The organism is Acidovorax sp. Root568 (assembly GCF_001427445.1).
GTDB lineage: Bacteria > Pseudomonadota > Gammaproteobacteria > Burkholderiales > Burkholderiaceae_C > Acidovorax > Acidovorax delafieldii.
Genome location: NZ_LMGP01000016.1, coordinates 227,169 through 283,269 on the forward strand (window position 1 = coordinate 227,169; position 56,101 = coordinate 283,269).

Below are 56,101 nucleotides of genomic sequence, written 5' to 3' on the forward strand. Positions count from 1 at the left end.
ACCCAAGCCAAAGGACCCAGGTCCTGATCTCCCTGGGTCCCGTCGGCGGCCGGTGCATTGTTGACATCAATAGATGACATGGATTCGTCCCCGGCTGCAATGAGCCAGCTGGTTGATGACTAACTGCTGCGTCAGGCGATCTTGAAACGTGCCACCGATTGGCGCAGTTCCTCGGCCATGTGCGAGAGCTCGCGCACCTGTTGCGCTGTGGTGCGGGTACCTTCACCCGTCTGCTCGGTCACCGCAAAAATGTGCTGGATGTTGTCGGCTACTTCGTTGGCCAGAACAGCTTCCCGGGAAGTCGAAGACGAAATCTGCTCAATCAGTTCGGCCAAACGGCGCGACACGCGGTCAATCTCGGTCAGCGCAGTACCAGCGCTGTCGGACAGGCGTGCCCCTTCCACCACACCCTGCGTGGAGCGCTCCATAGCAGCCACGGCATCCTGGGTGTCGGTCTGAATGGCTTTCACCAGGGCAGAAATCTGGCGCGTCGCATCGGCCGAACGTTCAGCCAGACGCTGCACTTCTTCCGCCACCACCGAGAAGCCGCGACCGGCTTCACCGGCGGATGCAGCCTGGATGGCAGCGTTCAGAGCCAGCACGTTCGTCTGTTCGGTAATGTCAGAAATCAGCTCGGTAATTTCACCGATCTCCTGCGACGATTCACCCAGGCGCTTGATCCGCTTGGAGGTGTCCTGGATCTGGTCACGGATGGAGTTCATACCGCCGATGGCGTTCTGCACGGCCTGCAGACCCGAGTCCGCGGCTTGCAGCGACTGACGGGCCACCGTGGCGGACTCTTGCGCTTGTGTAGACACCTCGTTAATGCGGGTCGCCATGTCCAGAACGGAGCGGCCGGTTTCGCGGATTTCACGCAGCTGCTCGGTCGATGCCGCCAGCAGTTCGGTCGAGGTGTTGTCCACCTGGGCAGTCGTCTGCGCCACGCGGGTCGCCGTGTTCTGCACGCTGCCCACCAGTTGACGCAGCTCTTCCACCGTGTAGTTCACCGAGTCGGCAATGGCGCCGGTGATGTCTTCCGTCACGGTGGCTTCTTGCGTCAGGTCACCTTCAGCGACCGACTGCAGTTCGTTCATCAAACGCAAAATGGCGGCCTGGTTGGCGTCGTTGACGCGCTTGGCTTCCTGCTCCTGGCGCTTGGCGTCGCGTTGCTGATTTTCAGCAGCTGCCTGACGGCCACGGCTGTCCAGCAGCTGGACGCGCGAAATGCCGATACCGCACAGCAGCACGAACAAGCCTGCCAGCGCCAGAGCGGCGAACTGGCCGGCGCCCAGACCGGTCTGGGCGGACAGCTTGCTCTGCAGACCTTCCAGCTGGCGGCGCAGTGGCTCGCTGTCGGCAATGATGGCGGACTGCGCTTCGCGGGCAGACACCAGACCTTGCAGGTTGCCCAGAATCGCGCTGGCCTGGGTCCGGGTCTGTTCGTACAGCTTGATCAGCGCTTCCAGTTGTTCGCGGGTCTGCGCGTCCTTGGTGGCCGAAAGGCGCAGCTCGGGGCTGCCTTCCAGCAGGCCCTGCGCGATTTCCTTGAAGGAGTTCAAGTCCTTGCCCAACAGGAACACGGCCTCAGGGCTCACGCCTTCCATCGTCTGGAACTCGTTGGCAGACTTGCCGATACGCTGGGTCAACATCACCAGCTGGCCTGCGGCGGAGATTTCGGCAGCGGGCGCATTTTGTTGCAGCTTGAGCGAGGAGACCGTTTCAGCGATTTCCAGCAGGTCGGACGACTGGCGGTTGATGGTGCGCAGAGCGTCGCCCACCTGCGTCAGGATCTTCTGCTGACCCATCACCACGCTGGCGTTGCGCTCGGCGCGCTCCATCAGGGGGTTGACGGCGTCCAGATCGGGCTTGAAGGGCTCACCCAGCGACTGCACACCCAGCTCGTTGTCACCGGCATTCAGGGCGCGCACGTTGCGCGCCAGCACGCCAGAGCTTTCCACCACGTCAGGGAAGGCCTGTGGGCTACCCACCAGTGCCTGCGACACCGACTTGGCAAGACGTTGCGACTGCATCAGCGACTGACCGGTAGCGGCCAATTGCTGTGCGGAACGGTCGGCCTGCTGCAGCACCCAACCGGCAATCAGCGCCAGCACCACCACACCCACGGCCAGCAAGGCCAGCAGTCGGCGCTGATGGCCGGCAGCGGTCGAGCGGCCCAGCAGGGGCAGGCTGATGAGATCTTCTTCGGCCTCGGGCGCGGTCAGCTCGGGCGTGTAGCCGTCGGGATCGCCCTGGACGCTGTTCATGGCTTCGGCCTGGTAGGAGTCGCGCAGTTGCGAACCATCCAGAGCCCCCGTGGCCAGGAGATCCTGCCCATCGTCGGTCGCGCCGGTGGCTGCGCCGGTGTCAGGCGTGGCGGGTTTCCGGTTGAACAGTTTTCCAAATTGATTGACGACGGACATGGTGCAGCCTTACAGAAAAACTCAAGCACTGATGCTCAGGAAAGCGGGATGTTGGGACAGGATCTGCAAGTTCAGCTCCTGCCAGCGTGTGCCACTGGAATCGATATAGGTGGTGCCGAAGAAGCTGGGTGAATCCTCGGCGGGCGGCTCGGACGACACAAACGCATCCGTGCCGCGCAGACCGGCGAGGCGGTCCACCAGCAAGGCAGCATTAACGTCGAGCGCCGCATTGAATGCCAGCAGGCTGGCCTCGGACAGGGCTTGCTCGGTGCGTGCTGCGGTGGACCCCAGCAACCCAGCCAGATCCACCACCCCCACCAAGCCACCTCGCAGGTTGGCCACTCCCAGAAACCAGCTCTGGGTGTAAGGCACGGCCTGCACCGATACCCAGGGGAAGATCTCCCCGGACTGCCCCAGGGGCAGCAAATAGAAATTCCCGGCGGACTCTACAGCCAGCCAGGAGGACACAGACGTACCTTCGGACCTTGCAGCCTGCAAACGGCTGGCAAGTCGGGTCTGGAGCTCCCGTAGGGCTTCGCGGTTTGCCATGAGCGCGCCGCTGCCTCAGTTCAGAGCGTCAATTTTGGCCTGCAGCTCTGCGGGATCCACCGGCTTGGTGATGTAGCCGCGCGCACCCTGGCGCATGCCCCAGACACGATCGGTTTCCTGATTCTTGCTGGTGCACATGATGATGGGCACATCAGCGTAAAGGGGGTCGCGGGTAATGGCACGCGTGAGCTGAAACCCGTTTTGGCCCGGCATCACCACATCCATCAGGATGAGGTCAGGCTTTTCTTCGGCCAGACGGCGAAACGCCTCTTCGGCATTTTCTGCGGTACGGACTTGCATGCCTTTTTTCTGAAGCAGGTCCGTCAAAAACATCAACTCGGTCTTCGAGTCGTCGACGACCAATACTTTCTGAATGGGCATTACATGGCTCCTTGTTGGGAATTGCCAAACTGCTGCACTGCCTGCAACAGCTGGTCTTTGGTAAACGGCTTGGTGAGATATTCCTGGCAGCCGACCATGCGCCCACGCGCCTTGTCGAACACGCCGTCCTTGGAGGACAGCATCACCACCGGGGTATCTGCGAAACGGGCGTTGCGCTTGATGATGGCGCAGGTCTGGTACCCGTCGAGCTTGGGCATGAGGATGTCGCAGAAAATCAGCTGAGGCTGGTAATCGTTGACTTTGGCCAAAGCATCAAAGCCGTCGTCGGCCAACAAGACTTCGTGCCCCCCCTGCTTGAGAAAAATCTCGGCGCTTCGACGGATGGTGTTGCTGTCATCCACCACGAGCACTTTGAAAGATGCGCCTGTTGTAGTCAATTGTCACTGCTCCCGATGGAGAAAATAAACAACGCAGCAGCGATTGGTGCTGGAGCGCCTCAGATCTGGACCATCTCGAAATCTTCCTTGCGGGCGCCACATTCTGGGCAGGTCCAGTTCATCGGGACCTGATCCCATGGGGTGTTGGGTGGAATGCCGTGTTCGGGAGACCCCTCAGCCTCGTCATAAATCCAGCCGCAAATCAAACACATCCAAGTTTTAAAGTCGGTCACAGCTTAAAGGGCCTTCACATAGAATGCAACGATTGTATCTAGTGATCTCCGCGGCCTGCAGCTTCCGTGCCACCCCTCCAGCAGGATCTGGTCCATGACCATCAAAGCCTCCCTTCCCCCCCCAGAAATCCCAGATATTGACGACGATGACGCGGAGGAAGCGAGCCCGGCCTGTGTGCTGGTGTTCAATGCCAGCGACCCCAGCGGAGCCGGCGGACTGACCGCCGACATCACCACCATCGCCTCGGTCGGCGGACATCCGATCGCCGTGGTCACCGGGGCCTATGCCCGCGACACCGCTCAGATTTTTGACCACTTCAGCTTCGACGACGAGGCTGTGTCCGAGCAGGCGCGGGCCGTGCTGGAAGACCTGCCCGTGCAGGCGATCAAGGTCGGCTTTGTGGGCAGCCCCGAGAACATCAGCACCATTGCCGAGATCACGACCGACTATGACGAAGTCCCCGTGATCGCCTACATGCCCAACCTGTCCTGGTGGCGGGACGAGCTGATCGACGAGTACCTCGACGCCTTCCGCGAGCTGCTGCTGCCCCAGACCTCGGTGTTGGTTGGAAACCACAGCACCTTGTGGCGCTGGCTGCTGCCGGACTGGACGGGCGAGCGCAGCCCCACCGCCCGGGACATTGCCCGCGCAGCGTCCGAGATGGGCGTGCCCTACACATTGGTCACTGGCATCCCCTTGCCCGAGCAGTTCGTCGAGAACGTGCTGGCCTCGCCGCAGACCGTGCTGGGCAGTGGCAAGTTCGAGCTGTTTGACGCCACCTTCTCGGGCGCGGGCGATACGCTCTCGGCCGCACTCACTGCCCTGGTGGCCAGTGGCAACGACTTGGGCGAAGCCACCAGCGAAGCGCTGGGTTACCTCGACCGCTGCCTGGACGCAGGCTTTCGCCCCGGCATGGGGCATATCGTGCCCGACCGCATGTTCTGGGCACAGCCTGAGGACGACGAGACCGACGGCGACGAAGAAGAAACCACGATTGATGAAACACAGGCCCTGGAGGGTTTTGTGATGCCACCCCATGACACCAAGCACTGATCTCAATATTCCCCTGTTCGAACGCGCCAAGGCGCTGATCCCCGGAGGCGTGAATTCGCCCGTGCGGGCCTTCAAGGCGGTCGGAGGCACACCCCGCTTCGTCAAGCGCGCGCAAGGCGCCTACTTCTGGGATGCGAACGACCAGCGCTTCATTGATTACATCGGCTCCTGGGGCCCGATGATCCTCGGCCACGGCCACCCCGCCGTGCTCGACGCGGTGCAGAAGGCTGCGCTCGAAGGCTTCAGCTTTGGCGCCCCCACCGAGCGCGAAGTCGAGCTGGCCGAGGAGATCCTGAGCCTGGTGCCGTCCATGGAGATGATTCGTCTGGTCAGCTCGGGCACCGAAGCGGGCATGAGCGCCATCCGCCTGGCCCGTGGCGCCACGGGCCGCAGCAAGTTCATCAAGTTCGAAGGCTGCTACCACGGCCATGCCGACTCGCTGCTGGTCAAGGCCGGCTCGGGCCTGGCCACGTTTGGCAATGCCACCAGCGCTGGCGTGCCGCCCGAAGTGGTGCAGCACACCCTGGTGCTTGAATACAACAACGTCGCCCAGCTCGAAGAAGCCTTTGCCCTGCACGGCAAGGAACTGGCCTGCGTGATGATCGAGCCTATCGCGGGCAACATGAACCTGGTGCGCGCGAGCGTGCCGTTCATGCAGCGCTGCCGTGAGCTGTGCACCGAATATGGTGCGCTGCTGGTGCTGGATGAAGTGATGACCGGTTTCCGCGTGGCCCTGGGCAGCGCGCAAAGCGTGTACGCCAAGAGCATCCCCGGCTTCCAACCCGACATCACCGTGCTGGGCAAGGTGATCGGCGGTGGCATGCCACTCGCGGCCTTTGGCGGCCCACGCGCCATCATGGAACACCTCGCGCCACTGGGCGGCGTGTACCAGGCGGGCACGCTGTCGGGCAACCCGGTGGCCACGGCCTGTGGCCTGGCCACGCTGCGCGAGATCCAAAAGCCCGGCTTCTTCGATGCGCTGTCGGCCCGCACCCGCTCGCTGGTCGATGGCCTGCAAGCCGCTGCCACGGCGGAAGGCGTGCCGTTCTGCGGTGACTGCGAGGGCGGCATGTTTGGCTTCTTCCTGCTGCCCGAACTGCCGCAGAACTATGCCCAGGTGCTCCAAACCGACAGCGCGCGCTTCAACCAGCTGTTCCACGGTCTGCTGGACCGGGGCATCTACATTGCACCGGCCTTGTATGAAGCGGGCTTCGTGAGCGCCGCCCACACCGCCGACGATGTGGCAGCCACCGTGGCTGCTGCGCGTGAAGTGCTCAAGACACTCTCAAAATAATAGCTAGCAGCGCATATTGCACTAGCGCTTCCTGCCAATTTGGCACCGAATGGCCCTCCCGAGGGCCATTTTTCATGGCGACGAGGCTTGTGGCGGACAGTCACAGCAGTCCGCGCAGTTCGCGGGCGGCCTCCTGCAGCAGCGGTAGCATGTCGCGCTGCAGGCTGCCCTCGTCCATCTGCTTGGGCGACGCCACCACGTTGAGCGCCGCCACCGTATGGCCCTGCAGGTTGCGCAGCGGCACAGCCAGCGCGTGCACGCCCAGCTCGTGCTCCTCCACGGCCAGGCAATAGTCGTCCCGCCGCACCTTGGTGATCACCTGCCGCAGCGGGCCTACCTGCGTAATGGTTTGGGGCGTGAGGCGGTGCAGGGGCCGGTTCTTGAGCCAGGCGGTCAACTCCGCCGGGGGCAGCGCCGCCAGCAACACGCGGCCGGTGGACGTAGGGTGGGCCGGCAGCCGCGCGCCCAGGTGCAAGCCATAGGCCAGCACCCGCGACGGCGCGCCATACACGCCACTGCGCGCCACGATCACCACCTCATCCCCATCCAGCACCACCGCCGAGAATGATTGCTGGGTCTGGGCTGCCAGCCGGTTCAGCGTGGGTTGCAGCACGCGCGGCAGCCGGGCAGACGCGAGGTAGCTGCCCGAAAACCGAAGCACCTTGGGCGCCAGCCAGAAGTAGCTGCCGTCCGTCTCCAGATACCCCAGGTGCGCCAGGGTCAACAGGTGCCGCCGCGCCGCCGCCCGCGTGAGGCCGGTGCGCTGCGCCGCCAGTGTGGCGTTCAGGCGCTGGCGCTCGGTGTCGAAACTCTCCAGCACGGCCATGCCTTTGGCCATGCCTTCGATGAAGTCTGCCTTGGCAATGGGGGTGGAAGCCATGGGGGTGACGGGTTGGGGACCGGGGAATTGAGCGAGGTTCTAACGCCGGGGCTACCGGGGCCCTGCAGCGGCTCGGTGCTCTCACCACCGGGACTGACCACCCGCATCACCCCGGAGACTGCGCGATCATCGCACAAAGTATCGACTGATCGCACGCAATCGGCAGCGCCGGATATCGCTTTGATCTGGATCAACCTACGCTCAAGGCCACTGGTTTTCGGTATCCCCCATCTCCCCCCCCATTCCCAGAGGTTTCCCATGCGCACCCAGGTTGCCATCGTTGGTGCCGGCCCCGCCGGCCTGCTGCTCGGTCAGTTGCTCCACAAATCCGGCGTTGACGCCGTCATCATCGAGCAGCGCAGCCCCGACTACGTGCTCGGCCGCATCCGCGCCGGGGTGCTGGAGAAGGTCTGCATGGACCTGCTGGACCAGGCGGGCGTGAGTGCCCGCGCCCATGCCGAGGGCCTGCCCCACGACGGCATCGAGCTGCTGTTCAAGGGCCAGCGCCACCGCATCGATCTGCACGAGCTGACCGGCGGCAGCCGCGTGACGGTGTACGGCCAGACCGAAGTCACGCGCGACCTGATGGATGCGCGCGCAGCGGCCGGCCTCACCACCGTGTACGACGCACAGAACGTGCAAGTGCACGACTTTGACGGCCAGCACCCACGCGTGACGTACGAAAAAGACGGCCAGACCCACGAGCTGGCGTGTGACTTCATCGCGGGCTGCGACGGCTACCACGGCGTGTGCCGCGCCAGCGCACCGGCCGACCTGCTCAAGACCTATGAGCGCGTGTACCCCTTTGGCTGGCTGGGTGTGCTGGCCGATGTGCCACCGGTGTCGCACGAACTCATCTATGCCAACACCGAACGCGGGTTTGCGCTGTGCAGCATGCGCAGCGCCACGCGCAGCCGCTACTACGTGCAGGTGCCCACCACCGACAAGGTCGAGAACTGGACCATCGACCAGTTCTGGACCGAGCTGGGCAACCGCCTGGACCCCGAGGCCCGCGCCAATCTGGTGACCGGCCCCGCTCTGGAGATGAGCATCGCCCCGCTGCGCAGCTTTGTGGCCGAGCCCATGCGCTTTGGCCGCATGTTCCTGGCGGGTGATGCCGCCCACATCGTGCCCCCCACGGGCGCCAAGGGCCTGAACCTGGCTGCCAGCGACGTGGGTTATCTGTGGACCGCGCTGTCCGAGTTCTACAACGAGAAATCGTCCGTGGGCATCGACACCTACTCCGACCGCTGCCTGCGCCGCGTGTGGCGTGCCGAGCGTTTCTCCTGGTGGTTCACTTCGCTGATGCACCGCTTTCCCGAGACCGGCGAGTTCGGCCAGAAGATCCAGGAAGCGGAGTTGGACTACCTGGTGCACTCCCGTGCGGCCTCGGTGTCGCTGGCGGAAAACTATGTGGGTCTGCCGATGAACTTTGGGGCCTGAGCGCCAGCGGGCCTCCAGACCCGGCCGCCATCGCCATCGCCATCGCCGTTCAGCGGGCGGCGGATGCGGGCTCTGCGGCCGACGCGCCCTGTGCCGCGGCGGACGGCACCGGCAGCGACACCAGCCACTGCGCCATCTCGCGCGCCTGGGCTTCCGTGACTTGCGGGTGGCGCGGCATCAAGGTGCGGCCCCACTCGCCCACACTGCCGTTGCGGATCTTGCCGGCCAGGTAATCGACTGAGTCGGCGCGGTCACGGTACCGCGCAGCTATCTGCTGGAACGACGGGCCTACGTAGTAGCGCTCCATGCCATGGCAGCGCAGGCAATCGGATGCCTCCACCAGGCGAAGTCCGGCCGGTGCGGAGGGCGGTGAGGCGGCGCTGCCTTCTAACCCTCCAGCACCCGACGCGCCCCGAGCGGCACTCACAGCGCCCGGCCCCGGCTGCAGCATGCGCCAGCCCAGGTTGAGCATGCCCAGCACCACCAGTGCCATGAACACCATCAAGGCCCACCCCAGCCAGCGGGGCCGGGGTGGCGGGGTCTCATCGTCGCGGTGCATGCGCGCGCACCGCCGCGAGCCCCGTCGCGATACCCATCATCTCAGTGGCGGAAGTGGCGCACACCGCTGAAGACCATGGCCACGCCACGCTCGTTGGCGGCGTCGATCACTTCGTTGTCGCGCATCGAACCACCGGGCTGGATCACGCAGGTAGCGCCCGCATCAACCACCACGTCCAGGCCGTCGCGGAAGGGGAAGAAGGCGTCGCTCGCTACGACCGTGCCTTGCAAGGTCAGGCTTGCGTGGCCTGCCTTGATGCTGGCGATGCGGGCCGAGTCCAGGCGGCTCATCTGGCCCGCACCCACGCCCATGGTCATGCCGCCCTTGCAGAAGACGATGGCGTTGCTCTTGACGTACTTGGCGACCTTCCAGGCGAACAGCAGGTCTTCCATTTCTTCCAGCGTGGGCTGCTTCTTCGTCACGACCTTGAGGTCGATCAGCGACAGCTCGTGGTTGTCAGCGGTCTGCAGCAGCAGGCCCGAGCCAATGCGCTTGGCATCCATGGCGTTACGGCCGCGTTCCCAGTCGGTCTTGCCACCGTGTGCGGGCAGCGCGATCTTGAGCAGACGCACATTCGCTTTGGCCTTGAAGATCTCCAGCGCCTCGGCGGTGAAGTCGGGGGCCATCAGCACTTCGACAAACTGCTTGCTGACCTGGGCAGCAGCCGCGCCGTCCACCACGCGGTTGAAGGCGATGATGCCGCCGAAGGCGCTGGTGGGGTCGGTCTGGAAGGCCTTGCTGTAAGCGCTCAGCGCGTCCAGGCCCACGGCCACGCCGCAGGGGTTGGCGTGCTTGACGATCACGCAGGCCGCAGCTTCAAAGCTCTTTACGCATTCCCACGCGGCATCGGCGTCAGCGATGTTGTTGTAGCTCAGCTCCTTGCCTTGCAGTTGCACGCCGGTGACCAGGGAGCCGGGTGCGGGGTGCAGGTCGCGGTACAGCGCGGCCTGCTGGTGGCTGTTTTCACCGTAGCGCAGGTCCTGCACCTTGGTGAAGATGCCGTTGCTCTGGCCGGGGAACTGGGTGCGCGTGGGCACGTAGGTTTCCGACAGTTTTTCTGCTTCGAACGTGACGGAAGAGAGGTAGTCGCTGATCGCGCCGTCGTACTGCGCGATGCGGTTGAACGCGGCCACCGACAGCGCAAAGCGCAGCTTGTCGCTCAACTTGCCACCGGCCTTGAGTTCAGCCAGCACGGCGTCGTACTGGTCGGCCGAGGTGATCACGCCCACGTCCTTCCAGTTCTTGGCGGCACTGCGCACCATGGCGGGGCCGCCGATGTCGATGTTCTCGATGGCGTCAGCCAGCGTGCAACCGGCCTTGGCCACGGTGGCTTCAAACGGGTACAGGTTCACCACCAGCAGGTCGATGGTGTCGATGCCGTGCTCCTTCAATGCCGCCATGTGTTCGGGCAGCTCGCGGCGGGCCAGCAGGCCGCCGTGCACCTTGGGGTGCAGCGTCTTCACGCGGCCGTCCAGCATTTCGGGGAACTGAGTGACTTCGGCCACCTCGGTCACGGGCAGGCCCTTGTCGGCCAGCAGCTTGGCCGTGCCGCCGGTGGACAGCAGCTTGATGCCCAGCGCGTGCAGCGCTTGCGCGAATTCGACGATGCCGGTCTTGTCAGAGACGGAGAGAAGTGCGTTCATGGTGGTGGTGCGGAGGTTTTGAATAAAAACGGGCTGTAGCGCTAGTGCATCATGCGCAAGCAGCTACAAAATAAATAGCAATCAGACAAACCCGGTCAGAGCAGCTTGTGCTCGACCAGCTTCTTGCGCAGGGTGTTGCGGTTCAGGCCCAGCCATTCGGCAGCGCGCGACTGGTTGTTGTCGGCCTGCTGCATCACGACTTCCAGCAGCGGCCTTTCGACCACACGCACCAGCATGTCGTACATGCCATCGGGCGTCTCGCCGCCCAGGTCGCGAAAGTAGCCCTGCAGGCTTTCGCGCACGCATTCTTCGATGTGTTTCTTGCTCATGCAACCAATCCCTCTTGTTCTTCTGTGTCGGCATCCACGTCGGTGGCGGCAGGCAGCCGGTCCATCTGTTGGCCCAGGGCGTCCAGGTAGTCGGCCACGGCCTGCCACTGTGTGGTGCAGTCTTCGATCGTATTGATATGTGCCCGCAAGGCCTCGCCGCCCGGCAGCGCGCGCAGGTACCAGGCAATGTGCTTGCGTGCACTGCGCACGCCGGTCAGCTCGCCATACAGGCGGTAGTGGTCTTGCAGGTGGTCCAGCAGCAGGCGCCGCACCTCGGCCACCAGCGGTGGTGCCAGGTGTTCGCCCGTGTCCAGAAAGTGGCCGATCTCGCGGAAGATCCACGGCCGGCCCTGTGCGGCGCGGCCGATCATGATCGCGTCGGCCCCGGTGACGGCGAGCACGTCGCGCGCCTTCTCGGGCGAGGTGATGTCGCCATTGGCCACCACGGGCACCTTCACCGCCGCCTTGACGGCGGCAATGGTGTCGTACTCCGCATGGCCTTTGTAACCCTGCTCGCGCGTGCGGCCGTGCACGGTGACCATCTGGATGCCCACGCTTTCAAACTGCCGCGCCAATGCCACGGCGTTCTTGTGCTCCTGGCACCAGCCGGTGCGCATCTTCAGCGTGACAGGCACGTTGAAGGGAGCGCAGGCCTCGACCACCGCAGCGGCGATCTCCACCGCCAGCGCCTCGTTCTGCATCAGGGCGGAGCCCGCCCATTTGTTACAGACCTTCTTGGCCGGGCAGCCCATGTTGATGTCGATGATCTGCGCGCCGCGTTCCACGTTGTAGACCGCAGCCTCGGCCATCATCGGCGCATCGGTGCCGGCGATCTGCACGGCAATGGGCCCCGGTTCCCCTTCATGGTTGGCCCGGCGCGAGGTCTTGAGGCTGTTCCACAAATCCTTGCGCGAGGTCACCATCTCGCTCACCGCATAGCCCGCACCCAGCGCCTTGCACAGCTGGCGGAACGGGCGGTCGGTGACGCCCGCCATCGGGGCGACGAACAACCGGTTCGCCAAAGGAATGTGGCCAATTTGCATGGGCGGGGATAGGCAGGGGGAGGCAGCAACAGATGCTGAAAAAGGAGGCGGGATTGTACCTGCTCAAAATTTCAGCAACTGAAATGGAGCACACACCATATCTATCCGCCGGTCGGGCTCCATTGAGTCAGCCCACGGGACGCCTCCCTCGCCCCCCACTCGGGCCCTGTGGCGCAAGCAACGCAGCGTCTCAACGCGCTGAGTGCAGGTTCACCGTGCGGCGAGATCGGTGTCTGCAGCCTGTGCGGGCGGTACACCCCGCTGCGCGAAATGCCACCAGGCATCCGGCAGGTTGTCGAACTGATGGCGCGCCATGAGCGCCCGCAGCCACTGGCGGTTGTGCAGCACGTCCGGGGAGAAACCGCTGGCGCCCGCCGCCTCCGAGCGCGCAGCGCCCGCCGGAGTGCCCATGTCCACGGCCTGCCCGTCGGCCAGCGGCCCGCGCACCACCTTGTGGGCCTTGGTGCCATCCACCACCTGTACCTGCACCACCCAGCCACCGCTGGCGGCGTTGCAGGTGGCCTGCAGCGCCATGCCCTGGGACTGCAGCTCGCGGCCAATGCGCTCCAGCGCCGGCCGTGCGGTGGGCGCCCTGTCGCAAGGCGCTATCGCGGTGGGCTCCCACAGCGTTGGACCCCCTTGCAGGCCAGGGCTAGGTACCGCGGCCTGCGGGCTGTGCACGCAGGCCGCCAGCAACAGGGCCATGGCGACCGAAGACCAGCGGGTCGCGGGTGGCAAAGCCACCGAGGGGTTCAAGCGGCGCGGTTGGGACGTTGTGGGCAATACCGGCATGGGCGACCTCCTGGGGTTGTCATTCAGGGCCAATGTGTTTTCACGATACAAAAGACGCTGCAACCCAGCCATGCGCCGATGGCGCGCTCCCCTGTAGGACAGATCCCCCTGGGGAACATGGAGCCCCACCCGCCCCCTACACTCGACGGCTATGGAAATCTGGATGCACCAGCTGCTCGAATGGCTGGCCCTGCCGCAATTCGGACTGAGCACGGTCTTTGTGGTGTCTTTTGTCTCGGCCACGCTGCTGCCGCTGGGCTCCGAGCCCGCCGTGTTTGGTCTGATCAAGCTCAACCCCGACCTGTTCTGGCCCGCCATCGTCGTGGCCACCCTCGGCAACACCCTGGGCGGCGGCGTGAGCTGGTGGATGGGCCTGGGTGCGCACAAGGCGGTGGACAAGGCACGCGGCAATGCCACCGAGGTGCGGGCGCTGAGCTGGCTCAGGCGCTTTGGCGCGCGGGCCTGCCTCTTGAGCTGGCTGCCGGTGGTGGGCGACCCGCTGTGCGCGGTGGCCGGCTGGCTCAAGCTGCCGTTCTGGCAGTGTATGGCCTATATGGCCGTGGGCAAGTTCCTGCGCTACCTCGTGATGACGAGCGTGCTGCTGTACTTCATGCCCGGCCACCTGGCCCCGTAGCGGCCCGCCGGTGCCACCGGGGTCAGTGTGGCAGCAGACGGTCCCAGTCCACGGGCACTGTGGTGTCCACGTGCAGCGTGATGGCCTCTTCGTGAGACTGCAGGGGGTGGGCGCGGGCCCACTGGGCGTCCAGCACCGCCACGTCCGCCTCTGACGCACCGCCTCCGGCCAGCGCGCGCTGGCGTACGCGCTCGCGCAGCACCGGCAGGGGGGCCTCGAACGACAGAATATGGCAGGGCACTTGCGCGGCAGCGGCCAGCTCCAGGAAAAGTGCGCGGGCATCACGGTCCAGCAAGGTGGCATCCACAATCACGGAGTAGCCTGCCGCCAGCACCTCGCGCGCCACTTGAGCCAGCCGCTGGTGCGTGCGCAGTGTGGCCTCTGCGGTGTAGATGCCGCCCGGTATGCCGTCGCTGGCAGCATCCGGCGCCAGGCCAAACAGGCGCTTGCGCTCCACATCGGCCCGCACACGCACCATGCCACGCTGGCACGCCAAGGCCAGCGCATGGGTGCTCTTGCCCGCGCCCGAAAAGCCATGGGCCAGCCACAAGGTGGCAGGGCACGGTGTGGACCAGCGTGCAGGCCGTTGTCCTGCAAAGCCCGCCGCCAGCTCCAGATATCCCTCCACGGTTTGTGCAGCGTGCCCGCTGCCACTGCCGCCACCGGTGGGGTCCATCCGCAGGGCTGCAACCCGCGCCCGCACCAGGGCACGGTAACAGCCGTAGTAACGCAACACCCCCAGGCCTGCGTAGTCACCGGTGTGTTCGAGCCACCGGTTCAAGAACCGCCAGGCCAGATCCGCCCGACCATGGGCCGCGAGGTCCATCACCACAAAGGCGATGTCAGCCACGCAGTCGATCCAGCGCAAGGCGGGGCTGAACTCCAAGGCGTCGAACAGCTGGGCCTCGCCATCGATGAGCGCAATGTTGGCCAGGTGCAAATCGCCATGGCACTCGCGCACCCGACCGGCTGCCCGGCGCGCCTCGAACGTGGGGGCCAAGGCTTGCCCCTCATGCTGGCACCAGCTGGTCACCTGCGCCAGCAATGGCCCCTGACCAGGCAGTGCGCCTGCCACGGAGGGGTGCAGAGCCGCCAGGCAGTCACCCACAGGCGCTTGCACCGCCGCTGCTGTGCCCCAGGTGGTGGCGCCTGCGGCTACGGCGGCCGTGGCATGAAACTGCGCCACATGGCGCGCCAACTGGTCGATCTGCACGGGTAACACACGATGTGCGTCCAATGCGGTGGCGAGCAGTGCCTCCTGGGCAAAACGCCGCATCCACACAGCGGGCTCGGCGCCTGGTGGAGCGCCTTGCCAGGGCACCACCCGCAGCGTGGCCGAAGCATCTTTTGCCGCATCGCACACCAAGCCGACAACACCCAGGTAAAGGCCCGGCGCCGTCCGGCGGTTGATGCGCAGCTCTTCCTCGCAGGCCGCATGTCGCAGCGCCCGCGTGCTGAAGTCCAGAAAATCCAGCTGCAGTGGCTTTTTGAACTTGTAGGCAAAGTCACCGGCCAGCAGCACCCACGAGATATGGGTTTCTATACATTCCACGGGCTCCATCAGGTCTGCAGGATAGGGAAAAGCCTGCGGTTGCTGCAGCAGCATGCGCACGCGCTGCTCGGCGGTGGCAAATTGTGCCGACAGATCGGTGGATGGAGGCATGAAACGGATGAGAGGCTGGTGCATCGGCACCCAAGCGCAGGTGCAAAAAGGTGCGATGCCACCCAGCGGGTGGCGGGGAACTGGCCCTCAGTGTGGGCGCTGCTGGCCGCTTGTCAACCCGGCCAGCGCAAACGATAGCCAGCAAACCGCCAGCACCCCGCAAGCGGATGGCCAGCAGATGGCGGGCAACTACAGGAAAGCGTGACTGCTGGGGACTGACAGGTCCGACAGCTGCGAATCGCCTTTGGCAATGGGCTCCTCAACCACCACCTGGTTGCGCCCGCCCTCCTTAGCCATGTACATGGCGGTGTCTGCCCGCGAGAAGAACTCCAGCACCGACTCGCCCAGCACATACTGCGTCACGCCGATGGACACCGTCACGCGCCCCTTGAGCAGGCCCGCCCAGGCGTGCGACTCGACCTGGGCCCGAATGCGTTCGCAGGTGTTGAGCGAGGGCAGCAACGAAGTCGCCGGGAAGATCAGCAAGAACTCCTCGCCACCGTAGCGCCCAAACACGTCGCCACCGCGCACGCCCTGCTGCGCAATGCGCGCAAAGGTGCGCAACACCTCGTCGCCCCCCAGGTGACCCAGCTCGTCATTGATGCGTTTGAAATGGTCAATGTCCAGCACGGCCAGGCAGAGCGGAATCCCGCTTTCGTCGGCCAGCTGCTTTTGCTCTTCAAGCGCCGCCAAGATGTAGCGGCGGTTAAAACAGCCCAGCAAAGTATCGCGCTGCGCATCTTCCTGGATGTTCTTGATCTTGCGGCTGGCCTGGTAGAGGCTGAGGTACAGCCGCTGCACGCGGCCCATGAGCACGATGAACGCAGGTACCGATACAGCCAGCGCCAGCAGGTGCATCAGCTCCAGCCGCAGCAGGGCGTCGTTGCCCTGCTCTGCGTAGTGCGCGGCTGCCACTGCCGCATAAGCGCACAACACCCCGGCCGTCAGCACCAGCAACGTGCGCCGGGGTACGGTAAAGATGCCATAGGCCACTGCCACAAACATGAAGGGGGCCAACAGAATCTGCGTGACTGGCTCCAGGTAGAACAACCCCAGCATGCCGCTGATGGAAGCCACCACGATGCCCAGCTTGAGATGGCGCAGCCGCAGTTTGTGGTGCAGACCCAAACGGAACAAGGCACCAAACACCGCGAAGCCCGCCGCCGTCAGACCGGCCAGCACCCACAGCACCTGGACCCCCACCACGCCCAACGCATAGAACCCCAGCAGGGCCAGGGCGTACAGGCCAATGAGCCCCGCTACAGCCCACCACTTGGACTGCGCACTGCGCTCTCCCCGGGGGCCAAAGCCATCCAGCGCGCGCCGTCCAGGTCGCACGGCGACTGAAGACGAATCGTCGAACTCCAGCACGGCATCGGTCAACGGGAAGGCATCCGTCGCCGAAAACAGGTTTTTGCGTCCAAAAAGCATGTGGTGGCGGGCTCTGGCCTGGATATGTGGGTGGGCGGTGCAGCAACACACGCGCAGCACCCGTCAGACAAATCGCAGGATCTTACGCGTGGCTGACAGAATCGAACTGCGCGTTTTCCAGTAGCCCAGGCGACAGGGACCGCCCCTGGCGGTTCAGGCCACCGCCATCCGCTGACGCGTCCACCAGCCCTCCACGCTGTACACCAGCAGCGCGGCCCAGATCAAAACAAAACCCACCAGCCGCGCGGGCTTAAAGGCCTCGTGGTACACCCACACCCCCAGCGCAAACTGGAGGCTGGGCGAGATGTATTGCAGGATGCCCAGCGTGGACATGGGAATGCGCCGCGCGCCAGCGGCAAACAGCAGCAAAGGTACGGCCGTCATGGGCCCGGCCAACAGCAGCCAACCCACAGTAGACGCATCGCCCTGCACCAGAGCGCCCTGTCCTTGCCAGCTCCACCAGGCCAGCACCACTGCCGCCACCGGCGCCAGCATCAGGGTCTCCAAGGTAAGCCCCTCCAGCGCGCCCAGCACCGCTACCTTGCGCAGCAGGCCATAGAAGCCAAAGGTCAGTGCCAGCACCAGCGCGATCCAGGGCAGGCGCCCTGCCTGCACGGCCAGCCACAGCACACCGGCCGCAGCCACCGCCACGGCCAGCCACTGCCCGGGCCGGGGGCGCTCGCGCAGGAACACGAAGCCCAGCGCCACGTTCACCAGTGGCAAGATGAAATACCCCAGGCTGGCATCGACCACATGGTGGTTCTGCACCGCCCACACGTAGGTCAGCCAGTTGCCCGACAACAGCACGGCCGACAATGCAAATGCGCCGAGCACCCGCGGCTGGCGCACCACAGACGCCATCCACGCCCATTGCCTGCGCACGGCCAGCAGCCCCAGCACCACGGCCAGCGACCACAGCGTGCGGTGCATCACCACCTCCAGCGACGGCACATCGGCCACCTGCTTGAAGTACAGCGGGAACAGCCCCCAGGCGACATAGGCCAGGGCAGCGTAGAGGATTCCTGTATTCATGCGTGAGAAACCATCAAAGAGTGAACGAAGGCATGGCCTTGCCCGGGTTGCTCTGGAGCGGGAAGCCGCCAGAAAAAATCCCTGCCCGCCCGGGGGCAGACAGGGATGACGGGCAACACAGCGCACGCAGGCCCCGAGGGGCCTGCAGCAGGGTCACACGTTGAACAGGAAGTTCAGCACGTCACCATCCTTGACCACGTACTCCTTGCCTTCGGCACGCATCTTGCCGGCATCCTTGGCGCCCTGCTCGCCCTTGTAGGCAATGAAGTCCTCGAAGGCAATCGTCTGCGCACGGATGAAGCCGCGCTCGAAGTCGCCGTGGATCACACCAGCAGCCTGGGGCGCGGTGTCGCCAATGTGGATGGTCCAGGCGCGCACCTCCTTCACGCCAGCGGTGAAGTAGGTCTGCAGGCCCAGCAGCTTGAAGGCGCCACGGATCAGGCGCGCCAGGCCCGGCTCGGTCTGGCCCATTTCGGCCAGGAACATGTCGCGGTCTTCGTCGCTCATCTCGGCCATCTCGGCCTCCATCTTGGCGCAGATGGCCACCACGGGCGCATTCTGGCTGGCAGCATAGTCCTTGAGGCGGTCCAGGAACGGGTTGTTCTCGAAGCCGTCTTCACTCACGTTGCCCACGAACATCGCGGGCTTGGCCGTGATCAGGCACAGGGACTTGAGCAGCGGCTGCTCTTCCTTGGTGATTTCGACCGAGCGGGCAGGCTTGCCTTCGTTGAGTGCGGCCTGGATGCGGGTGAGCAGCGCCACCAGCTTGGCGGCATCCTTGTCGTTGCCCGACTTGGCAGCCTTGGTGTATCGGTTCAGGGCTTTCTCGACCGTGCCCAGGTCGGCCAGGCACAGCTCGGTCTGGATCACTTCGATGTCGGAGATCGGGTCCACGCGGCCCGCCACGTGGATCACGTTGTCGTCTTCAAAGCAGCGCACCACGTTGACGATGGCGTCGGTTTCCCGGATGTGCGCCAGAAACTGGTTGCCCAGGCCTTCACCCTGGCTGGCGCCAGCCACCAGGCCGGCAATGTCCACAAACTCGACGATGGCAGGGACGATGCGCTCGGGCGAGATGATCTCGGCCAGTTGCTGGAGGCGGGGGTCGGGCACTTCCACCACGCCGACATTGGGCTCGATGGTGCAGAAGGGATAGTTCTCGGCGGCAATACCAGCCTTGGTCAGCGCGTTGAAAAGGGTGGACTTGCCGACGTTGGGCAGGCCCACGATGCCGCATTGGAGGCTCATGGCAGGGCTTTCTGGTGTTCTGGAGACAAACCGCCGATTTTACGGGCGCGCCCAGTGCCCACTGCTGATGGCCCAAATCAGACGGTCATTCAAACCGCAAATCGGCAGCAATGCGTTGCCCCACACGCAGCCACTGCCCTGCGCCGCTTCGCACGATGGCGTTCATGCCGAACGTGATGGCGCCGTCCAGCCTTTTGTCCTGGCGGTAGGTTCGCAGGGTGTCGCCCACCGACGGATGGCTCTCGCCCGTGGCCGGGTCGATGTCGGGGATGGGGCATCGCGCGCAGGGCTTCACCGGTTGCAGGTGGACGTCGGCGGTGCCATCACCCTCCACATGGATCAGATCCACGCGGTCCTCGTCGTGGGCATCCACCCCCGCCAACACCACGTTGGGCCGGAACCGCTCCATGCCCACCGCGCCCTGGCCGCCGGCCGTGAGCCGTGCGTTGAGATCCTTCAGGGATGCCTCACTGGTCACCAGCAGCGGAAACCCGTCAGCAAACTGGTTGGGAGCCTCCATGCCATCCGTCCACTCCAGGCTGGACAGCCGCCGATGTTCCGGGTCAAACCGCACCAGGCGGCAGGGCTGCCCCAGAAAGTCGCTGAACCACTGGGCCGCCACAGGGCCCATGTCCCACGCAGGCACCGTGTCGCGCCAGACGGTCACCGTGGCTGGTGCCTCCACTGCGTCGATCGCCACATGCAGCGCCAGCATGCCCGGAGCCCGCAGCACCATTTCGTCACTCTTGAGCTGGGGCCGGATCAGCGCCATGCGGGGCAGGCTGCGCTGGGTGAGGAACATGCCCCGTGCGTCCACCACCATCCAGGCGCGGTCCAGATCCAGCCCAGTCTCGGTAAGCAGCGCCTGCTGCACCTCGATGCCCGCACAGGATTTGACGGGATACACAAACAGCCGCGCAATGGTGCCGGACAGATCAGACTCGGAAGGGAAGCTCACGCCAAGTGCTCCTGAAGAAGGGTGCCAGAAAGGCCAGACCGCAATTCTGCCCTGTCATTACAGGGGGTAAGACCCCTCCTACAATGCCTGTCATGGCCCCAACCTTTGATATCTGTATTCGTGGCACCGGCATCGTGGGCCGAACCCTGGCCTTGTTGCTGGCACGGGAACGACTGAGGGTGGCCCTGGTACCAGCCCCGGCTCCACGCAGCGCGGCGGCCACCGATGTACGGGCCTATGCCCTGAATGCAGCGTCCCGTGGCCTGCTCGAATCGCTGCGCAGCTGGCCCGACGCCGAACACGCCACCGCCGTCAAGCACATGCAGGTGCAGGGCGATCAGGATGGCTGCGTGCATTTCGATGCCGCCCCCCAGGGGGTAGAAGCCCTCGCCTGGATCGTGGATGTGCCGGCCTTGGAAGAGCGACTGGCACAGGCTGTGCGGTTTCAGCCATTGGTAGAGGTGGTGGATATCCCGGTGGCTGCGCCCCTGACCGTCGTGTGCGAAGGACGCGCCAGCACCACCCGGTCCGAGTTTGGCGTGCACTTTGACGTGACGCCCTATGCCCAGCACGCCATTGCCACACGGGTGCGCTGCGAACATCCGCATGCACAGGTCGCACGCCAGTGGTTTTTGCCACAAGGCATCCTGGCTTTTTTGCCGCTGGAGGGAGCCCAGGGGAACTCTGTGGCCGTGGTGTGGTCCGTCCCTGAGGAGCGGGTTTCCGCGCTGATGGCGTTGCCGGCCGACGCCTTTGCGCAGGAATTGCAGACGGCGAGCCAGCAGGCGCTCGGCAGCATTGCGCTCATTGCCGAGCGTGCCACTTGGCCGCTGCAGCTGGCCAAGGCAGACCGCTGGTGCGGTGCTGCATCGACCAATGCGACCAATGGCCCAGCTGCGCGCAGCTGGGCACTGGCAGGCGACGCGGCGCACAACGTGCATCCGCTGGCAGGGCAAGGGCTGAACCTGGGCTTGGCCGATGTGGCAGCCTTGGCCGATGTGCTGCGCACCCGCGACTACTGGCGCAGCGTCGCCGACCTGCGGCTGCTGCGGCGCTACGAACGCCAGCGAAAAGCGGCTCTGATAGCGATGGGCCTGGCCACCGACGGGTTGCAGCAACTGTTTGCACGCCCGGAGGCGCCCTGGCAAGCGCTGCGCAACTGGGGCATGAAGGGCTTTGAACACAGCGGCCTGCTGAAGGATTTTGTGGCCCGCCAGGCCATGGGGATGCGCTGAACGCGCGAGTTTGATTGAACGGGAACATGATGAAATTGACCACTGCTTTGCTGACCGTCGCGGCAGCCACTCTGAGCCTGAGCGCCACGGCGCAAGAGGACGTCATCCGCAAGGCATTGGCCGGGCGCATTCCTCAAATGGACAAGATCGACGAAGTGCGCCCCACACCCATGAAGGGCTTGTACGAAGTGCGCATTGGCACCGACCTGTTCTACACCGACGCCAAGGGCGACTATGTGATCCAGGGTGAACTCATCGACTCCAAGGCGCGCCGCAATCTGACCGAAGACCGCATCAGCAAGCTGACAGCCGTCAGCTTCTCGGCCCTGCCTCTCAAAGATGCCGTAACCATTGTGCGCGGCGACGGCAAGCGCAAGGTGGCCGTGTTCGAGGACCCCAACTGCGGCTACTGCAAGCGCTTTGAGCGCGACTTGCAGCAGATCAACAACGTGACGGTATACCTGTTCCTGTACCCCATCCTGAGCCCGGATTCGGCCGAAAAGTCGCGCAACATCTGGTGTTCCAAGGACCAGGCCACGGCGTGGCAAGACCAGATGGTGCGGGACAAGCCCGCACCGGCGGCTAGCTGTGACACCAGCGCGCTGCAGCGCAACCTGGCCTTTGGCAAGAAGTACAAGATCACCGGCACCCCCACCTTGATTTTTGCCAACGGCACGCGTGTGCCAGGTGCGATCGGCGCCCAGGAGGTCGAAAAGCGTCTGGCCGAGGCCGCCAGCGACGCACCCTCCGCCAATTAATAGCCGCTGAAAGCCCCCGACCGACGACTCCGCGCGGCCCTTGCGCGGCACATGCCATGCCCCTCTCCCGCTCAGCCTCCGTCGCAGACATTCACTACCGTGTCGAACCCACAGACCTGCACGCACATCTGTTCACCGTGACGCTGACGGTGCAGCGGCCAGCGGCATCGCAAGAGCTGTCTCTGCCGGTCTGGATTCCAGGCAGCTACCTGGTGCGGGAGTTCTCCAAGAATCTGCAGGTTCTGGCGGCTCGGCAAGGCCAACGTGCTTTGCAACCGGCCCAGCTGGACAAGCACCGCTGGCAAGTGCAATGCACGGAGCGCAAGCCCCTGGTGCTGACCTATCAGGTGTGCGCCTACGACAGCTCCGTACGCACCGCCTGGCTGGACACCTCGCGCGGTTTTTTCAACGGCACCAGTCTGTGCCTCCGCGTGCATGACCAGGAGAAACAGCCCCACACACTGGAACTGGCACGCACGGCGGCCACGGCGACCTGGGCTGCTGCCACCGGTCTACGGCCCCTGGATGCCGACAAACAAGGGTTTGGTCTGTACGCGGCGGCCGACTACGATGAACTGGTCGATTGCCCGGTGGAATTGGGTAACTTCTGGGTGGGGCGCTTCAAGGCCTGCGGCATTGCCCACCAGTTTGTGGTGGCAGGTGCGGCTCCGTCGTTCGATGGCAAGCGCCTGCTGGCCGACACGCAGAAAATTTGTGAAACCGCCATCCGTTTCTGGCACCGCGAAGGCAAGGCGCCGTTCAAAAGCTACGTCTTCATGCTCAACGCCGTAGGCGATGGTTATGGGGGACTGGAACACCGCAACTCCACGGCGCTGATCTGCGGGCGGCGTGATCTGCCCCGCCAGGGCGATGTGCGAGCCAGTGAGGGCTACACCACGCTGCTAGGCCTCATCAGCCACGAATACTTTCACACCTGGAACGTCAAACGCCTGCGGCCTGCCGAGTTCACCCGCTACGACTATGCGCAAGAGAACTACACCGAGCTGCTGTGGTTCTTCGAGGGCTTCACGAGCTACTACGACGACCTGCTGCTGCGCCGCGCCGGGCTGCTGGACGACGCAACCTACCTCAAGCTCATCACCAAAACCATCAACCAGGTGCTGCAAACTCCCGGCCGGTCGGTACAAACCGTGGCCCAGGCCAGTTTTGACGCGTGGGTGAAGTATTACCGACAGGACGAGAACACACCCAACACCACCGTCAGCTACTACACCAAGGGCTCTCTGGTGGCCCTGTGCCTTGACCTGGCCCTGCGGCGCGAGGGCAAAGCCACGCTGGACGACGTGATGCGCGCACTGTGGGTGCGCTGCGCGGGCGGCCCGATGACCGAAGCAGATCTGCGCGCCGTGCTCCACGACCTGGTCGGCCGCCCATTCGACAAGGAACTGGCGCACTGGGTGCACAGCACAGCCGATCTACCCCTGGAGGAGCTGCTGGCCGCCCACGGCGTGGCGCTCAAGGCCGACCGGCCGCAGCTGGCCCAGCGCCTGGGCCTGCGTGTGGCCGAGAACCACAGTGTGCAGATCAAGACCGTGCTGCGTGGCGGAGCCGCAGAGAAGGCAGGAATGTCTGCAGGCGACGAGTGGCTGGGCGTGGAAGTGCAGGGCCAGGGCTGGCGCATCAGCAAGCTCGACGACGTCACTTTCTACGCGGGCAACCACACCGCCCTGCAGGCACTGGTGGCCCGCGACGGGCGACTCCTGCGCCTATCCTTGGAGATACCACCGCTCCAGGCAGCTGGAGCCCCTGCCAAGGGCCGGCGCAACGCGACCGCCACAGCCATGGCGCCAGACACCATCAGCCTGACGGTGACAGACGCCGCTGCAGTGGGACGCTGGCTGGCCTGACGGCAGCAAAGCCCTACTGCCTTGGGTATATTGCTGCAGCTTTCATAACCAACCATAACCCCCAGGAGATTTCATGGCTTACGAAACCATCGAGGTGCGCATTGAAGCGGACAAGGTCGGCATCATCACCCTCAACCGGCCCAAACAGCTTAACGCGCTGAACGACCAACTCATGAATGAACTGGGCGCTGCCCTCAAGGCGTTCGACGCTGACGAGAAAATCGGCTGCATGATCGTCACCGGCAGCGAGAAGGCTTTTGCGGCGGGCGCGGACATTGGCGCCATGGCCAAATACAGCTTCGCTGACACCTACAAGGGCGACTACATCACCCGCAACTGGGAGACCATCCGCTCCATTCGCAAGCCTGTCATTGCCGCCGTCAGCGGCTTTGCATTGGGCGGCGGCTGCGAACTGGCCATGATGTGCGACTTCATGATCGCCGCGGACAATGCCAAGTTCGGTCAGCCCGAGATCAAGCTGGGCGTGATCCCTGGTGCCGGTGGCACGCAGCGCCTGCCCCGCGCCGTGGGCAAGTCCAAGGCCATGGACATGGCATTGACAGGCCGCATGATGGATGCGACCGAAGCCGAGCGCGCCGGGCTGGTCAGCCGCGTGGTGGCTTACGACAAGCTCATGGACGAAGCGCTGGGCGCCGCCATCATGATTGCCGGCTTCTCGCAGATCGCCGTCATGGCAGCCAAGGAATCGGTCAACCGCGCCTTCGAGGGCACGCTCGCCGATGGCGTGATGTTTGAGCGCCGCCTGTTCCACGCGCTGTTTGCCACGCAAGACCAAAAGGAAGGCATGGACGCGTTCATGAACAAACGCGCCGCCAACTTCACACACCAATAATTTTTGTTCTATAATTCTGGTTTCCGGTCGTATAGCTCAGTTGGTTAGAGCGCAGCATTCATAATGCTGATGTCGGTGGTTCAAGTCCACCTACGACCACCAAATACAAAAACCCACAGTGCGGCAACCCACTGTGGGTTTTTTCTTTCAGGCGAGCCGCAGAACCTGTTCCTGTGTCCATCGAAGCACAGAGCCGCTTGACTTGTCAGAGGGATATGCCACGCTGGCAACCCCTTCTAAAATTGTGCCTTCAGCCCCTGGATGTAAACCATGAACCGCTGCACCACACCCTCTTCCAGCCGCTACCCCGCCCAGCGGGGGCCCCGCTTTTTCCATGCCGCATGGATGGCCGTGGTGACCTGTGCGGCCCTCTGCGCCGTGGCACCGGCCTCAGCTCAAGTCCAGCCAGGCCTGGGCCTCTCACGCCCGTTCCCCGAAGCCGCACTGCGGGGCACGCTGAGCATCAACACCGCATCCGAAGCCACACTCAATGGAAAGACCATCCGCATGGCCCCCGGCATGCGGCTGTTCAGCCCCCAGAACACCTTGGTCATGGCACACACGGTGCTGGGCCAGACCTTCAAGGTCAACTACGTGCTGGAGAACAGCACCGGCATGCTGCATTCCGCATGGATCCTGACCGAAAGCGAGGCCGCACAGCCCCGCAAGGGCAGCGACGCCATCGTCACCAACATCACGACCGGCTCGGGCGCCACCCTGAAGTAACTCCTTTCCGGTGCGGCCGCACAGCCACCGCGCCGTTGTGACATTCACAGTCTCCGCACCACGCCGGGTGCGGTGTTTGCTTGCTCTTTTGCGAAATTGCCATGGCCAAAAAAGTCTTTATCAAAACCTTCGGCTGCCAGATGAACGAGTACGACTCGGACAAGATGGCCGACGTGCTGAACGCCGCCCAAGGCTACGAGCCCACGCAGAACGTGGACGAAGCCGACCTCATCCTCTTCAACACCTGCTCGGTGCGTGAGAAGGCGCAAGAAAAGGTTTTCAGCGACCTGGGCCGCATCAAGCACCTGAAGGCACGCGGCGTGAAGATTGGTGTGGGCGGGTGCGTGGCCAGCCAGGAGGGCGCCGAGATCATCAAGCGCGCGCCCTACGTGGACGTGGTGTTCGGCCCCCAGACCCTGCACCGCCTGCCCGAGATGCTCAACCAGCGTGAACGGCTGGACAAGCCCCAGGTGGACATCAGCTTTCCCGAAATCGAGAAGTTCGACCACCTGCCGCCCGCGCGTGTGGAAGGCGCGTCGGCCTTTGTGTCGATCATGGAAGGCTGCAGCAAATATTGCAGCTACTGCGTGGTGCCCTACACCCGTGGCGAAGAGGTGAGCCGCCCATTCGACGACGTGCTGGTCGAAGTGGCGGGCCTGGCCGACCAGGGCGTGAAGGAAATCACCCTGCTGGGCCAGAACGTGAATGCCTACCTGGGCAAGATGGGTGGCACGGCAGAGATTGCCGACTTTGCGCTGCTGCTCGAATACGTGTCGGACATCCCTGGCATTGAGCGCATCCGCTACACCACCAGCCACCCCAACGAATTCACGCCCCGACTGATCGAGGCCTATGCCAAGCTGCCCAAGCTGGCCAGCCACCTGCACCTGCCCGTGCAGCACGGCAGCGACCGCATCCTGATGGCCATGAAGCGCGGCTACACCGCCATGGAATACAAGAGCACGGTGCGCAAGCTGCGCGCCATCCGCCCCGACCTGGCCATGAGCAGCGACTTCATCGTAGGCTTCCCCGGCGAAACGGAAGACGACTTCAACAAGATGATGAAGCTCATCGACGATATCCACTTTGACAACAGCTTCAGCTTCATCTTCAGCCCCCGCCCCGGCACGCCCGCTGCAGGCTTGCACGACGACACGCCGCACGACGTGAAGCTGCGCCGCCTGCAGCACCTGCAGGGCGTTATCAACGCCAACATCAAGTCCATCAGCGAAAGCCGCGTGGGTACGGTGCAGCGCATTCTGGTGGAGGGCGCCTCCAAGCGCGATGCGGGCGAACTGATGGGCCGCACCGAATGCAATCGGGTGGTCAACTTTGCCGGGCAGCCCCGCCTGGTGGGGCAGATGGTGGATGTGACCATTACCGAAGCCAAGGCCTACACCCTGCGGGGCGAGGTGCTGACGCACGAAACCGCCGCACTGGCCGGCTGACGCGCGCGTACCGACGCCCCGCACGCCCCGCGCCCTTTTTGGCTGCAATGCCCACCCCCAGCATACCGCCCACGGCACCGCCACCCGCCGAAGGCCTGTTGCATGGCCTCTCCTTCCAGCAACTGTTGCTGCTGGCGTTCGTGCTGATTGCTGGCTTGCTGGGGGTCAGCTCGCTGCGGGCTTTGCACACGCTGGAGCAGCTCATGGTGCTCAGCCGCCACGGCACGGCCGAGGCCACTGCGCTGACAACGGCCGCGCAAGGCCTGAACCAGCGCGGCCAGGCCCTGGAGCGCGCGGCACGGCAGTCCCTGGTGCTGCGGGATGCGCCCCTGCGCCGCAGCTTCGACGACATGGCGGTCGAGGCCCTCACCGTGCTCGACCATTTACAAGCCGCAGGCTTGCCCGCCGCGCAGACCCAGGCGTGGCGCACCCACCTCGATGCCGTCAAAGCCCTGCTGGACGCCCCGCCGGACCGCGCGCTGGACAACGAACGCCTGGTGGCTGAAGAGTTTGTGGCCCTGGAGACCTTGCACGGCACCATGGTGCAGACGGTGCAGGACCTCAACACCCAACGCAATAACGCGCTGCAGGACGAGGTGGAGGAAAGCCGCCGCAGCGTGACGCACCAGGTGGTGGGCGCGATTGTGCTGGCGCTGGTGCTGGCGTTGTCGCTGGGCATCTGGCTCGCGCGGCCGTTCAAGCGGCTGGAGGGTGCGATCCGGCAGTTGGGCGAAAACCAGCTGGACGAGCCGGTGCTGATCTCCGGCCCGGACGACGTCCGCCGGCTGGGGCAGCAACTGGAGTGGCTGCGGCTGCGACTGCTGGAGCTGGATGCCGACAAGGCGCGGTTCTTGCGCCATGTCTCCCACGAACTCAAGACCCCTCTGGCCGCGCTGCGCGAGGGCGTGGCGCTGCTGCAGGACGGCGTGACGGGCGAACTCACCGCTGGCCAGCGCGAGGTCGCGCAGATCCTGCACCACAACACGCTGCAGCTGCAGGGCGAGATCGAGGCCCTGCTGCGCTTCAACGCCGCCGCCTTCGAGGCACGGCAACTGCAGCGGCGCGACACCGATCTGCTGGCCCTGCTGGAGGCCCAGGTCGAGGCACAGCGGCTGCAGTGGCAGGCCAAGGGCCTGACCGTGCGGATAGAGGGGTCGCCCGTGCGCATGCCCGTCGACGCCGACAAGATCACCTCCGCCGTCAGTAATCTGCTGTCCAACGCCATCCGCTTTTCACCTCCCCAGGGCACGGTCCGGCTGGTGCTCTCGCAACCTACCGGCCAAGTGCGCCTGGATGTCTTTGACCAGGGGCCCGGCGTGGACCGGGTGGACCGCGACCGCGTGTTTGAACCCTTTTACCGGGGTGTTCGCCAACCGGACGATGCCGTGCGCGGCACCGGCATCGGGTTGTCCATCGTGCAGGAATATGTGCAGGCCCATGGCGGCAGCGTGCGCCTGGTGGACGAAGGCGCACACTCCTTCTTTCGCATCGAACTTCCCCATGCCGCATAGCACTCCCCTCCTGTCCTCCCACGCGCTGCGATGGCCGCTGCTTGCCCTGGGCACCGTGCTGGCAGGCTGCGCCACCACCGCGCCCCCACCTGCCCCCTCCAAGCCGCCCCCGGTGGCCATGATCATTGCCGTGCCTGTAGCCCCGGCGATCGAAGTCGGCGCCACCGAAGCACGCGGTACGGAGACCGATAGCAACGCCCCCATTGCCCTGCTACTGGCCCAGACAGACCGTGTGCTCAAGCTGCCCCCGGCCGAACTCGCCAGGGAAATTGCCCGACTGAGCGAAGCGGAGGACGCCACGGCCGACACGCCGTTGCTATTGGCCACGGCCCTGGCACAAACGCGCCAGGCCGTGGACACCGCCCGTGCGCTGGGCCTGGTGCAGCGCGTGCTGGGCAACACCGGCGCCGCAGCGCAACCCTTGCACCCGCTGGCCCGGCTGCTGGAGGCACGGCTGCTGCAACAACGCCGGCTGGAGGATCAGCTCGACCGCCAGGCCCAGCAGCTGCGCGACAGCCAACGCCGCAATGACCAGCTCAGCGAACGCCTGGAGGCCGTGCGCGCCATCGAGCGCAGCCTGAGCACGCGCCCAGCACCGCCACCCTCCGCCCCCGCCGCGCCTGCAGCGAGTAATGGCGCGGCGCCACGGCCCGCCCCCTGACCGACCTACCCGCCATGCCCTCTTCCGCCCCCACCCGCGCCGCCCCACCCGCCCGCATCCTGGTGGTGGACGACGACGCCGACATGCTGCGGCTGCTGTCGCTGCGCCTGAAAGCCGCCGGGCACGACGTGGTGGCCGTGGGCTCGGCCGAAGCGGCACTGGCGCAGCTGGACATTGCCCGCCCGCAGCTCGTGCTGAGCGATGTGCGCCTGCCGGGGCGCGACGGCCTGGCCCTGTTTGACGAAGTGCGCGCCCGCCACCCCTCACTGCCCGTGATCCTGCTGACCGCACACGGCACCATTCCCGATGCGGTGGAGGCCACGTCGCGCGGGGTGTTCACCTACCTCACCAAGCCCTACGACGGCAAGGAGCTGCTGGAGAAGATTGCGCAGGCGCTGGCGCTCAGCGCCCCTGCTGTTGCGCAGCCGCATGCTGACGAGGACTGGCGGGCCGAGATCGTGAGCCGGTCGCACCGCATGACGGACCTGCTGTCCGAGGCATACATGGTCGCTCAGTCCGACGCCAGCGTGCTGCTGCGCGGCGACAGCGGCTCGGGCAAAGAACTGCTGGCGCGCGCCATCCACCGTGCCAGCCCGCGCGCGGCCCGCCCGTTTGTGGCCGTCAACTGTGGCGCCATCCCCGAGGCGCTGCTGGAGTCCGAGCTGTTCGGCCACGTCAAAGGCGCCTTCACCGATGCGGTGAGCAACCACAAGGGGCTTTTCCAGGCCGCAGACGGCGGCACCCTGCTGCTGGACGAGATTGGCGACATGCCCCCGGCCCTGCAGGTCAAGCTGCTGCGGGTGCTGCAGGAGCGCGCCGTGCGCCCCGTGGGTGCCAGCCAGGCCACGCCCATCGACGTGCGCATCATCTCGGCAACGCACCGGGACCTGGAGGCCGCCATGGCCAGCGCGCAGTTCCGCGAGGACCTGTATTACCGGCTGAACGTGGTGTCGCTGGTGCTGCCCACCCTGGCCGAGCGGCGCGAAGACATTGCGCTGCTGGCCAACCACTTTCTGGACCGGCTGTCCCGCAAATACGACAAGCGCCTGTCCGGCTTTGCGCCTGAGGCGCTCAAGGCACTGACCACCGCCGCCTGGCCAGGCAACGTGCGCCAGCTCTACAACGTGGTCGAGCAGGTGTGCGCCCTGTCCACCACCCCCCTGGTGCCGCTGACACTGGTGCAGCGCGCGCTGCGCACCCCGTCCACCCAGGTGCTGAGCTTTGCAGAGGCCCGCCAGCGTTTCGAGCGCGAGTACCTGGTGGGACTGCTCAAGATGACCGACGGCAATGTGGCCGATGCAGCGCGGCTGGCGCAACGCAACCGCACCGAGTTTTACCGCCTGCTGCAAAAGCACGCGCTGACGCCTGGACAGTTCAAGCAGGATGCAGGCGATGCGGACGATGTCGTGGATGAGCGACACGAGTAAGTCATTGATTTACATGGTGTTTTAATCAAAGCACCCACCCCTTGTCGCCATCCGGCGACAAAAAGCGGGGGCCGAGTGGCGCTTACAGGCCATTGCACAACTGCTTACACGCAGAGCCCTCTCCAAACCATTGATTTCAAAGCGTTTTTTGCAGCTGGCACAGGGTTTGCCCTATGCCTGCCATGCACGCAGTTTTTCCCTCCTTTTTTCGCCAGATCGGCAGGCGCGCAGGGCCCGCAATAGCCCTGGCCACCGCCCTGCTGGCCGGGGGCGCGCACGCACAGGGCTTTGACTTCGAGAGCGTGACCCGCCTCGCCCGCGACCGCGCCAGCCAACCCTACCGACCAGTGAGCGACAAGCTCCCGGCCGACCTCGCACAGCTCAACTACGACCAGGTGCGCGACATCCGCTGGCGCCCCGATCGCGCCCTGTGGCGAGCCGACAAGCTGCCCTACGAGGCCATGTTCTTCCATCTGGGGCTGTACCAGAAAGAGCCGGTGCTGATCAACGAAGTGACGCCGCAGGGCGTGCGCCACATCCCCTACAGCCGCGCGGACTTTGACTACGGCAAGAACCAGTTGCGGCCCGAGGCCTGGGGCGACCTGGGCTTTGCAGGCTTTCGGCTGCACAACCACCTGAACTCCAGTGCCTACAAGGACGAGCTGGTGGTCTTTCAGGGCGCCAGCTACTTCCGCGCTCTGGGCAAGGGCCAGCAGTACGGCCTGTCGGCGCGCGGGCTGGCCATCGACACCGTGGGCGGCCGGGGCGAGGAGTTCCCCCGCTTCACCGAGTTCTGGCTGGTGCGGCCCGATCCGCTGTCCACCCAGGTCACGGTGTACGCACTGCTCGACTCGCCACGCGCCACGGGCGCCTACCGCTTTGACATCCAGCCCGGCGCGCAGACCACCACCACCGTGCGCAGCCGCATTTTTGTGCGTGCCGCCTCCGGCAACCCATCCATCGCCACGCTGGGCGTTGCGCCGCTGACCAGCATGTTCTTCTTCGGCGAGAACCAGCCACGCAAGGAAGACTTCCGCCCCGAAGTGCATGACTCCGACGGACTCATGGTGGCTACGGGCGAAGGCGAATGGCTGTGGCGCCCGCTGCAGAACCCCCGGCAAACGCTGGTCACCTCGTTCGCCACCAGGAACCCCAAGGGCTTTGGACTGATGCAGCGCGACCGCCAGTGGACCAGCTACGAGGACGTGGAAGCCCGCTACGAGCGCCGCCCGAGCGCCTGGGTCCGTCCCCTGCACGACTGGGGCGCGGGCCGCGTGGAGCTGGTGCAGCTGAACACCCCCGACGAGACGCACGACAACATCGTGGCGTACTGGGTGCCCGCCCAGATGCCAGCCCCCGGCCAGCCGCTGGAATTTTCCTATGAGCTGAGCTGGCAGGGCGATGAGCAGCAGCGCCCACCCAGCGCCTGGGCCACGCAGTCGCGCCGCGGCATGGGCTACACCAAGTTGTCGGCCCAGGAACTGCGCCAGCAGGTGCAGTACGTGGTCGATTTCGAGGGCCCCGCCCTCAAGGCCCTGCCTGCCGAAGCCACTGTGAAGGCCGTAGTGACCAGCGATGCCAACGGCAAGGTGCTGGAAAACATTGCCTACCGCAACCCCGCCACCGGCGGGTGGCGCATGACCGTTCGCATCCAGCGCCTGCAGGCCGACCGGCCGGTAGAGCTGCGCGCTTTTCTCCAACACGACAACCACGCTGTGAGTGAAACATGGACGCACATCAGTCTTCCCGAGTAAGCCCTCATGACCCCCACGGCACCCACGCATCCACAGGTCCGGCCGTGGTCGCGCGACGCGGTGTGGCCTACCCCCGGCCAACCCCCAGCCGACGCAGCACGTTGCGCGAAGAGCGTCACCCCAATGCAGTGACGGCACCGCCTCTGCACCGCGGCTCCATGGTGCCCCTGCCCTGGCGCGGCTTCTGGAACAGCGTAGGCACCGCCGTGCTGCTGCGCCTGACAGGCCGTACGTCTCCGCAACCCGCATTGACTACGGTGACACAAGCTCCCGCTGAATCCACCGCCGCTTGGCAAGGCGCAGCGCAGCGCCGCCGCTGGACGTTTGCGCTGCTCACCGTGCTGACCACCGCACTGGCCAGCACCCTGTTTGCCAGCGTGCAGCCCGACTATGAAAACGCGTGGCTGGGCTACGGCCAGATTGCGTTGTTTGCGCTGCTGTCCGCCTGGGTGGTGACCGGCTTTTTGACCGGGCTCATGGGCTTTTGGGTGATGTTGCGCGGCGACCGGCATGCGTTGTCGGCACGCAGCGTGGTAGATCACACGCTGGCTTCCGACGCCCGCACTGCCATCATCATGCCGATCTGCAACGAAGACGTGGCCACCGTGTTTGCCGGGCTGCGCGCCACCTGCGAGTCGGTGGCCGCCACCGGCCACGGCACCACGTTCGATGTGTTTGTGCTCTCCGACAGCAACGACCCCGCCATTGCCCGCGCCGAGCGCGCCGCCTGGGAAGAGCTGCGCAGCGCCCTGGCGCAGCACAGCCAGCAACCCCAGGTGCAGGTGTACTACCGCCTGCGCACACGCCGCACCCACCGCAAGGCGGGCAACGTGGCCGACTTCTGCCGCCGCTGGGGCAAGGACTACCGCTACATGGTGGTGCTGGACGCCGACAGCGTGATGAGCGGCGACTGCATCGTCTCCATGGCCAAGCTGATGGAAGCCAACCCCACGGCCGGCATCATCCAGACCGCTACGCAGGCCATCGGCCATGTGACGCTGCACGCCCGCGCGCAGCAGTTTGCCTCGCGCGTCACGGGTCGCCTGTTCACATTGGGCATGCAGTACTGGCAGTTGGGCGAATCGCACTACTGGGGCCACAACGCCATCATCCGCGTGGCGCCGTTCATGCAGCACTGCGCGCTAGCGCCCATCCCCGGCAAGGGGGGCCTGGCTGGCGGCATCATGTCGCACGACTTTGTGGAAGCCGCCCTCATGCGCCGCGCGGGCTACCACGTGTGGCTGGTGGGCGACCTGATCGGTAGCTATGAGCAACAGCCGCCTGACCTGCTGGCCGAGCTGCAGCGCGACCGCCGCTGGTGCCAGGGCAACCTGCAGAACGCGCGCCTGATGGCCGAGCCCGGCATCCACGCGGTGCACCGGTCCATGTTCGTCACCGGTGCCATGGCCTATCTGTCGGCGCCGCTGTGGCTGGCCTTCATGACTCTCGGTACGGCGCTGTGGCTGTCGGGCGCCAAGCTGGTAGCGGACTGGCACATCCTGCCCGCCGAGCTGCTCGCCCTGTGGGTCTGGACCTTGTGCCTGCTGTTCTTGCCGCGCATCCTGGGCGTGGCCGCAGTGTTCATGCGCCGCGAGCAAAAGCAGTACGGCGGCGCTTTCAGCCTGCTCAAGAGCGCCGTGCTGGAGAGCGTGATGGCCATCCTGCAGGCGCCGGTGCGCATGCTGGCGCATTCGTTGTTTGTGCTGATCGCGTTGACCGGCCTGAAGCTGGAGTGGAAGTCGCCCCCGCGCGAAGCCCATGCCGTGCCCTGGCGCCACGCCGTGCGCCAGCTCGCTCCCATGAGCGCGGTGATCGCCCTGCTGGCTGCGGGCGTGGCGCTGATCGACAGCAGCGCGCTGTTGTGGCTGATGCCCGTGGGCCTGCCGCTGGCGCTGGCGATTCCGCTGGCGGTGTGGACAAGCCAGATCGCACTGGGCCGGGCGCTGCGTGCGCAGCGACTGCTGCTGATTCCCGAGGAGTCGTGGTCCCCTCCAGTACTGCGCCGTGCCTGGTTGCACGCCAGCCGGCTGGCACGGCCCGTGGCATTGCAAGCAGCCTGAGGCACCGCGCAGAGCCATCATCCACCGACCCACAAAAAAAGCCGACGCATGTCGGCTTTTTTATTCACTCATATTTTCATAGCATTCCAGGCATATGGTTGTAGCGCCTGGTGCCAAAAAGGCTTGAAAACCCTTCAGAAAGGCATCTTGGGCATGCCTCCGCCGCCCATGCCCTTCATGCCGCCCATCTTCTTCATCATCTTCATCAGGCCGCCGCCCTTCATCTTTTTCATCATGCCCTGCATCTGCTCAAACTCCTTGAGCAGGCGGTTGACTTCCTGCACATGCACACCCGCCCCGTTGGCGATGCGCTTCTTGCGCGTGGCCTTGATGAGTTCGGGCTTGCGGCGCTCCAGGGGCGTCATGCTCTGGATGATGCCTTCCTTGCGCTTGATGTCTTTTTCGGCCTTGTCCATGTCCAGCGAACCCGCCTTGGCGGTGAGCTGGGAGGGCAGCTTGTCCATCAGGCTCGACAGCCCCCCCATCTGCTTCATCTGCTGGATCTGCGAGAGAAAGTCGTTCAGGTCGAAGCCGTCACCGCTCTTGACCTTGGCCGCCAACTTTTGTGCGGCCTCCATGTCCACCCCGGCCGTCACCTGCTCCACCAGCGCCACGATGTCGCCCATGCCCAGGATGCGGCCCGCATGGCGCTCGGCGTCGAACACTTCCAGGCCGTCGATCTTCTCCGAGACACCGGCAAACTTGATCGGAGCCCCTGTGATCTGGCGCACGGACAGCGCGGCACCGCCGCGCGAGTCGCCGTCCAGCTTGGTGAGCACGATGCCGGTGAGGGGCAGCGCCTCCTTGAAGGCCTTGGCCGTGTTGATGGCGTCCTGGCCCTGCATGGCATCGACCACGAACAAGGTTTCAACCGGGTTCAGCGCGGCGTGCAGGTCCTTGATTTCCTTCATCAAGGCTTCGTCGATGGCCAGGCGACCGGCCGTGTCGACCAGCAGCACGTCAAAGTAGTGCTTCTTGGCGTAGTCGAGTGCGGCGTGGGCAATGTCAAGCGGCTTCTGGTCGGGCGTGCTGGGAAACCATTCGGCACCGGCCTGCTTGGTCACGCTCTTGAGCTGCTCGATGGCGGCCGGGCGGTACACGTCGCCCGACACGGTCAGCACCTTCTTCTTGCGCTTTTCAATCAGGTGCTTGGCCAGCTTGGCCGTAGTGGTGGTCTTGCCCGCGCCCTGCAGGCCGGCCATCAGGATCACGGCGGGCGGCTGGGCGGCCAGGTTGATGTCGGCCACGCCCTCGCCCATGGTGGCGGCGAGTTCACGGTTGACGATGCTGACCAGCGTCTGCCCGGGCTTGAGCGAACCCAGCACCTCCTGGCCCAGGGCCTTTTCCTTGACGCGGGCGATGAAGTCGCGCACCACGGGCAGGGCCACGTCGGCTTCGAGCAGCGCCATGCGCACTTCGCGCAGCATGTCCGTGACGTTGGACTCGGTGATGCGGGCCTGGCCACGCATCTCCTTGACGAGGCGCGTGAGTTTGTCGGTAAGGGCGGAGGCCATAGGGGTGTTTCCGGTATTGGCTGCGCGCCGTCAACAACGGCGTTGTGCGCGCGGCCCCGCCAGGGCGCTGGCGGTGGGCGAAAGGCTAAACTGTGCCCATGATTTTAACGAGTAGCTCTCCGGTCAGTTGGCTGCTGGCCCTGGCCGCTGCCGTGGCTTATGCCGTGCCTGCCGCCGCAGCCTCCCGCCTGGGGGCCGCAGCGGCGCGCAATGCACTGCTGGTGGCGTGGTTGCTGCATGGGGCCGTGCTGGTGTGGGGCCTATGGGGCGAAGCGCCCCGGTTCGGTTTTGCGCCCGCGCTGTCGATGACTGCATGGCTGGTGCTCACGGTGTATGCCGTGGAGCGGCAGTTGTTTCCGCAAATGCAGTCGCGCTGGGTGCTGGCAGGCCTGGGCGCGGCAGCCATTGTGCTGGCCATGCTGTTCCCGGGGCAGCCCCTGCACGTGTCTGCATCGGCCTGGCTCCCCTTGCACCTGGCGTTGGGCATTGCGTGTTATGGGCTGTTTGCAGCCGCCGTCGTGCACGCCTGGCTCATGACACGCGCCGAACGCCACATCCGACAGGCCGAAGACCCGCACAGCGGCATCCCGCTGCTCACCCTGGAGCGGCTGACCTTCCGGTTCGTGACGGCAGGGTTTGTGCTGCTCACCGCCACCTTGCTGGCCGGGTGGCTGTTTGGCGAGACGCTGTATGGCCGGGCCTGGCGGTGGGACCACAAGGCCGTGTTCTCGATGCTCTCGTGGCTGACCTTCGCCACCCTGCTGCTGGGCCGCGCGCGGTTTGGCTGGCGGGGCCGCAATGCGGTGCGTGTGTTGTATGCGGGCTCGGCCCTGTTGCTGCTGGCCTATGTGGGCTCGCGTTTTGTATTGGAAGTTGTTCTGGGCCGCAGCACATGAAATACCTGGTCTTGTTGGTCGTCATCGCGGTGGCGGTGGGTATCTGGCGCAGTCGCCGTGCTCCTGATGCCGCAGTGCCCAAGGCGCGCCCCACCCCGCCAGCCCTGCCGCAAGACATGCTGGCCTGCGCGCACTGCGGCGTGCACGTCCCGCAGGCCGAGGCACTGATGCTGGGCAATCAGGCCTATTGCAGCGCCGAGCACCGGCGCCTGGGCCCGGCCTGAGCGGCGCGGCCCCGTTGTGACCATGCAAACCGTGTCCGCAGGTTCCCTGCCGCCTTCGGCAGACGCGCCCTTCGCGCGGCTGTGGCTGGGTTTCCTCACCGGCCGCGTCATGGTGGCCCTGGCGCTCTTGGTGCTGCAAGGCGCCGGGCAGCTCATCAATCAAGCGGTGGGGCCCACCCTGCTGGCTGTCTGCGTGGCCTACCTGGTGGCTACGGTGGTCGTGCGTGTGCTCTCGCGCCGGGGCCCACCCTCGGCGAGCGCAGGGCCGCAGTGGCTACCCTCCATCGGGGTGGACCTGGCCGCGATCACGGCGTTGCAGCTCTTGCATGCGGGCACCATGAACTACACGCCCCTGTTCGGCCTGCCCATCCTGATCGCAGCGGTCATGGGCACGCTGACCCTGGCCCTGGGCACCACGGCCGCCGTCACGCTGCTGCTGCTGGGCTGGGCCTGGTGGGTGGGCCAGTACAGCACGGGCGACGAAGGCCAGCGCTACCTGCAAAGTGCACTGACCGGCACGGGCTACTTCATCGTGAGCTATCTGGTGCACCAGCTGGCCACCCGCCTGGCGCGCGAACAGGAAGTGGCACAACAAAGCCAGATCGCAGCGCGCGTGCAAACGCAGGTCAGTGCACTGGTCATCCAGAACCTGACCGACGGGGTGCTGGTGGTGGACGAGACCGACGTGGTGCGCATTGCCAACCCCGCAGGGCTGCAGCTGCTGGGCGGCATGGCACTGACCGAGTTACCGTTTGCCCTGACCTCCACCGCGCCGTGGCACCCCCTGGTGATCCTGGCGCGGCGCACCTTCCGGCACGAACAACCGCAGACGGCCGACGTCGATCTGCTGCACGAAGGCCAGAGCCCCACCGGCCTGCATGTGCGCACCTGGCTCACATCCACCCGCAACGCGGCCTTGCAAACGCGCTCCGAGCGGCTGTGCGTGATGTTCCTGCACGACCTGCGGGAAATGGAAGCGCGGCTGCGCACCGAAAAACTCGCGGCCATGGGCCGCATGTCCGCCGCAGTGGCCCATGAGATCCGCAACCCGCTGGCGGCCATCGTGCAGGCCAATGCCCTGCTGGAAGAAGACCTGCACGACCCCGCACAAAAACGGCTGGCGCACATGGTGCAGCAAAACGCCGACCGCCTGGCCCGCATCGCCGAAGAGGTGCTGGACATTGCCCGCGTACAGCACCAGATCAGCCATGCCCCTGCCTCGACCGTAGCGCTGGACGAGACGGTCGCCCAGATCTGGAACGACTGGCAGGCCCAGGACCCCGCCCGGCGGCGCGCCCTGGTGTCGCTGGACACGGGCGCCACCCAGGTGGAGTTTGACGCCGAGCACCTGCGTCGGGTGCTCGTCAACCTGCTGGACAACGCCCTGCGCTACATGGGCCCGGAGCCCGACTCGTTGTCAGTGACCACGCGCAACACGCCCGCTGGCCAGGTCAGCCTGCAGGTGTGGAGCGACGGTGCCCCGATGGACAAATCCGTGGAGCGGCATTTGTTCGAGCCCTTCTTCTCGTCGGAGAGCCGCTCCAGCGGCTTGGGTCTCTATATTTGCCGGGAGCTGTGCCAGCGCCATGGCGCCTCCATCAGCTACCAGCGCCTGAACCGCCACACCGCACGCGGTGACATCGGAGGCAACGCCTTTACTGTGGGCTTCCGCCGCACGACCCGCCCCGCCGACAATGCCACCTTGTTTGACACCATAGTGGTCTGACTGCCGCCTCCATGAACGCCCCTGCCGCCTCCATCCTTGTCGTTGACGACGAACCCGATCTGCGCACCCTGTACGAGCTCACCCTGCTGCGCGAGGGGTACCGGGTCGAGACCGCGTCGAGCGTCCAGGAGGCGCGTGATCAACTCAAGGCCCACCGCTTTGACGCCGTGATTACCGATATGCGGCTGCCCGACGGGTTTGGCATGGAGCTGCTGCAGGATCTGCGCGACCAGCAACGGCGCGAACGCTGCGTGGTCATGACCGCCTACGGCTCGGCAGAGAACGCGGTCGAGGCGCTGCGCGCAGGGGCCTTCGACTACCTCACCAAGCCCGTGGACCTCAAGCAGTTCCGCTCGGTGGTGGCCTCAGCCATCCAGGGCACGGGTGGGGTTCCACCGCCGCGTGCGTCACGCAGCAACGGCTCCAGCCGGTCTACCAATGCAGCGGCGGCGACCGGCGAATTCGGCAATGCCAACGCCGCCCTGGACCGCCTCGTGGGCGAGTCCGACGCCATCCGCAACGTCAAGCAGCGCGTGGCCAAGGTATCGCGTGGCATGGCGCCGGTACTGATCCATGGCGAGTCGGGCACGGGCAAGGAGCTGGTGGCCCAAGCCCTGCACGCCAGCAGCCAGCGTGCTGACGGGCCCCTGGTCGCCGTGAACTGCGGGGCCATCCCCGAGAACCTGCTGGAAGCTGAATTTTTTGGCGCCCGCAAGGGCTCCTACACCGGCGCGTCGCAAGACCGTGACGGCTACTTCCAGGCCGCACGCGGGGGCACATTGTTCCTCGACGAAATCGGCGACCTGCCGCTGGCGATGCAGTCCAAGCTGCTGCGCGCCATCCAGGAGCGCAGCGTGCGGCCACTCGGCTCCACCCAGGAAGAGACGGTGGATGTGCGCATTGTGAGCGCCACCCACCGCGATCTAGCGGCCGATGTGCAGGCCGGCCGGTTCCGCCAGGACCTGTACTACCGGCTCAATGTGATCGAGATCGTCATTCCGCCGCTGCGCGAGCGCCGCGAGGACCTGCCCGCACTGTGCGCAGCGCTGCTCACCCGCATTGCCCACGAGTCGGGCATGCCGGTGCCCCAACTCACCGACCGGGCACTGAACGCCATCGCCGCCCACCCACTGACCGGCAATGTCCGCGAGCTGGAAAATCTGCTGCACCGCGCAGTGGCATTGAGCGACGGGGACGAGTTGCAGGTGGATGCGCCAAGCGGCGCGTCAGATGTGCAGATGGCACGCCCGGCACCGCCCACGCTTGTGCCAGCGCCAGAGGGATCGGCGGTGTCCGCCGCCTTCTCTGCAGGGCCCCACGCTTCGACGTCTGCAGACACAGGCCAGGGCCCTCAGCCCCTGGCCAACGGCTGCACGGTGCCACTGCCCAGCGACCTGCAGGCCTGGTTGGACCAGCAGGAGCGGGAGATCCTGATCCGCGCGCTGAAAGAAGCCGGGTTCAACCGTACCGCCACAGCCGCACGCCTGGGCATCAGCCTGCGCCAGATTCGCTACCGCATCGCCCGTCTGAACATCGCCGTGCCCAATGACCAGGACCCGCATGACGAATTGGGCTGACAGTGCACCAGCGGCAGACATGGCGCCCTGGGAGGGCGGCTGGTACAGGACCGCTCAGCGGCTCGCATCTCCAAACCACGGGCCGCGCCCGGTACAGACCTCGCAAGTCGATCTGATCGTGGTGCATTCCATCAGCCTGCCGCCGGGCGAATACGGCGGCGGTGCCGTGCAACAGCTGTTCACCAACACCCTGGACTGGGATGCGCACCCCTACTACCAGGGCATCCGCGGATTGCAGGTCTCCGCGCATTTTTTCATCGAGCGCACCGGGGTGCTGTGGCAGTTTGTGGATTGCGACTTGCGCGCCTGGCATGCCGGGCAATCGTTCTACCGGGGGAGGAGCCAGTGCAACGACGATTCCATCGGCATTGAACTGGAAGGCCTGGAGGGCCTGCACTTCGAGTCGGCACAGTACGAAACCCTGGCCAGGGTCTGCCAGGACATTGCGCTGCGCTATCCCATCGAGCACATCGCAGGGCATGAACACATTGCCCCGGGACGTAAGTTGGACCCAGGCCCGGGCTTTGACTGGCCACGACTGCAAGGGGCGTTGGACTGGCCCGCGCAGCGATTCCCGCTGAACACGCGGGCGGACCCCTTGCAGCTTCGCTGACGCCGCACTTTCACTGTCGTACGGGCGCATCAAGACATTTTTTTCTTTGTGCGCTTGCACATATTTTTGCAGCCAAGCGCTGCGCGGCCTGGCGCAGGAAATCCGCCGCCAAGGTACGCCACTGCACGGTTTTGCATCGCCCACATCGCATTCACAAGGGCTCGCCACAGGCACCGGTTGCGTACGCAACGGGGTTGAGAACATGCTGTTTCGGTTTTGGGGACTCATTCCGGCGGTACACTACCGGTAGTGTCTTGAACCGCCTCGACACACCATATATAGTGTGCACCAGACTGAAGTCCGGTGCAGCACCCACACACTGCGGCGGCACTCCAGGCCGCACGCCCACCCCAGACAGCCCACAGAAGAGGACCCCCATGCAAGCTGCTTTGAACACGCCTTCCCCATCGCCCACCGCCTCTACGGATGCCGCCACGCACGCTGCGGCGGCCGCAGCTTCCGGGCACCCGCTCACGCATTACCAGATCATTCGCCGCAACGGCGCGGTGGTGCCGTTCGAGCCCCAAAAAATTGCGGTGGCGATGATGAAGGCGTTTCTGGCAGTGCACGGCACGCAGGGCGCTGCCTCTGCCAGCGTGCGTGAGGTAGTGGACACGCTCACCCAGAACGTGGTCCGCGCCCTCATGCGCTCGCGTCCTGGCGGCGGCACCTTCCACATTGAAGATGTGCAGGACCAGGTCGAGCTGGGCCTGATGCGCGGCGAGCACCATGAAGTCGCCCGTGCCTACGTGCTGTACCGCGAGCGCCGCACGCAGGAGCGCGCTCACCACCTGGAACAGCTAGCACCCGCCACCCCGGTGCTGCACGTGATCGACAACGGCCAACGCGTGCAGCTGGACATCCTGCGCCTGCACGCCTTGATCGAGTCGGCCTGCGCCAACCTGGGCGCCGACATCCAGGCAGCCCCCATCGTCGCAGAGACCATGCGCAACCTGTATGACGGCGTTCCCATGGACGAGGTCTACAAGGCGTCCATTCTGGCGGCCCGCACCCTGATCGAAAAAGATCCTGACTACACCTACGCCACGGCCCGCCTGCTGCTGCACACCATCGTGCGCGAGGTGCTGGGGCGTGACGTAGCCCAGCGCAACATGGGCCAGGCCTACAAGGACTATTTCCCCACCTTCATTCAGAAGGGGGTGGACAACGAGCTGCTGGACGAGCGCCTGCTCAAGCAATACGACCTGAACCGCCTGGGCGCCGCGCTCAAGGCCGAGCGCGACCTGCAGTTCGACTACCTGGGCCTGCAGACGCTGTACGACCGCTACTTCCTGCACGTCAAGAAGACCCGCATCGAGCTGCCCCAAGCCTTCTTCATGCGCGTGGCCATGGGCCTGGCGCTCAATGAAACCGACCGCGAAGCCCGGGCCATCGAGTTCTATGAAGTGCTCTCGTCGTTCGATTTCATGTCGTCCACCCCCACGCTGTTCAACAGCGGCACGCTGCGCTCGCAGCTGTCGAGCTGCTACCTGACCACGGTGCCCGACGACCTCGATGGCATTTACGAGTCGATCAAGGAAAACGCCTTGTTGTCCAAGTTTGCTGGTGGCCTGGGCAACGACTGGACCCGCGTGCGCGCCCTGGGCTCGCACATCAAGGGCACCAACGGCGAATCGCAGGGCGTGGTGCCCTTCCTCAAGGTGGTCAACGACACGGCCGTGGCCGTGAACCAGGGCGGCAAGCGCAAGGGCGCCGTCTGCACCTACCTGGAAACCTGGCACCTGGACATCGAAGAGTTCCTGGAACTGCGCAAGAACACCGGCGACGATCGCCGCCGCACGCACGACATGAACACGGCCAACTGGATCCCTGACCTGTTCATGCGCCGCGTGATGGAAAAGGGCACCTGGACGCTGTTCTCCCCTTCTAACGTGCCCGACCTGCATGATCTGTTTGGCGCCGACTTTGAAAAGGCCTATGTGGCCTACGAAGAAAAGGCTGCACGCGGCGAGATCAAGCCCGCCAAGACCATCCAGGCCACGGACCTCTGGCGCAAGATTCTCACCATGCTGTTCGAGACCGGCCATCCCTGGATCACGTTCAAGGATGCCTGCAATGTGCGCTCGCCCCAACAGCACGCCGGTGTGGTGCATTCGTCTAATCTGTGCACCGAGATCACGCTCAACACCAGCGACACCGAAACTGCCGTGTGCAACCTCGGCTCGGTGAACCTGCTGCAGCACATCAAGAACGGCCAGATCGACCACGACAAGCTCAAGAAGACCATCACCGTGGCCATGCGCATGCTGGACAACGTGATCGACATCAACTACTACGCAGTCAACAAGGCCCGCGACTCCAACCTGCGCCACCGCCCCGTGGGTCTGGGCGTGATGGCTTTCCAGGACAGCCTGTATGCGCTGCGCATTCCTTACGCCTCGCAAGAGGCGGTGGAATTCGCCGACAAGTCGATGGAAGCCATCTGCTACTACGCGTATTGGGCGTCCACCGAGCTGGCCAAAGAGCGCGGCAAGTACTCGAGCTATAAGGGCTCGCTGTGGGATCGCGGCATCCTGCCTTTCGACACGCTGGACATGCTCTCGCAGGCCCGTGGCGGGTATGTGGAAGTGGACCGCTCGTCCACGCTGGACTGGGATGCCCTGCGCAAGAAGATTGCACTGGACGGCATGCGCAACTCCAACTGCGTCGCCATTGCCCCCACGGCCACCATCTCGAACATCATTGGCGTCGATGCCTCGATCGAGCCTTCGTTCGGCAACCTATCGGTCAAGTCCAACCTGTCGGGCGAGTTCACGGTCATCAACGGCGGCCTGGTGCGTGACCTCAAGCGCCTGGGCCTGTGGGATGACGTGATGATCATGGACCTCAAGCACTTCAAGGGTTCGCTGCACCCCATCGACCGCGTGCCCCAGGACATCAAGGCGCTCTACTCCACAGCCTTCGAAGTCGAACCCCAGTGGCTGGTGGAAGCCGCATCACGCCGCCAGAAGTGGATCGATCAGGCGCAGAGCCTCAACATCTACATGGCCGGCGCGTCGGGCAAGAAGCTCGACGACACCTACAAACTGGCGTGGGTGCGCGGCCTCAAGACCACCTACTACCTGCGCACCCAAAGCGCTACGCACGTCGAGATGAGCACCGTGAACACACGCCAGCTCAATGCAGTGTCATCGGGCAATGACAGCGGCGCATCGGCAGCTTCAGCCACCGCAGCGGCCAAGCAAAACCCGCTGGAAGCTGCTGCCGCAGCGGCCTCTCAGCAGGCTGCAGCTGTGCCAGCCACGGACGTCAAGTTCTGCGCCATCGACGATCCTGGCTGCGAGGCCTGCCAGTAAGCACATTGCCAGCAACGCCTCGGGTTCGCCCGAGGCGCTGCTCCGGTGCTGTGAAGCAACAAAACCTTGCTGCACAACGCTTCAGTGCTTTCCTTTTCGCAGCACTGCTTTCATAATCCGAATACTGGAAAATCTATGTTGACCTGGGACGAAGAAGTCAAGCCCTCATCGCAAAATCAACTGGACGGCGGTCTGCCTAACAACCGCCAGGTGGGACAACCGCCTCTCGCTTTCCAGACGCCTTCGCTGCAGCCTTTGAGCACCTCGGCCCCAGCAGCAAGCGCCACCACCACACCCATCGCCGCAGCTGCACACCGCCGTGTGAATGCCGCCGACAAGCGCATCATCAACGGCCAGACCGACGTCAACCAGCTGGTGCCTTTCAAGTACAAGTGGGCGTGGGAAAAATACCTCGCCACCTGCGCCAACCACTGGATGCCCCAAGAGGTGAACATGACGCGTGACATCGCGTTGTGGAAGGACCCCAACGGCCTGACCGAAGACGAGCGCCGCATCATCAAGCGCAACCTGGGCTTCTTCGTCACCGCCGATTCGCTGGCCGCCAACAACATCGTGCTGGGCACGTACCGCCACATCACGGCCCCTGAGTGCCGCCAGTTCCTGCTGCGCCAGGCGTTCGAAGAAGCGATCCACACCCACGCGTATCAGTACATCGTCGAATCGCTGGGTCTGGATGAAAGCGAAATCTTCAATGCCTACAACGAAGTCCAGTCGATCCGCGACAAGGACGAATTCCTGATCCCCTTCATCGAAGCGATCATGGATCCGTCTTTCAAAACCGGCACGCCCGAGACCGACCAGACCCTGCTCAAGTCGCTGATCGTTTTCGCGTGTCTGATGGAAGGCCTGTTCTTTTACGTGGGCTTCACGCAGATCCTGGCATTGGGTCGCCAGAACAAGATGACCGGCGCTGCTGAGCAGTACCAATACATCCTGCGCGATGAGTCGATGCACTGCAATTTCGGTATCGACTTGATCAATCAGCTCAAGCTCGAAAACCCCCACCTGTGGACCGCAGAGTTCAAGGCCGAGATCAAGGCACTGTTCCTCAAGGCCGTGGAGTTGGAATATCGCTACGCCGAAGACACCATGCCCCGTGGCGTGCTGGGCATGAATGCTTCCATGTTCAAGGGCTACCTGCGCTACATCGCCAACCGCCGCGCCACGCAGATCGGGTTGGAGACGCTGTTCCCTAATGAAGAGAACCCGTTCCCGTGGATGAGCGAGATGATCGATCTCAAGAAGGAGCGCAACTTCTTTGAGACCCGGGTTATTGAATACCAGTCCGGTGGTGCGCTGTCCTGGGACTAGCGCCTTTTTTGCAGGCCACACCACCATGGATTTTTACACCACGCCCAGCAACGACAGCGCCGCAGAGCGCTGCCCTGCGGGGCGTTCCCGTGTTCATGGAGATGGAATTTTCATCCATCTCCATGGATCGCTCTCTGTCCACTGCAGACAGGAAGTGCTCTTTGCAAATTGACCCAAGGAGAACATGATGGCAACTGCGAAAAAACCGGCCGCTAAGAAGGCTGCTCCCGCGAAAAAGGCTGCAACGGCCAAACCCGTAGCCGCAAAGAAGGCTGCACCTGCCAAGAAGGCAGCAGCACCGGCAAAGAAAGCCGCTCCTGCCAAGAAGGCTGTAGCTGCGAAGAAGGCTGCACCCGCCAAGAATGCAGCAGCACCGGCAAAGAAAGCCGCTCCTGCCAAGAAGGCCGTAGCTGCGAAGAAGGCTGCACCCGCCAAGAAGGCAGCAGCACCGGCAAAGAAAGCCGCTCCCGCCAAGAAGGCCGTAGCCGCGAAGAAGGCTGCACCCGCCAAGAAGGCAGCAGCACCGGCAAAGAAAGCCGCTCCCGCCAAGAAGGCCGTAGCTACGAAGAAGGCTGCACCCGCCAAGAAGGCAGCAGCACCGGCAAAGAAAGCCGCTCCCGCCAAGAAGGCCGCAGTAGCCAAGAAGGCCGCAGCACCTGCCAAGGCAGCCCCCGCAAAGAAAGCTGCTCCGGCCAAGAAGGCCCCCAAGGCGCCTGCCCCTGCGGCCGCTGCCCCTGCAGCACAAACCACGCTGAACCCTCAGGCAGCCTGGCCTTTCCCTACGGGCAACAAGCCCTGATTCTGGCGCGCCACGCGCTCAACCCGGTGCAAACGCACCGGGTTTTTTTTCGTCTGCATGCAGGTCTGAGCACTCCCAAGAGCTACCTGGCAAGCAAGCTGCGTTGCAAAGCGCTGGGCAGCGCAACGCAGGCGACACTGGCTGGAAGGATTAACCCAACGGATCGAAATCCAGCGCGTAGTTCTGTGGGCCACGCTGCGCGATCTTGAGAGCGCCAACCCGGTTGCCCAGCTCCGCACAACGCACGAGGGACCAGCCCTTTTCCAGACCAAACAGCAGCGCGCCGCGCCAGGCATCGCCGCAACCCGTGGGGTCCACCACCGCTGCAGGCGCCACAGAGGGCACATGGGTTTTTTCACCATCCACCCAGACCTCGCAGCCCTCTGCGCCCAGCGTCACCACCAGCCCCTGCACCTTGCGGGAGATATCGGCCAAAGACCAGCCGGTGCGGTCGCAGAGCATTTTCCCCTCATAGTCATTGACGGTGACCCAGGTGGCCTGGTCGATGAACTGCGCCAGCTCCTGCCCGTTGAACATGGGCAAGCCCTGACCTGGATCGAACACAAACGGGATACCCGCCGCCACGAACTGGGCCGCATGCTCCAGCATCGCGTCACGCCCGTCCGGCGCGATGATCCCCACGCTGACACTGTTGTCTGCACCAATTCGATTGGCATGGGCCTGCATCATGGCGCCAGGATGGAAAGCCGTGATCTGGTTGTTGTCACGGTCCGTCATGATCATCGCCTGCGCGGTGTAGGTGTCCTGCACCTGCCCGACGTGTCGGGCGCTGATACCCAGCGACTGCAGTCGCTGCAGATAGTCAGCACCGTCACTGCCCAACATGGCCATGGGCAACGGCTCCCCACCGAGCAGCTTGAGGCTGTAAGCAATGTTGCCAGCACACCCCCCGAAGTCGCGGCGCAACGACGGGACAAGGAAGGACACATTCAGGATATGGAGCTGATCCGGCAGGATCTGCTCCGCAAAACGCCCCTCGAAAGTCATGATGGTGTCGAACGCCAGGGAACCACAAATGAGGGCAGCCATAGATAGTGAAACTCGGTAAGTTGTTGGGAGAAAAATCAGGGATAGAACGCAAGCAGCCGGTAGCCCGCCACGCGCGCACCGCCGGTGGTCACGAGCACCGACACCGAGGTGCCCCACTCACCTCTCGCGGGCAGCTCCGCTGGAGCCGCCATGTCGGTAGGCAGCAGAACCCGCCGCAATACGGCCTGATCCTGCGCATCTGTAAGGGTCAGCTCCACCGCAGGCATGGCCAGTGGAATGGTGGCGGTGCTCTTCATCGTCAGCGCTAGTTGGTAACTGTCACCCCGGGCTTTGTTGAAAGAAGAACTGTCGATGACCACATCGGCAATCTGGCGCAAAGGGGCAAGTTCGCAGCGCAAAGGCTCGCACAGTTTCACCAACCAGGGCCGGGTACGCACATCCAGGGCTGCAATGCGGTCACGCTCCTGCACCGCAATCTGCAAAGCCAGCCCCAGCAAGGAGACGATGAACCCCAGCCACAAAACCATCCGCACGACCGGCTTGCGCCAAAACGCCTTGCGGCGTGCAGCCACCACAAAGCTGACCTCGGGGTCTGACGCCTGGTTGTCGGCCTCATCGTCGTCGTCGTCAACAGCGGGTCTGGGGCGCGCCTGCAGGATGGCGGCATGCGAATCGTCCTTCACCAACTCCATCGCCGGAGCCTCTGGCGCAACCTCCTTCGACACAAAGTCCACAGAAGGCAACGCGGGCGCAGGCGGGGTGGGCACAGCAACGGGCGACGCAGGCTCAGATTTCTGAGCATCGCCTGAAAGTCCCGCACCGGTATCGGATGACGGAGCGAGAGCAACAGGCGCTACCGGAGGCTGTGCAAGCTCTGCTGAGTGACTCGCGCGCTCCTCTGTGGCATCCACATCCATGGTTGCGTTCAGCGCTACTTCGGAATCGCGAAGTTCGGCAAACGGCAGTTCATAGCCTGCCAGGCTGGGGGACGCAGGAACCGGTGGCACAGCTCCACCAAACAAACTGCCGCGTCCATCAGCGACGTCCTGCGCCGCGTCGGATGGCATCGTGACGGCGGAATGCTCTTGCCCGGCCACATGAACGGCAGGGGACGGACCATCCAAACGAGGCGCCGTGTCCGGTATCACCACCGGCTCTGGAGCATCAGCAGGCGCTGTGACGGATGGCGATGCCGCAGCCTCCACCGCTGTCGCAGTCCGCGATGCACTGTGGGCTCTCCATGCAAACGGCGCGGCGACCTCCTTGCCCAAGACATCCGACGAGACTTCCGTGCGAGCCCCGGCAGTCAGAAAAGCAGGTACCGCAGGACTGGGAATATCGAGCACCGGAGCAGCAGGTAAATCACTGTCCATGCCATACGGAAATGCGTCCATGGCGGCGGTTGCGGCAACCTCGGTGGCGGAGGTTGAAGCACTGCGGATGGCGGGAGTGCCTGCCTTGTCCACATCCTGCGGGGCAGGCGGGGTACCGGTGGGCGACTTGCCTCCCCCCCAGGCTCCCAGTGCATCCGGCTTGCGCGCTATGGGCGCAGTGGGCGCGCGCAGGTCCGTGAGCGATACATCGGGCAGCAGCGGAGCCGGTGCCACAGGCAGCAAATGGGCCGAGGCATCGAATACCTCCTTGCATTGGCCGCAGCGCACCCATCCTTCAGAGATGCGCAATTGGTCCGCCACAACCTTGAAGGTGGTGGCGCAGGACGGGCAGCGGGTGATCTGGCTCATCAGCGAGCGATTGTAGAGGCCATGCCACGGCTGCCAGAACGGCGCTCGCGCACCTTCAGCGGCGCGCAGTCATCAAGATCCAACCGTCCTCGGCATCCGCCACTTCCAGCGGCAGCCAAGGCGCGTAGGCCTCCTTGAGCTCATCCGCCTGGCGCTCCAGAATGCCTGCCAAAACCAGATTCCCACCCACAGCCACATAGCTGCACAGCAGTGGGGCCAATACACGCAACGGAGTGGCCAGGATATTGGCCAGCACGGTCTGGTATTCGCCTTGCGCCTTGTCGGGCAGGCCCGCTTTCAGCGTGACCTGATTGGCCTGGGTGTTTTGCACCGTGGACTCCACGGCAGCCGGGTCAATATCCACCGCATCAATGTCCGTGGCACCGAACTTGGCAGCACCGATGGCGAGGATGCCGGAGCCACACCCGTAATCCAGCACGCGCCCCAGCAGGTTGCCCTGCTCAGGTTGCGTTGCGCCATGGCGCGCAATCCAGCGCAGGCACATGCGCGTGGTGGGGTGGGTGCCCGTACCAAACGCCAAGCCAGGGTCCAGCCGGATGCTCCGTACTGCCTGGGCGGGCAACTCATGCCAGGTAGGCACGATCCAGAAATCCGGGGTGATGTCCACCGGCGCAAATTGCGACTGCGTCAGCCGCACCCAGTCCTGCTCGGGCACCTGGGTGACACCCAGCACCTGGCAGCCCACAAAAAAGTCCTGCACCACCAGCAACTGCTGCGCTTCACGGGCTGCCACCTCGGAGGGGAACAAGGCCACCACGCGGCTGCGTTGCCAGCCATCCTTGGGCGGAGGCATGCCAGGCTCGCCAAACAGCGCCTGTTCAGCGTCGGTCTGGGCATCGGCGTCTTCTACCGACACGGACAGCGCGTCCAGCGCGTCCAGCGCATCGCTGACCGCTTCAATCCGGTCCTCGGGGCACATCAGACTCAGCTCAAACATAGGCATCTCTCAGAAAAAGTGAAATGCTGGCACCCGTTGCCAGGAGCCAGCATGTGAATGACCTGCTGCGTACCAGCTCAGCGTTTGTGCTGCGACAGCCACTCTTCCAGGTAGTGGATGTTGGTGCCGCCCGCCATGAACTTGGCGTCCACCATCAGCTCGCGGTGCAGCGGCACATTGGTGTTGATGCCTTCGATCACCGTCTCGGACAGGGCCGTGCGCATGCGGGCCAGCGCCTGCTCGCGCGTATCACCGTGCACGATGATCTTGCCGATCATCGAGTCGTAGTTGGGTGGCACGAAGTAGTTGGTGTAGGCATGCGAGTCCACGCGCACGCCGGGGCCACCTGGTGGATGCCAGGTGGTAATGCGCCCGGGCGAAGGGATGAACTTGTAGGGGTCTTCCGCGTTCACCCGGCACTCGATAGCATGGCCACGGATTTCAATCTGGCGCTGGGTGAAAGGCAGCTTCTCGCCCGCCGCCACCATGATCTGCGTTTTCACGATGTCCACGCCAGTGATCCACTCAGTCACGGGGTGTTCCACCTGCACACGGGTGTTCATCTCGATGAAGTAGAACTCGCCGTTCTCGTACAGGAACTCAAACGTGCCCGCGCCCCGGTAGCCGATCTTCTTGCAGGCAGCGACGCAACGCTCACCGATCTTCTCGATCAGCTTGCGAGGAATGCCTGGAGCTGGCGCCTCTTCGATCACCTTCTGGTGGCGGCGCTGCATGGAGCAGTCGCGCTCGCCCAAATACACCGCATTGCGGTGCTTGTCGGCCAGGATCTGGATTTCGATGTGGCGTGGGTTCTGGAGGAACTTCTCCATGTACACCGCAGGATTGCCAAACGCGGCACCCGCCTCGGCCTTGGTCATCTGCACGGCATTGACCAGTGCGGCCTCGGTGTGGACCACACGCATGCCACGGCCACCGCCGCCGCCTGCGGCCTTGATGATCACCGGGTAGCCCACTGCCTTGGCGATGCGGCGGATCTGCACCGGATCGTCGGGCAACTCACCCTCAGAACCCGGCACGCAGGGCACGCCTGCACGGATCATGGCCTGCTTGGCGGACACCTTGTCGCCCATGATGCGGATCGACTCGGGCGTGGGGCCGATGAACTGAAAGCCACTCTTTTCCACGCGCTCGGCAAAGTCTGCGTTCTCGGACAGGAAGCCATAGCCGGGGTGAATAGCCTCGGCGTCGGTCACTTCGGCCGCCGAGATGATGGCGGGCATGTTGAGGTAGGACAGCGGCGAAGGCGCTGGGCCGATGCAGACGGCCTCTTCGGCCAGCTTGACATACTTGGCGTCGCGGTCGGCCTCGGAATAGACCATGACGGCCTTCACGCCCAGCTCATGGCAAGCGCGCTGGATACGGAGAGCAATCTCTCCGCGATTCGCAACAAGAATCTTCTTGAACATGAGCGCCTTATTCGATGACGAACAGCGGCTGTCCGTATTCCACGGCTTGGCCGTTCTCGCCCAGGATGCGGGTGACGGTGCCCGACTTGTCGGCCTCGATCTCGTTGAGGATCTTCATGGCCTCGATGATGCAGATGGTCTCGCCTTCCTTGACCTGGCTGCCCACTTCGACAAAAGCCTTGGCGCCAGGGCTGGACGAGCGGTAGAAGGTGCCCACCATGGGCGACTTGACGATGTGGCCGGTGGGTGCGGCGGCCGCAGGGGGCGCGGGCAATTCCGCCACAGGCGCGGCAGCAGGCGCAGCGGCAGGAGCTGCAACCGGGGCGGGCACATACTGCTGAACCACGGCACCACCGCTCTTGACGATGCGGACTTTGCCCTCGGCCTCGGTAATTTCGAGTTCGGACACGTTCGACTCGGACACGAGATCGATGAGGGTTTTGAGTTTTCGCAGATCCATGGAAGCTCCAACGGCTATAAAACTGAATAGGGCGCGAATTTACTCCAATTTCACCCTATCGCAGTCTTCCACACCCATTTTTCATGAACTTCGGCATGGGAATTGCCGTTTCTCAGAGAGAGACGCACCCAGAAGGCCTGAAAGGGGGCTGCTTTTCGACGCGGACCCTCAGCCCATACCTGCCCAAAGCTGCAAGTCCTGGGTGGTCACTTGTCCCATTTTACGATGCAGCACCTTTCCCTCCCCACCAAGGACCACGGTGAAAGGCAGGCCTCCCGTCAGGTTGCCCAGCGACCGGCCCAGATCCGTGCCACCCAGTCCCGCCAGTCCCACAGGGAAATCCAGCGGGATACGCGTCAGAAACTTGCGTACCGCTGACGGCTGGTCAATGGCCAAACCCAGCACTTGCCAACCTTTGGCAGATTGTTCGCGATAGAAGGCGTTGAGCATGGGCAACTCTTCCACACAAGGCGGGCACCAGGTGGCCCAGAAATTGAGCAGCAACGGCTTGCCTGCCAATGACTTCATGGCCAAGGTGCCACCGGCGGGAGTGTCAAATTCAAGCCCCCAGAGCGTCTGCTCGGCCCCTTGCTCCACGGCGTGGGGCTGAAACTTCCACCATGCCAGGCCTGCGCCCCCCAAAGCGGCGGCACCTGCCACCCCGGCATACAAAAAGCGCCTGCGAGCGGCGTTGGGCGCGACGTCGCCAGGAGTCACAGGTTCGGGGGATTCAGCAGGCTGGGTCATGGGGTCGTGTTTTCTTGAAGCAAGCGGCGCACTGCCGTGATGTCACCACGCGGGGTTCGGCCCTTGGTGTCGGGCCGGAGTGCACCCCGCAGGTCGTCAAGGTCGTAAATCAGCAGGTGCACGCCGATCATTTCGTTGAGTTCGGGCGATTTGCTGCCAAGACTCAATGCCTCCACCGATTCACCGTGGAAGCCAGTGACCGTGCGGGGTTCATAGTCCACATGATGATCGATCAGAGCGATCTCTGCCGATTTGGGGTCATCGCAGAACAACTGCAGGTAAATATCCGACAGACGTGTGGCCGTTCCGTGCCACACCGCACCCGCCAGATGCGGCCGGAAAGCCGCCATGCGCTCCATCCACACCAGGGCCAGCTGGCGTAGTGCCCGCAGCTCGCGCGGCTGGGTGTCAGCACAGAAGAGCTGGATGTACTCGCGCACTGCCTCTTCCACCAAGTCGTTGTCTGGCAGCGGGGTACGGGCCGGCAAACCCATCTGCCGCAGCGCACGGCGCTTGGCGGGGCCCCATTCCAGCCCTTCTTCCACCACCAGGCGGGCCGTGGTGTGGGCGATTTCTTCGCTCAAAGGTGTGTGCATGGCAGACAGAGGCAACTAAGGACCCTGCATTGTGGCGCGAAGCGATGACAGCACGGGTGATGCCCCTCAGACACCCCTGGCAACCCCAACAACCGCCGCCCCGAAAGACTATTGTTTTGAGAGCAACTCAGGCAGATGGAACAGGCGCCAGCTGCCACTTTTGCTTTGAACCGTGCGCGGAACCCCGGCTTTAGAATCAGCGCCCATGCATATACACATACTGGGCATCTGCGGCACTTTCATGGGAGGCTTGGCGGCCCTTGCGCGCGAGGCGGGCCACAAAGTGACAGGCTGCGACGCCGGGGTCTATCCCCCCATGAGCGACCAGCTCCGCGCGTTGGGCATCCACCTGATCGAAGGCTTCGGCGCCGACCAGCTTGCGCTCCGGCCCGACATGTTTGTGGTGGGCAACGTCGTGAGCCGCGCCAGGCTGGCCGATGGCTCCCCCAAGTTTCCGCTAATGGAAGCCATTCTGGACGCCGGACTGCCTTACACCAGCGGGCCCCAATGGCTGGCCGAGCACGTGTTGCAGGGCCGCCATGTGCTGGCCGTGGCTGGAACCCATGGCAAGACCACCACCACATCGATGCTGGCGTGGATTCTGGAGTCTTCCGGGCAGCAACCGGGCTTTCTGATCGGCGGGGTGCCGCTGAACTTTGGCGTGTCCGCACGCCTGGGCGCTGCACAGCGCCCCGCCCCCGCCGCCGCGCCGCTCGGGGCCGCGCCGCTGTTCGTGATCGAGGCCGACGAATACGACACCGCCTTTTTCGACAAACGCAGCAAGTTCGTGCACTACCGGCCCCGGACGGCTGTGTTGAACAATCTGGAGTTCGACCACGCGGACATCTTTGACGACCTGGCGGCCATCGAACGCCAGTTCCACCATCTGGTGCGCACCGTGCCGCCGTCGGGGCGCGTGGTGGTCAATGGGCTGGAAGAAAGCCTGGCACGTGTGCTGCACACCGGCTGCTGGAGCGAAGTGACCAGCTTTGGTGCTGCAGTCAGCGACCTTCACGCGGTGGGTGACCCGCAGGCTTTTGATGTGGTGCACCAAGGGCAAACCGTCGCGCGTGTGGAATGGTCGCTGACCGGCGTGCACAACCAGCTCAATGCGTTGGCAGCCATGGCAGCGGCCCACCATGTGGGCGTGGCGCCCGAGCAGGCGGCAGCCGCGTTGGGCAGTTTTCAGAACGTCAAGCGGCGCATGGAGCTGCGCGGCACAGCGGGCGGCGTGGCCGTGTACGACGACTTTGCCCACCATCCCACCGCATTGCGTACCACCCTGGACGGCTTGCGCCGCACCCTGGGCCCGGGTGCCCGCATCCTCGCTGTGTTCGAGCCCCGCAGCAACACCATGAAACTGGGCGCGATGAAAAGCCAACTGCCCTGGGCCCTGGAGCCGGCCGACCTGGCCTTTTGCCACACAGCTGGGCTGGACTGGGATGCCGCGCAGGCTCTGGCACCACTGGGCGTCGGCCCCGGACAGCGCGCCCAGACGGCCCCGGACATCGATACGCTGGTGGCCCTGGTCACCCAGGCCGCGCGCCCGGGCGACCATGTGGTGTGCATGAGCAATGGCGGTTTTGGCGGCATCCACGCCAAACTGCTGCAAGCACTACAAAAATAATAGCTGCCAGCATATATTCCACTAGCGCTAGCAGCCGATTTCTAGCCAATGGTGGTCAAAATGTGACTGCCATGCCCGGCACGTCCACGCGCACGATAGGCTTGGCCAGCGCGGCACTGGAGGCGCGCGCAAAGTCGCGGGACCACACTGGGTCCTGCATCAGCGCCGCACCGGCTGCGCGTGCCACGGTCAGCACCTTGTCGGCCAGCAGCACCTTGCCGCTGGCGCGCAAGGGCTCGCAGTCCAGCGCGATGAACTGGTCGTCGAGCCAGCGCCGACCCACCTCGTGGGCCATGGGCTCGGCACCCTCCAGATCAAAACGGTATTCCTGATTCGCGGCCAATTTGACCGACACTTCGCTGTGCATGATGGATCGCCTTTCTGCGTTTTTGCGGAGACTCGGGCCAGCAGCTGCACGTGGTGTGCAGCGATAGGCCCAAGTTTAGATCTTGCGACAGGTCTGACGATCAGCGGGCGCGACGCGCCTTGACGGAGTCCGACAGCTCGGCCAGCGCCTGCAGCGAAGCGTCCCAGCCCAGGCAGGCGTCGGTGATGCTCTTGCCGTATTCGAGTGCCGAAGGATCGTCCTTGCCGGGTGTGAACTTCTGGGCGCCTGCCGTCAGGTGGCTTTCGATCATCAGGCCGAAGACGCTGCGCGAACCGCCCGCCACCTGGGCCGCCACATCGCGGGCCACGTCCAGCTGCTTTTCGTGCTGCTTGCTGCTGTTGGCATGGCTGCAGTCCACCATCAATGTGGCGGGCAGCTTGGCGGCTTCGAGGTCTTTGCAAGCCGCGGCCACACTGGCAGCGTCGTAGTTGGGCGTCTTGCCGCCGCGCAAAATCACGTGGCAGTCCTTGTTGCCCTTGGTGTTCACGATGGCGACCTGGCCGTTCTTGTGCACCGACAGGAAGTGGTGGCCCCGGCTGGCCGACTGGATGGCGTCGGTGGCGATGCGGATGTTGCCGTCCGTGCCATTCTTGAAGCCGATGGGGGCCGAGATGCCGGAGGCCAGCTCGCGGTGCACCTGGCTTTCGGTGGTGCGTGCGCCAATCGCGCCCCAGCTGATCAGGTCGCCGATGTACTGGGGCGAAATCACGTCCAGGAACTCGCTGCCGGCAGGCATGCCCAGGCGGTTGATCTCGATGAGCAGCTGGCGCGCAATGCGCAGGCCTTCGTCGATGCGGTAGCTCTCGTCGAGGTAGGGGTCATTGATGAGCCCCTTCCAGCCCACGGTGGTGCGTGGCTTTTC

At 64.6% G+C, this 56,101-nt stretch carries 52 protein-coding genes and 1 tRNA gene (2 of these 53 only partly in view); 26 read left to right on the forward strand and 27 right to left on the reverse strand.

Features of this window, described 5'->3' with window-relative positions:
• The 6 genes in view from ASD75_RS15615 to ASD75_RS23425 are tightly spaced (at most 59 nt apart) and all read right to left on the reverse strand, a layout consistent with a single transcriptional unit that may run on beyond the window.
• A protein-coding gene (locus ASD75_RS15615; RefSeq protein ID WP_056746879.1) for an Hpt domain-containing protein crosses the window boundary here: on the reverse strand, positions 1-80 show its beginning. The gene continues 6,157 nt to the left of window position 1, outside the view; the window shows 80 of its 6,237 coding nt (coding positions 1-80); the start codon lies at positions 78-80; the stop codon falls past the left edge of the window.
• A 51-nt stretch (positions 81-131) separates the two neighbouring features.
• On the reverse strand, positions 132-2,420 hold the full coding sequence (locus tag ASD75_RS15620; RefSeq protein ID WP_056746880.1) for a methyl-accepting chemotaxis protein: 2,289 nt from the start codon (positions 2,418-2,420) through the stop codon (positions 132-134).
• A 21-nt stretch (positions 2,421-2,441) separates the two neighbouring features.
• Positions 2,442-2,969, reverse strand: a complete 528-nt coding sequence (locus tag ASD75_RS15625; protein WP_056066233.1) for a chemotaxis protein CheW — start codon at positions 2,967-2,969, stop codon at positions 2,442-2,444.
• A 15-nt stretch (positions 2,970-2,984) separates the two neighbouring features.
• Complete coding sequence (locus ASD75_RS15630; protein ID WP_005796104.1) at positions 2,985-3,350, reverse strand: PleD family two-component system response regulator; 366 nt, start codon at positions 3,348-3,350, stop codon at positions 2,985-2,987.
• Positions 3,350-3,748: a PleD family two-component system response regulator gene (locus tag ASD75_RS15635; RefSeq protein WP_005796099.1), complete on the reverse strand. Its 399-nt coding sequence runs from the start codon at positions 3,746-3,748 to the stop codon at positions 3,350-3,352. The genes ASD75_RS15630 and ASD75_RS15635 overlap by 1 nt, the downstream gene beginning before the upstream one ends.
• 59 nt (positions 3,749-3,807) lie before the next feature.
• Positions 3,808-3,960, reverse strand: coding sequence for a rubredoxin (locus tag ASD75_RS23425; RefSeq protein ID WP_165836572.1), 153 nt, complete (start codon positions 3,958-3,960; stop codon positions 3,808-3,810).
• Positions 3,961-4,075: 115 nt separating this feature from the next.
• On the opposite strand from ASD75_RS23425, the gene ASD75_RS15640 reads away from it, so the two are divergent.
• Together ASD75_RS15640 and hemL are read left to right on the forward strand one after the other, a co-directional pair.
• Positions 4,076-5,035 carry a bifunctional hydroxymethylpyrimidine kinase/phosphomethylpyrimidine kinase gene (locus ASD75_RS15640; protein ID WP_056746881.1) on the forward strand — a complete coding sequence of 320 codons (960 nt, stop codon included), beginning with the start codon at positions 4,076-4,078 and terminating at the stop codon, positions 5,033-5,035.
• Complete coding sequence (hemL, locus tag ASD75_RS15645; RefSeq protein WP_056746882.1) at positions 5,019-6,329, forward strand: glutamate-1-semialdehyde 2,1-aminomutase; 1,311 nt, start codon at positions 5,019-5,021, stop codon at positions 6,327-6,329. Before ASD75_RS15640 ends, hemL begins: the two co-directional genes overlap by 17 nt.
• A gap of 100 nt (positions 6,330-6,429) precedes the next feature.
• Here the strand turns inward: hemL and ASD75_RS15650 are convergent, their stop codons facing one another.
• Positions 6,430-7,209 carry an IclR family transcriptional regulator C-terminal domain-containing protein gene (locus ASD75_RS15650; protein WP_056066242.1) on the reverse strand — a complete coding sequence of 260 codons (780 nt, stop codon included), beginning with the start codon at positions 7,207-7,209 and terminating at the stop codon, positions 6,430-6,432.
• Between the two features lie 258 nt (positions 7,210-7,467).
• Between ASD75_RS15650 and pobA the strand changes: the two genes are divergently transcribed.
• Positions 7,468-8,652 carry a 4-hydroxybenzoate 3-monooxygenase gene (pobA, locus tag ASD75_RS15655; protein ID WP_056746883.1) on the forward strand — a complete coding sequence of 395 codons (1,185 nt, stop codon included), beginning with the start codon at positions 7,468-7,470 and terminating at the stop codon, positions 8,650-8,652.
• Between the two features lie 49 nt (positions 8,653-8,701).
• On the opposite strand, the gene ASD75_RS15660 is transcribed toward pobA, so the two are convergent.
• From ASD75_RS15660 to ASD75_RS15680, 5 genes are all read right to left on the reverse strand, one after another.
• On the reverse strand, positions 8,702-9,211 hold the full coding sequence (locus ASD75_RS15660; protein ID WP_056746884.1) for a c-type cytochrome: 510 nt from the start codon (positions 9,209-9,211) through the stop codon (positions 8,702-8,704).
• A 41-nt stretch (positions 9,212-9,252) separates the two neighbouring features.
• Positions 9,253-10,854, reverse strand: a complete 1,602-nt coding sequence (gene purH / locus ASD75_RS15665) for a bifunctional phosphoribosylaminoimidazolecarboxamide formyltransferase/IMP cyclohydrolase (RefSeq protein WP_056746885.1) — start codon at positions 10,852-10,854, stop codon at positions 9,253-9,255.
• Positions 10,855-10,949: 95 nt separating this feature from the next.
• The gene (locus ASD75_RS15670) at positions 10,950-11,183 is read right to left on the reverse strand and encodes a Fis family transcriptional regulator (protein WP_015015597.1); all 234 of its coding nucleotides are present in this window, start codon (positions 11,181-11,183) and stop codon (positions 10,950-10,952) included.
• Complete coding sequence (dusB, locus tag ASD75_RS15675; RefSeq protein WP_056746886.1) at positions 11,180-12,226, reverse strand: tRNA dihydrouridine synthase DusB; 1,047 nt, start codon at positions 12,224-12,226, stop codon at positions 11,180-11,182. Before dusB ends, ASD75_RS15670 begins: the two co-directional genes overlap by 4 nt.
• Before the next feature lie 210 nt (positions 12,227-12,436).
• Positions 12,437-13,018, reverse strand: a complete 582-nt coding sequence (locus ASD75_RS15680) for a M15 family metallopeptidase (RefSeq protein ID WP_056746887.1) — start codon at positions 13,016-13,018, stop codon at positions 12,437-12,439.
• Positions 13,019-13,169: 151 nt separating this feature from the next.
• On the opposite strand from ASD75_RS15680, the gene ASD75_RS15685 reads away from it, so the two are divergent.
• Complete coding sequence (locus ASD75_RS15685) at positions 13,170-13,652, forward strand: YqaA family protein (protein WP_056746888.1); 483 nt, start codon at positions 13,170-13,172, stop codon at positions 13,650-13,652.
• A gap of 22 nt (positions 13,653-13,674) precedes the next feature.
• Here ASD75_RS15685 and ASD75_RS15690 read toward each other — a convergent pair whose 3' ends face one another.
• The 5 genes from ASD75_RS15690 to ASD75_RS15710 all read right to left on the reverse strand — a co-directional run bounded on the left by ASD75_RS15690 (position 13,675) and on the right by ASD75_RS15710 (position 19,984).
• On the reverse strand, positions 13,675-15,339 hold the full coding sequence (locus tag ASD75_RS15690) for a bifunctional aminoglycoside phosphotransferase/ATP-binding protein (protein WP_235511641.1): 1,665 nt from the start codon (positions 15,337-15,339) through the stop codon (positions 13,675-13,677).
• A gap of 165 nt (positions 15,340-15,504) precedes the next feature.
• On the reverse strand, positions 15,505-16,746 hold the full coding sequence (locus ASD75_RS15695) for a diguanylate cyclase (protein WP_056746889.1): 1,242 nt from the start codon (positions 16,744-16,746) through the stop codon (positions 15,505-15,507).
• Positions 16,747-16,899: 153 nt separating this feature from the next.
• The gene (gene rarD, locus ASD75_RS15700; RefSeq protein ID WP_056746890.1) at positions 16,900-17,778 is read right to left on the reverse strand and encodes an EamA family transporter RarD; all 879 of its coding nucleotides are present in this window, start codon (positions 17,776-17,778) and stop codon (positions 16,900-16,902) included.
• Between the two features lie 153 nt (positions 17,779-17,931).
• Entirely contained in the window at positions 17,932-19,026 is a 1,095-nt protein-coding gene (gene ychF, locus ASD75_RS15705; protein WP_056746891.1) for a redox-regulated ATPase YchF, read from the reverse strand.
• Between the two features lie 85 nt (positions 19,027-19,111).
• Positions 19,112-19,984 carry an MOSC domain-containing protein gene (locus ASD75_RS15710; protein WP_056746892.1) on the reverse strand — a complete coding sequence of 291 codons (873 nt, stop codon included), beginning with the start codon at positions 19,982-19,984 and terminating at the stop codon, positions 19,112-19,114.
• A 92-nt stretch (positions 19,985-20,076) separates the two neighbouring features.
• On the opposite strand from ASD75_RS15710, the gene ASD75_RS15715 reads away from it, so the two are divergent.
• From ASD75_RS15715 to mdoH, 12 genes are all read left to right on the forward strand, one after another.
• Positions 20,077-21,219 carry an FAD-dependent monooxygenase gene (locus ASD75_RS15715; protein WP_056746893.1) on the forward strand — a complete coding sequence of 381 codons (1,143 nt, stop codon included), beginning with the start codon at positions 20,077-20,079 and terminating at the stop codon, positions 21,217-21,219.
• Between the two features lie 29 nt (positions 21,220-21,248).
• Positions 21,249-21,977, forward strand: coding sequence for a DsbC family protein (locus ASD75_RS15720; protein WP_056746985.1), 729 nt, complete (start codon positions 21,249-21,251; stop codon positions 21,975-21,977).
• Positions 21,978-22,033: 56 nt separating this feature from the next.
• Positions 22,034-23,845, forward strand: a complete 1,812-nt coding sequence (locus ASD75_RS15725; RefSeq protein WP_056746894.1) for a M61 family metallopeptidase — start codon at positions 22,034-22,036, stop codon at positions 23,843-23,845.
• A gap of 73 nt (positions 23,846-23,918) precedes the next feature.
• Entirely contained in the window at positions 23,919-24,698 is a 780-nt protein-coding gene (locus tag ASD75_RS15730; protein WP_056746895.1) for an enoyl-CoA hydratase, read from the forward strand.
• A gap of 25 nt (positions 24,699-24,723) precedes the next feature.
• Positions 24,724-24,800 (forward strand) — tRNA-Met (locus ASD75_RS15735).
• Between the two features lie 168 nt (positions 24,801-24,968).
• Positions 24,969-25,424, forward strand: coding sequence for a hypothetical protein (locus tag ASD75_RS15740; protein WP_056746896.1), 456 nt, complete (start codon positions 24,969-24,971; stop codon positions 25,422-25,424).
• 101 nt (positions 25,425-25,525) lie between these two features.
• A complete protein-coding gene (miaB, locus tag ASD75_RS15745; RefSeq protein ID WP_056746897.1) occupies positions 25,526-26,872 on the forward strand; it encodes a tRNA (N6-isopentenyl adenosine(37)-C2)-methylthiotransferase MiaB in 1,347 nt (448 codons plus the stop codon).
• A 47-nt stretch (positions 26,873-26,919) separates the two neighbouring features.
• A complete protein-coding gene (locus tag ASD75_RS15750; protein ID WP_056746898.1) occupies positions 26,920-28,383 on the forward strand; it encodes an ATP-binding protein in 1,464 nt (487 codons plus the stop codon).
• Positions 28,373-29,044, forward strand: coding sequence for a hypothetical protein (locus ASD75_RS15755; protein ID WP_235511642.1), 672 nt, complete (start codon positions 28,373-28,375; stop codon positions 29,042-29,044). The genes ASD75_RS15750 and ASD75_RS15755 overlap by 11 nt, the downstream gene beginning before the upstream one ends.
• Before the next feature lie 14 nt (positions 29,045-29,058).
• Positions 29,059-30,471, forward strand: coding sequence for a sigma 54-interacting transcriptional regulator (locus ASD75_RS15760; protein ID WP_056066305.1), 1,413 nt, complete (start codon positions 29,059-29,061; stop codon positions 30,469-30,471).
• Between the two features lie 182 nt (positions 30,472-30,653).
• Positions 30,654-32,225, forward strand: coding sequence for a glucan biosynthesis protein G (locus ASD75_RS15765; RefSeq protein ID WP_235511643.1), 1,572 nt, complete (start codon positions 30,654-30,656; stop codon positions 32,223-32,225).
• A complete protein-coding gene (mdoH, locus tag ASD75_RS15770) occupies positions 32,198-34,285 on the forward strand; it encodes a glucans biosynthesis glucosyltransferase MdoH (protein WP_056746899.1) in 2,088 nt (695 codons plus the stop codon). The genes ASD75_RS15765 and mdoH overlap by 28 nt, the downstream gene beginning before the upstream one ends.
• A gap of 134 nt (positions 34,286-34,419) precedes the next feature.
• Here the strand turns inward: mdoH and ffh are convergent, their stop codons facing one another.
• Entirely contained in the window at positions 34,420-35,799 is a 1,380-nt protein-coding gene (gene ffh, locus ASD75_RS15775; RefSeq protein WP_056746900.1) for a signal recognition particle protein, read from the reverse strand.
• Between the two features lie 98 nt (positions 35,800-35,897).
• Here ffh and ASD75_RS15780 point away from each other — a divergent pair, with 98 nt between their 5' ends.
• From ASD75_RS15780 to ASD75_RS15815, 9 genes are all read left to right on the forward strand, one after another.
• Entirely contained in the window at positions 35,898-36,695 is a 798-nt protein-coding gene (locus tag ASD75_RS15780; protein ID WP_056746901.1) for an inner membrane protein YpjD, read from the forward strand.
• Complete coding sequence (locus tag ASD75_RS15785; protein WP_056746902.1) at positions 36,692-36,919, forward strand: PP0621 family protein; 228 nt, start codon at positions 36,692-36,694, stop codon at positions 36,917-36,919. The genes ASD75_RS15780 and ASD75_RS15785 overlap by 4 nt, the downstream gene beginning before the upstream one ends.
• A 22-nt stretch (positions 36,920-36,941) precedes the next feature.
• On the forward strand, positions 36,942-38,645 hold the full coding sequence (locus tag ASD75_RS15790; protein ID WP_056746903.1) for a nitrogen regulation protein NR(II): 1,704 nt from the start codon (positions 36,942-36,944) through the stop codon (positions 38,643-38,645).
• 11 nt (positions 38,646-38,656) lie between these two features.
• Complete coding sequence (locus ASD75_RS15795) at positions 38,657-40,222, forward strand: sigma-54 dependent transcriptional regulator (RefSeq protein WP_056746904.1); 1,566 nt, start codon at positions 38,657-38,659, stop codon at positions 40,220-40,222.
• Complete coding sequence (gene ampD, locus ASD75_RS15800) at positions 40,206-40,835, forward strand: 1,6-anhydro-N-acetylmuramyl-L-alanine amidase AmpD (protein ID WP_056746905.1); 630 nt, start codon at positions 40,206-40,208, stop codon at positions 40,833-40,835. Before ASD75_RS15795 ends, ampD begins: the two co-directional genes overlap by 17 nt.
• Before the next feature lie 377 nt (positions 40,836-41,212).
• A complete protein-coding gene (locus ASD75_RS15805) occupies positions 41,213-44,152 on the forward strand; it encodes a ribonucleoside-diphosphate reductase subunit alpha (protein ID WP_056746906.1) in 2,940 nt (979 codons plus the stop codon).
• 135 nt (positions 44,153-44,287) lie between these two features.
• Entirely contained in the window at positions 44,288-45,484 is a 1,197-nt protein-coding gene (locus ASD75_RS15810) for a ribonucleotide-diphosphate reductase subunit beta (RefSeq protein WP_056746907.1), read from the forward strand.
• Positions 45,485-45,509: 25 nt separating this feature from the next.
• A complete protein-coding gene (locus ASD75_RS24165) occupies positions 45,510-45,656 on the forward strand; it encodes a hypothetical protein (protein ID WP_156401035.1) in 147 nt (48 codons plus the stop codon).
• 15 nt (positions 45,657-45,671) lie between these two features.
• Complete coding sequence (locus tag ASD75_RS15815) at positions 45,672-46,283, forward strand: hypothetical protein (protein ID WP_056746908.1); 612 nt, start codon at positions 45,672-45,674, stop codon at positions 46,281-46,283.
• Positions 46,284-46,433: 150 nt separating this feature from the next.
• On the opposite strand, the gene ASD75_RS15820 is transcribed toward ASD75_RS15815, so the two are convergent.
• The 7 genes from ASD75_RS15820 to ASD75_RS15850 all read right to left on the reverse strand — a co-directional run bounded on the left by ASD75_RS15820 (position 46,434) and on the right by ASD75_RS15850 (position 53,224).
• Entirely contained in the window at positions 46,434-47,333 is a 900-nt protein-coding gene (locus ASD75_RS15820; protein ID WP_056746909.1) for a carbohydrate kinase family protein, read from the reverse strand.
• Between the two features lie 35 nt (positions 47,334-47,368).
• A complete protein-coding gene (locus ASD75_RS23430; protein WP_082565045.1) occupies positions 47,369-49,036 on the reverse strand; it encodes a DUF3426 domain-containing protein in 1,668 nt (555 codons plus the stop codon).
• 55 nt (positions 49,037-49,091) lie between these two features.
• The gene (gene prmA / locus ASD75_RS15830; RefSeq protein WP_056746910.1) at positions 49,092-49,994 is read right to left on the reverse strand and encodes a 50S ribosomal protein L11 methyltransferase; all 903 of its coding nucleotides are present in this window, start codon (positions 49,992-49,994) and stop codon (positions 49,092-49,094) included.
• A 77-nt stretch (positions 49,995-50,071) separates the two neighbouring features.
• Positions 50,072-51,421, reverse strand: a complete 1,350-nt coding sequence (gene accC / locus ASD75_RS15835; protein WP_056066345.1) for an acetyl-CoA carboxylase biotin carboxylase subunit — start codon at positions 51,419-51,421, stop codon at positions 50,072-50,074.
• Positions 51,422-51,428: 7 nt separating this feature from the next.
• Positions 51,429-51,881: an acetyl-CoA carboxylase biotin carboxyl carrier protein gene (gene accB, locus ASD75_RS15840; protein WP_056066347.1), complete on the reverse strand. Its 453-nt coding sequence runs from the start codon at positions 51,879-51,881 to the stop codon at positions 51,429-51,431.
• 168 nt (positions 51,882-52,049) lie between these two features.
• Entirely contained in the window at positions 52,050-52,628 is a 579-nt protein-coding gene (locus ASD75_RS15845) for a TlpA disulfide reductase family protein (RefSeq protein ID WP_056746911.1), read from the reverse strand.
• Positions 52,625-53,224 (reverse strand): hypothetical protein, encoded by a 600-nt coding sequence (locus tag ASD75_RS15850; RefSeq protein WP_056066353.1) that lies wholly within the window; start codon positions 53,222-53,224, stop codon positions 52,625-52,627. The genes ASD75_RS15845 and ASD75_RS15850 overlap by 4 nt, the downstream gene beginning before the upstream one ends.
• A gap of 205 nt (positions 53,225-53,429) precedes the next feature.
• Here ASD75_RS15850 and mpl point away from each other — a divergent pair, with 205 nt between their 5' ends.
• Positions 53,430-54,851 carry a UDP-N-acetylmuramate:L-alanyl-gamma-D-glutamyl-meso-diaminopimelate ligase gene (gene mpl, locus ASD75_RS15855; protein WP_056746912.1) on the forward strand — a complete coding sequence of 474 codons (1,422 nt, stop codon included), beginning with the start codon at positions 53,430-53,432 and terminating at the stop codon, positions 54,849-54,851.
• Positions 54,852-54,906: 55 nt separating this feature from the next.
• Here the strand turns inward: mpl and ASD75_RS15860 are convergent, their stop codons facing one another.
• Positions 54,907-55,218 (reverse strand): hypothetical protein, encoded by a 312-nt coding sequence (locus ASD75_RS15860; RefSeq protein WP_056746913.1) that lies wholly within the window; start codon positions 55,216-55,218, stop codon positions 54,907-54,909.
• Positions 55,219-55,318: 100 nt separating this feature from the next.
• On the reverse strand, positions 55,319-56,101 hold the 3' portion of the coding sequence (locus ASD75_RS15865) for a 3-deoxy-7-phosphoheptulonate synthase (RefSeq protein ID WP_056746914.1). The gene runs 339 nt beyond the window's last position; the window shows 783 of its 1,122 coding nt (coding positions 340-1,122); its start codon lies off the right edge, out of view — the gene reads right to left on this strand; its stop codon occupies positions 55,319-55,321.

What these genes read in the sequence shown, in the direction of transcription:
- ASD75_RS15620 (WP_056746880.1), bottom strand. Translation starts at nt 2,420, where the DNA reads ATGTCCGTCGTCAATCAATTTGGAAAACTGTTCAACCGGAAACCCGCC.
- ASD75_RS15625 (WP_056066233.1), bottom strand. Translation starts at nt 2,969, where the DNA reads ATGGCAAACCGCGAAGCCCTACGGGAGCTCCAGACCCGACTTGCCAGC.
- ASD75_RS15630 (WP_005796104.1), bottom strand. Translation starts at nt 3,350, where the DNA reads ATGCCCATTCAGAAAGTATTGGTCGTCGACGACTCGAAGACCGAGTTG.
- ASD75_RS23425 (WP_165836572.1), bottom strand. Translation starts at nt 3,960, where the DNA reads ATGTGTTTGATTTGCGGCTGGATTTATGACGAGGCTGAGGGGTCTCCC.
- ASD75_RS15640 (WP_056746881.1), top strand. Translation starts at nt 4,076, where the DNA reads ATGACCATCAAAGCCTCCCTTCCCCCCCCAGAAATCCCAGATATTGAC.
- hemL (WP_056746882.1), top strand. Translation starts at nt 5,019, where the DNA reads ATGACACCAAGCACTGATCTCAATATTCCCCTGTTCGAACGCGCCAAG.
- ASD75_RS15650 (WP_056066242.1), bottom strand. Translation starts at nt 7,209, where the DNA reads ATGGCTTCCACCCCCATTGCCAAGGCAGACTTCATCGAAGGCATGGCC.
- pobA (WP_056746883.1), top strand. Translation starts at nt 7,468, where the DNA reads ATGCGCACCCAGGTTGCCATCGTTGGTGCCGGCCCCGCCGGCCTGCTG.
- ASD75_RS15660 (WP_056746884.1), bottom strand. Translation starts at nt 9,211, where the DNA reads ATGCACCGCGACGATGAGACCCCGCCACCCCGGCCCCGCTGGCTGGGG.
- purH (WP_056746885.1), bottom strand. Translation starts at nt 10,854, where the DNA reads ATGAACGCACTTCTCTCCGTCTCTGACAAGACCGGCATCGTCGAATTC.
- ASD75_RS15670 (WP_015015597.1), bottom strand. Translation starts at nt 11,183, where the DNA reads ATGAGCAAGAAACACATCGAAGAATGCGTGCGCGAAAGCCTGCAGGGC.
- dusB (WP_056746886.1), bottom strand. Translation starts at nt 12,226, where the DNA reads ATGCAAATTGGCCACATTCCTTTGGCGAACCGGTTGTTCGTCGCCCCG.
- ASD75_RS15680 (WP_056746887.1), bottom strand. Translation starts at nt 13,018, where the DNA reads ATGCCGGTATTGCCCACAACGTCCCAACCGCGCCGCTTGAACCCCTCG.
- ASD75_RS15685 (WP_056746888.1), top strand. Translation starts at nt 13,170, where the DNA reads ATGGAAATCTGGATGCACCAGCTGCTCGAATGGCTGGCCCTGCCGCAA.
- ASD75_RS15690 (WP_235511641.1), bottom strand. Translation starts at nt 15,339, where the DNA reads ATGCACCAGCCTCTCATCCGTTTCATGCCTCCATCCACCGATCTGTCG.
- ASD75_RS15695 (WP_056746889.1), bottom strand. Translation starts at nt 16,746, where the DNA reads ATGCTTTTTGGACGCAAAAACCTGTTTTCGGCGACGGATGCCTTCCCG.
- rarD (WP_056746890.1), bottom strand. Translation starts at nt 17,778, where the DNA reads ATGAATACAGGAATCCTCTACGCTGCCCTGGCCTATGTCGCCTGGGGG.
- ychF (WP_056746891.1), bottom strand. Translation starts at nt 19,026, where the DNA reads ATGAGCCTCCAATGCGGCATCGTGGGCCTGCCCAACGTCGGCAAGTCC.
- ASD75_RS15715 (WP_056746893.1), top strand. Translation starts at nt 20,077, where the DNA reads ATGGCCCCAACCTTTGATATCTGTATTCGTGGCACCGGCATCGTGGGC.
- ASD75_RS15720 (WP_056746985.1), top strand. Translation starts at nt 21,249, where the DNA reads ATGAAATTGACCACTGCTTTGCTGACCGTCGCGGCAGCCACTCTGAGC.
- ASD75_RS15725 (WP_056746894.1), top strand. Translation starts at nt 22,034, where the DNA reads ATGCCCCTCTCCCGCTCAGCCTCCGTCGCAGACATTCACTACCGTGTC.
- ASD75_RS15730 (WP_056746895.1), top strand. Translation starts at nt 23,919, where the DNA reads ATGGCTTACGAAACCATCGAGGTGCGCATTGAAGCGGACAAGGTCGGC.
- ASD75_RS15740 (WP_056746896.1), top strand. Translation starts at nt 24,969, where the DNA reads ATGAACCGCTGCACCACACCCTCTTCCAGCCGCTACCCCGCCCAGCGG.
- miaB (WP_056746897.1), top strand. Translation starts at nt 25,526, where the DNA reads ATGGCCAAAAAAGTCTTTATCAAAACCTTCGGCTGCCAGATGAACGAG.
- ASD75_RS15750 (WP_056746898.1), top strand. Translation starts at nt 26,920, where the DNA reads ATGCCCACCCCCAGCATACCGCCCACGGCACCGCCACCCGCCGAAGGC.
- ASD75_RS15755 (WP_235511642.1), top strand. Translation starts at nt 28,373, where the DNA reads ATGCCGCATAGCACTCCCCTCCTGTCCTCCCACGCGCTGCGATGGCCG.
- ASD75_RS15760 (WP_056066305.1), top strand. Translation starts at nt 29,059, where the DNA reads ATGCCCTCTTCCGCCCCCACCCGCGCCGCCCCACCCGCCCGCATCCTG.
- ASD75_RS15765 (WP_235511643.1), top strand. Translation starts at nt 30,654, where the DNA reads ATGCACGCAGTTTTTCCCTCCTTTTTTCGCCAGATCGGCAGGCGCGCA.
- mdoH (WP_056746899.1), top strand. Translation starts at nt 32,198, where the DNA reads ATGGACGCACATCAGTCTTCCCGAGTAAGCCCTCATGACCCCCACGGC.
- ffh (WP_056746900.1), bottom strand. Translation starts at nt 35,799, where the DNA reads ATGGCCTCCGCCCTTACCGACAAACTCACGCGCCTCGTCAAGGAGATG.
- ASD75_RS15780 (WP_056746901.1), top strand. Translation starts at nt 35,898, where the DNA reads ATGATTTTAACGAGTAGCTCTCCGGTCAGTTGGCTGCTGGCCCTGGCC.
- ASD75_RS15785 (WP_056746902.1), top strand. Translation starts at nt 36,692, where the DNA reads ATGAAATACCTGGTCTTGTTGGTCGTCATCGCGGTGGCGGTGGGTATC.
- ASD75_RS15790 (WP_056746903.1), top strand. Translation starts at nt 36,942, where the DNA reads ATGCAAACCGTGTCCGCAGGTTCCCTGCCGCCTTCGGCAGACGCGCCC.
- ASD75_RS15795 (WP_056746904.1), top strand. Translation starts at nt 38,657, where the DNA reads ATGAACGCCCCTGCCGCCTCCATCCTTGTCGTTGACGACGAACCCGAT.
- ampD (WP_056746905.1), top strand. Translation starts at nt 40,206, where the DNA reads ATGACGAATTGGGCTGACAGTGCACCAGCGGCAGACATGGCGCCCTGG.
- ASD75_RS15805 (WP_056746906.1), top strand. Translation starts at nt 41,213, where the DNA reads ATGCAAGCTGCTTTGAACACGCCTTCCCCATCGCCCACCGCCTCTACG.
- ASD75_RS15810 (WP_056746907.1), top strand. Translation starts at nt 44,288, where the DNA reads ATGTTGACCTGGGACGAAGAAGTCAAGCCCTCATCGCAAAATCAACTG.
- ASD75_RS24165 (WP_156401035.1), top strand. Translation starts at nt 45,510, where the DNA reads ATGGATTTTTACACCACGCCCAGCAACGACAGCGCCGCAGAGCGCTGC.
- ASD75_RS15815 (WP_056746908.1), top strand. Translation starts at nt 45,672, where the DNA reads ATGGCAACTGCGAAAAAACCGGCCGCTAAGAAGGCTGCTCCCGCGAAA.
- ASD75_RS15820 (WP_056746909.1), bottom strand. Translation starts at nt 47,333, where the DNA reads ATGGCTGCCCTCATTTGTGGTTCCCTGGCGTTCGACACCATCATGACT.
- ASD75_RS23430 (WP_082565045.1), bottom strand. Translation starts at nt 49,036, where the DNA reads ATGAGCCAGATCACCCGCTGCCCGTCCTGCGCCACCACCTTCAAGGTT.
- prmA (WP_056746910.1), bottom strand. Translation starts at nt 49,994, where the DNA reads ATGTTTGAGCTGAGTCTGATGTGCCCCGAGGACCGGATTGAAGCGGTC.
- accC (WP_056066345.1), bottom strand. Translation starts at nt 51,421, where the DNA reads ATGTTCAAGAAGATTCTTGTTGCGAATCGCGGAGAGATTGCTCTCCGT.
- accB (WP_056066347.1), bottom strand. Translation starts at nt 51,881, where the DNA reads ATGGATCTGCGAAAACTCAAAACCCTCATCGATCTCGTGTCCGAGTCG.
- ASD75_RS15845 (WP_056746911.1), bottom strand. Translation starts at nt 52,628, where the DNA reads ATGACCCAGCCTGCTGAATCCCCCGAACCTGTGACTCCTGGCGACGTC.
- ASD75_RS15850 (WP_056066353.1), bottom strand. Translation starts at nt 53,224, where the DNA reads ATGCACACACCTTTGAGCGAAGAAATCGCCCACACCACGGCCCGCCTG.
- mpl (WP_056746912.1), top strand. Translation starts at nt 53,430, where the DNA reads ATGCATATACACATACTGGGCATCTGCGGCACTTTCATGGGAGGCTTG.
- ASD75_RS15860 (WP_056746913.1), bottom strand. Translation starts at nt 55,218, where the DNA reads ATGCACAGCGAAGTGTCGGTCAAATTGGCCGCGAATCAGGAATACCGT.